Here is a 57,671-nt window from a genome sequence, read left to right as displayed (position 1 = left end):
CCCATCTCATAGACAAGTCCCAAAAGGCCGTATATTCCTGCATCTCCGCTGCATATAAGGGCAACCTTTTTGCCTGTATCCGCCTCTTTTAAAGCAAGTCTTACCCTCTCTTCCTCCTTCATCATCGGAGTACTGATAAACTTTTTATCCTCAAACATAGGGCGCACCAGATCGCAGTAGACGGTATACCCAACGATAACATCGCAGCAGTTGAGCACCTTGGCGCTCCTTATTGTCATATCCGAATACTGTCCCGGCCCAAAACCAACCACATACAAACTCTTTTCACTCATCGGTAAAGCTCCTCCCAAAAACTCCAACTGCCAGTGTCATACCATTTTCTGCTCTCTTTTTCATGATCAGTCTCTTGCAGCCAAAGGCCATGACTGACCTCTCGCAGACATTGTCAGCCCCTGTTGTTTCTCTCACAAACTGCGAAGCTGAAAACTCTCCTTTCTGCTGCATTAGCAGTTCCTGCGAAAAAGTCTTAAATTCGGCTCCAAGACTCTCTGCGAGCTCTATTATCCCCGCCTCTTTACTCTTTAAATCTATGGAGGCAACAGCTAAAACACTCCTTTTATCAAGAGAAAGTTCATCAAGAATTCGGTCTGCAAATTCTATAAGCTCTCTTCCCTCTTTTCCTTTTCTGCAGCCTACGCCAAGCACAATGCACTTAGGGATCAGCTGTAATTGTTCTTTGCTACAGGTCTTTGGTGATATGGTAAAAGAGCTGTCTCCTTCTTGTAGCTCTTCTAAATCCTTAACTCTGATCAGGCTATCCCTATTGAATGAGATTTCAAAAACATCTTCAAATTCCGGATCTACTCTGTAAAACGCCTTGTTATGTTCAAGAAGATATGCAGAAAAAGACTTAGCCTTTTTCATATCGTTAATTACAAGGCCATTGTTTTTGGCAAACACATCAACAGCAAACTCGCCTCTGACGTCGCTGGCTGTTGTGATAACGGCTGTAGCCCCGATAATATCTGAAAGCTCTTTTGCCGCAGCCACTCCGCCTCCTAGGTGTCCTGAGAGAATGGGGATCACGAATCTCCCCTCTTCATCGATGACGATCACAGCCGGATCTTCAGCCTTGTCAGTTATATACTGAGCAATCGCCCTCACAGCAATTCCGCAGGCGCCGATAAAAACGAGAACATTTCCTTTCTTGAAGTTCTCCTTAGTCCAGTCCGAAAGCCCTCCGGTTTCCAGCTTATCAGGGCCCCAGGCACCTGTTTCTCCGGGTATCTTCAAAAGGATTTTTTCCATCAGCTGCCTTCCCGCCGCAGTAAAGCATATGAACTTGTATTTATTCTTTGATGCCCTGTCCATACATTTTTTCCTTAAGCTTTTTGATCACCTTCGAGTAGTTGTCCCTAAAGTGAGGAAAAGCACAATTCTTACAATTCTTGATGCCCTTATCGGTCCATACGTAGCTTCCGCCGCAGTCATCATAATCATATAAAGGGCAATAGCAGAACATACAGTTGAACTCTGTCTCCGGCACATCATGGCACGGAAAGGACTTGCAGTTTCTGTTTGTAAAAAAGCTGGTTCCTCCTGCATTCTTTGTGCCGATAATGCTCTGCATCACCTTATCATACATATCTTCATCAAGGTCAAAGAGCTGCTTTAAGAGCCCTTCCTCCATAACTTCATCAGGTCTTTTGACAAGAACATGCCCATCGTCATAGACAAGAAGAAGTCTGTCGCAATAGGAAAGCGCAAGCTCAAGCTCGTGGAGTGAAGCTACAATTGTCACACCTTCGTCTGACAGCTTTTTTAATGTTTCCATCAGCTCGTATCTGTGTCTTATATCCATGTAGGAAGTGGGCTCATCCATCACGAGGAACTTTGGATCCTGGGCGATTGCTCTGGCAATCAGGGTCCTTTGCTTCTGACCGTCGCTGACATCTGAGTAGGCGATGTCTGAGAGCTCTTTTATCTTCATCAGCTCCATTGCCCTGTCTATCTGGGCATTATCTTCCTCTTTCAGCCTTCCAAATCCATCGGTAAAAGGGATCCTTCCGGCAGATACCACATCCCTGCAGGTCATAAGGATCGGCTTTACTCTCTCGGTGGTGACAACGGACATGACCTTCGATATCTCTTTTGGCAGAGCCTTGGAAACATCGAGGTCATCCAAAAGGACGCTTCCTCCGATAAGTGAAAGGCTTCCGTTTATGCTCTTTAAGATTGTGGATTTACCGCCGCCGTTGGGGCCAATGATGCCAATGATCTCGCCCGGTGCAACATTAAGGTCCACATCTCGAACCACTATTTTTTTGTGATATCCGGCTATGACCTTATCAAGTTTCATTATTTAAGTTTCTCCTGATTATCATAAAGATAACGATAGGCGCTCCAAAGAGCGAAGTTACAGCAGAAATGTTCAGCTCCGTGGGTGCAAAAAGGCTCCTGGCCAGAAGGTCACTGAACATGCAGAATACTGCGCCTGACATAAATGCCGCAGGCAAAAGGACTATAGGCTTTGAAGTCTTTAGTAGTTCCCTCATTAGGAACGGAACAGCGATTCCTATAAAGGAAACAGGTCCGACAAAGGCAGTTACACAGGCAGAGAGGACACTTGATAGCAGTATGACTTCACTTCTTGTGACCTTAACATTTACTCCCACACTTCTTGCATAACCCTCTCCAAGTCTGAAGGCATCTAAGGACTTACCAAGAAGCATCACCAAGACAAATGCTACTCCCACGATTGCCAGTGCGTATTTAACGCTCTCCATGTCAACTCCGGAAAAGCTTCCCTGTGACCAGCCGTGGAGATTTACAATATCCGAGTCATCAGCAAAGGCAATGAGAAAATCCGTAACTGCGCTGCAAATATAGCCCACCATGATTCCGGCCGCCAGAAGAACCATCATGTTTCTTACGGCTTTTGAAATGATGATGATAAATCCCGTTGTGAGGATTGCCCCGGCAAAGGCCGCCAGTATCAAAAGAAGTGATGAGGATCTGCCTGTACTTCCGACAACAAAGATCAGCACCAGTGCCACCATCATCTTGGCTCCCGACGAAATTCCCAGAATATAGGGACCTGCGATGGGGTTTGAAAAGTAAGTCTGCAAAAGAAATCCTGAAGTGGCAAGTCCTCCACCAAGAATAATGGTCATGATCACTCTGGGAAGTCTTATATCCATGATGATAGCTCTTGTCTTCTCATCACACGCGCCTCCCGTGATTGCTCTTAGGACCTCTGTAAATCCGATATGAACATTTCCGATCCCGACACTTAAAAAGAACCCGACAAGTATCAGAACTGCGAGGGATACGTATACTATCACCCCTCTTAGAGATCTTTCTCTATTCATTAGTGCTGCTTCCTTCTCTGAATCCGGTAGTAAAAGTAGCGTCGTAAAGTTTTGACTTGTCATAGCCCTTTGGCGCCACTACATCTCCGACAATAATAAGAGCTGTTTTTGTTATATTATGCTGCTCTGCAACTAAAGCAAGGTTTTCCAGTGTTGTTACATACTTCTCTTCATCCGGCCAGGTGGCCTTATAGACAATGGCGCAGGGAGTATCCTTACTTCTTCCTGCCTCCAAGAGTTCTTTTACAAGTCCATCGATGTTACCGGCGGATAAGAAGAACACCATGGTTGGATCCTTGTCAGGGACCGGAGTCCTGCCCGGCATCCTGGTAAGAAGTACGCTCTGGCTTATCCCCGGAAGCGTATACTCGAGGTTAAGCGCCGAGGCAGCTCCGCAAAAAGAGCTGACTCCCGGAGTGTAATCATACGAGATGCCCAGTTTATCAAGCTCATCCATCTGCTCACGGATAGCGCCGTAAATACTTGGGTCTCCGGTGTGAAGGCGAACGATCTTTTCGCCACTTCTCTCTGAATCCTTCATAAGATCTATGACTTCTTCAAGACTTAGCCTTGATGAATCGTAGACCTGACAGTCAGGCCTTGCCTTGCTTAAGAGCTCAGGATTAACCAGAGAACCGGCATATATGATAACATCCGCTTCCTCAATGTATTTCTGTCCTCTGATTGTTATAAGGTCCACAGCTCCGGGACCGGCACCAACAAAATGTACCATCAGCCTTCTCCTTTTATCTCAAAAAGCATGTCTTTTGCGCCGGGGCTCTCTGAGAGAAGTCTGTATCCATCAGCAAATATGATGGTCTCACAGGTGATCTTCCCCTCTGCCCAGCTCTCCATATTTTCCTTAATGCTCTCTGCAATATGGCAAAAGACCTTTTCCTTATATCCAAATTCATCGATGATCCTTAAGGCTTCATCTGTCATCACGCACTCATCGAGCTGACTTTTAATCTTTGAAAAGCGCTCTTCCGGCGCGAATTTTGAAACTGCGTCTGAGAGGATCTCCATCCTGTGATCTCCGTATTTTGAGTGAGTGTTTTTTATTCCTCCGGCCACCTTCACAAGTTTCCCAAGATGCCCCACAAACAAAAGCTTCTCAAACCCTGCATTCTGTGCCATCATCAGGGTGTCATATACAAAGTTAGAGCACAGAACTGCCCTGTCCTCGTCTATCTGATATTCGTCTGTTATGAATTTCAGACCATAGTTGCCGGGCGCCACCAGCAGTACCTTTTTCCCCAGGGCCTTCTGCATGTTTATCTGCGCCTTAATGGTCCCAAGGATTCCTTCATCACTCATGGGTTCGACGATTCCCGTGGTGCCCAGAATTGAGATTCCGCCAACTATACCAAGCTTTGGGTTAAAGGTCTTTTGCGCGATATCCCTTCCGTCCGGTGCACTGATGATAACTGTAGCTCCGTGGGATTTAGCTCCATTTGCTGCAAGAACCTCTTCTATGTTCTCTCTTATCATCTTCCTCGGCACAGAGTTGATGGCAGCTTCGCCAATGGGCTGGTCGAGCCCGGGCTTGGTTATTCTTCCAATGCCTTCTCCGCCGTAAATAAAGATTTCACCGTCATCCCTTAGTGAAACCGATGCCTTTATCTTCATTCCGCTGGTAGCGTCGATATCATCTCCGCCATCCTTTATAACGCAGCAGGATACGCCAGCCTCTGTCTTCTCAATATCTATGATCTCAGCTATATAGGTTATGCCCTTTGGCGTAACAATGCTGACCTGACTTATATCAGTGCCTTCAAGAAGCATCAAAAGGGCAGCCTTTGCTGCAGCTGCAGCACAGCTTCCCGTTGTGAACCCGGCTCTCAGCTTTGGGGAGTCAAGGGAGTCAACGGGGACGGTTCTCCTTGACTCCTCAAGAGGAGTCAGAGAGAACCGTCCCCGTTGACTCCCTTGACTCCTTTGGCTTTCCATGTTGTATAGAATCGAATTGCAGATAGCTGCTGCGACTCCGCTTCCGCCTTTTCTTCCCGCATTGATTATGTAAGGAACGTCCATGTTTCTGATCAGGTCTTTTCCCTCAACCACGTTTACAAAGCCCACCGGAACTGCGATTATGAGTTCAGGTCTAAAGCCCTTTTCCTGCCATAATCTGTTAAGACTTGCAAGAGCTGTGGGTGCATTGCCGATAGCAAAGATCAGTGGAGCATTGATCTCTATCGCTTTTTCCATGCTGACATAGGCTCTGGTTACGCCTCTCTCCTTAGCCAGCTTTGCCACCTCTTCATCTGCCATAAAGCAGTGAACTTCTCCGCCGTACCCGGCAAGAGTTTTCTTGTTGATGCCTGCAAGTGCCATGTTGGTGTCGGTTACAATATGTGCTCCGCTCCTGATGGCAGACTTGGCTTTTTCTATCACGCCTTTAGAAAACTCCAGCGTATCAGCATACTCAAAGTCAGCCGTGGTATGAATAACCCTTACCACGGTAGGCTCTACGTCCGCAGGAATAACCTTCCCGGCCTCTGCAAGCTCTTTTCTGATAATGCGAAAGCTTTCTTTTTCAATTTCCGATGGCAGTATTTCCTTAAATCCCATTGTTTCTTCCTATATTCCGATGGCCCTGTATATCAGGTCCATATCAAGATTTTTTCTAAGACAGTCAGCCAGTTTATCAAGCTCTTTTTCCTGGGTCCTAATGTGGCTCTCCATCTTTGGAACAGGCTTTTTTATTCCCTTTCTCTCAAAGAGAATTGATAACAGCCCCTCTGCAATCTCAGGCTCATCAAAGAAGCCGTGGATATAAGTTCCAAGAACACTTCCCTCTGTTATAACCCTGTCCGACTTCCAATCAGCCTGTGTTCTTCCCATGTGGATCTCATAGCCTTTATACTTCTTCCCGTTCAGGTTTTCGTAAACGCCGCTTATATTTGAGAGAACACCTTCCACCTGCTTTAGGTCTTTCTCATCAGCAAAGGTCGTATCCGCAGGCAAAAGACAAAGTCCCGTCTCTTTACACTGATCTGCGCCTTCACCTTCAATACTCCTTCCAAGGATCTGGAAACCACCACAGATTCCAACCACCAAGGCTCCTTTCAAAGCAGCTGACCTTATAGCTCTATCCAGCCCTTTTTCCTTAAGCCACTTAAGGTCGGATAATGTATTCTTTGTTCCGGGTATAATAACAAGATCGGCTTCGGCAACGGCCTTAGCCTCCTGGGTATAGATAAATTCCACGTCTTCGATATTTTCAAATACTGAATAGTCTGTGTAATTACTGATAAAGGGAAGTCTTATGACAGCGATCTTTACCTTACTTTCGCTTTTAAACCCATCCCTTTCCTTTAGTATATCAGAAAGAGAGTCCTCCTCATCAAGAGAAAGCTCCATGTAAGGAACAACTCCGGCAAAAGGAATGTCGCAGTACTCCTTAAACATCGTAAGCCCCGGCGTAAGGAGCGAAACATCTCCTCTGAACTTGTTGATGATAAGTCCCTTTATCCTGTCTCTTTCCTCTTTCGGCATAAGACTTACCGTGCCAAGGAGCTGTGCAAAAACGCCGCCGGGATCTATATTGCCCACCAGCAGAACAGGCGCATCCACAAGCTCTGCAAGTCCCATGTTCACAATATCTTCGCTTCTGAGATTGATCTCCACAGGGCTTCCGGCGCCTTCTATGACAATGATATCCGTATCCTGTGACAGTCTTTCATAGGCTGCCATAATATCAGGCACATATTTTCTCTTATTCTTAAAATATTCCCTGGCATCCATGTCTCCTATTGGAAGTCCGTTCACGATAACCTGTGAAGCCCTCTCCCCTGTAGGCTTTAACAGTATGGGATTCATGTCGGAGGACACTTCTCTTCCGGCAGCTAAAGCTTGCAGAGCCTGAGCCCTTCCGATCTCTCTTCCGCCCGGAGTGACATAGGAATTAAGGGCCATGTTCTGGGACTTAAAAGGCGCGACTCTAAAACCCTCCTGCCTTAAAAGGCGAAGGATTCCGGCCGTCAATATGCTCTTTCCGGCTCCACTCATGGTGCCCTGTATCATCAGATTTTTAGCCAAGTATGTCCTCACTTCAGTTTGTAGAAAAACTCCGTTGTCTCTTTTCCCTCTGCAATAACCTCATAGAGGTCAGAAATAATCGTTCCTGCTTTATTGGTAAACTGATACAGCGATTTGTCACAGGCCCATACATCGCCGCTTTGAACTGCCTTAAAGTCCTTAAAGGTCACGTCCATATCCGCAAGGGTCTTAAGGTCCGCCGGCGCATCCTGTATTGTTCCGTTATAAATCAGTATATCCGCATCCTTTGCGTAGTCATAGAATGCCTCAATGCTGACAGTAACCGATGACGCAGACTTTTCATCGCTGCCTGTATCCGGAGAAGCATAGGTTCCGCCAGCCGTTTCTATCATTTTAACAAAGTAATCATTTTTCTTTTTGGTGACGATCTGGTGACCGGAATTTACTGCAAACACAGCAACACTTTTTCCTTCTATACCGGAAAGGTCGATATCTTCCACAAGCTTTGTCTGCTCTAAAAAGGCATCCTTAGCAGCCTCTTCTTTGTCACATAAAACTCCGTAAACCTTGATCCATTCAAGCCTTCCAAGAGGATCCTCCTCGTAACTTGATCTGTCTATGAAAGCTGTTATTCCCAGCTTTTCAAGTTTTTCCAAAACCTTTGGAGTGTGCAGTATCATGGTATTTTCGATGGCAAGGTCAGTACCCTTTTCCATCATCATCTCATAGTCAGGGGCGCTGTACTTTCCGCCATAAACAAGAGTTCCTGCCTCCATGGCATCTTTTGCCGCATCAATATACCAATCCTCCTGTTTTGTCCCTGATAGCGTAACCTTATCCATGGCTCCTATCGAGTCAAACTGGCACATAACAGCTGACGCGGCAAGATATATGCTTGTAAGCGGCTTTTTGATGACAAAGGTATCCGGAGCTTCGATATCCGGTGCATCAAGTCCATCCGGCACTACCACGTAATTTCTTCCATCACTTACCGCTATCACCAAAAGGTCTTTGTCATATCTGTGTATCTTAAACTCTTTTGCAAAAGAGCTATCGTCTGTAGAAATATATGTAAAGCCCGAAATATCAACAGGTGACATGTCAGATGTTGCTCCTGATATCTCTCCCTCTTCTTCCGGGGCATTTTCTTCATCTCCAAAACTAAATACAAGAGTGTAATCAATAAGATGAGGCGTTCCCATTGCGGTAGTATCTGCCTGTACCTTCATCTCTTTATTCAAAGTGACAGGAATCCGGAACTTGGATCCGTCATCCGTACTTATGGGATAATAGGTCTTTCCACCCACTATCATATAATCATAGTTTGAACTGCTCCAGATGATATCTGCAACAGCCTTTCCTCCCTCTACACTTATGCTGCAGGGGCTCTGTATGTATGCCTTTCCGCTGCCACCTGTCAGTGAAACGGAAGCGGCATAATCCCCATCGGGAATTCTGCCGCATCCGTACAATAACAGGAGCATTACAAGGATCAGCATGTAATCCTTAATATGTAATGTCTTATTTAAGCGCACTCTTTACATGCTCCACATAGATATTCTGAACTTCATCAATTCTTCCAAGGCCTGAGATCTGACATGTTACTTCGTCAAAAGAGCCATCGGCTTCAAAGCTGCTCTTCCAGGAATCATCGTCATCTCCGGCCATATCGTTGTTGGCATGATCGCCTGCAACAACCATGAGAGGTCTGAGTACAACCTTCTTGTATCCGGCTTCCTTAACCTTATTTATAACCTCTGAAAGTTCTGTCTCTTCAGGCTCGCCTTCAACGGTTCCGATGAATACGTTCTTGTAGCCAAGCTCATCCATCTGAGTCTGCATCTGAGAGTATGTGATCTTAGCTGTGTGAGATGTTCCGTGTCCCATGAATACAAATGCAACACCGTCTTTTTCTGCCACATCAATGTCTGCAAAGCCTGCATCCTTAACTGCTGCTGCAGTTACAGCCTTGGCAACTGTCTCTTTATCAGAGTTGATAACTGTAGCATCCTTTCCTACTTCTCCAAGAAGAGGCTCTGAAACAACCACCTTTTCAAACTTATCTTCGTACTTTGAAAGAGTATCCATAAGCTCGTCATACTCTGCGCCGTGCATAAGGTGTGTAGGCTGAATAACAAGCTCTTTTACACCGTTCGAAACTGCGCGCTCAAGTGCCTGCTCAACGTTGTCGATTTTCTCACCATCCCTTGCGTATACGTGGTTGATGATGATCTGTGCAGTGAAAGCTCTTCTTACGCTGTAATCAGGATATGCCTCTGCAAGTGCCTTCTCGATTCCGCCGATATCCTCTGCTCTACTGTCATTAAAGCTTGTACCAAAGCTTACAACAAGGAGCTCTTTCTCTCCGATCTCATCTGCGTTTAAAGGATCATCAATAGAAGCATCTCCTGTGTCATTACCAAAGTAATCAGGATCTGCAAACTCTCCTTCTACCAGTTCCTTCTGCTCATCTGTAAGTTCGTCCCATGCCTTCTTGGCAGCTTCACACTCAGCATAGGTGTTATCCGTATAAGTCTGCACATAGATTGCGTCAATAAGCTCAGCCACCTTATCTGCCATAGCCTGATCATCCTCCCCGGCATCTTCCTGAACATCTGATACAACTACCTTGTGGTCATACCACTTCTCTTTGGTTCCGATAAGTGCAAGATCAAATTCCTGATCAAGGTATGGTACAGGAACATCAAATCCATTTACTTCTTCAGTTGTACCGTCCTCATAAGTAACTGTATCTGTAGTGGGCTCAAGGAGTACTGCTCCATCCTTCTGAGCATCCTCAGCAGTTCCGGGGAAGAGGTTTACAATGTTCTTGGATGGAAGTGTAATGTGGATTGTCATCTGGCCATCCTTAACTGTAAGAGTACCTCTGTCTCCATAAGCTTCATTTACATGGAACATGCTTCCGTCTGTTGTAAACTTTGCGCTGTAAACACCATCCTCTAAGGCTGCCTCAGCTGTTGTTTCTTCAGGTGCTGCTTCAGTTACTTCTTCAGCTGCCTCCTGCGACGTTTCCTCTGCCGGAGCCTCCTGCGCGCTCTGCTCCGCTCCTGTACAACCTGCCAGCATACTGACTGACAAAGCTGCCACCATGAACATTCCTAGAAATTTCTTTTTCATAATAGCCTCCTGTTTTTTTATTCATGGGCATTAAAAAATCCCTTGTTTTCACAAGGGATTGGCTATCTGTTGCACAGCAAAACAAAGCAAGATCCATGCTCCTGCCTTTATTTCTTCGTACCGTCAATTCCTCGTGACTTAGGATTTCTCCCATGTACAGCGACTGGCAGGTCTCCCGACTTATCGAGTAGCCTTACGGCTTTGCTCTTTAAACCTTCCCGGATTTCTCCAGTGGCATATATAAAGAGCTCTCGAAACACGGTGACGAGATCGCGCAGGACTTACACCTGCTTCCCTTTTCACCCGCACGGCCAAACGGCCTGCAGACACCATCCGCTTTATTTAACTTACTTTGCTATAATACCACACCTGTCAAGAAAGAGAAAACTGTTCCTTATGTAAGGACATCTGTGAGGACTTCTATCATGTTCTTTACATCTATAGGCTTTGCTATATGAGCATTCATACCCGCATCTTTGGCTTTTTTAACGTCTTCCGCAAAGGCATTGGCTGTCATGGCGATCACAGGTATCTTTCTTCTTGCTTCATCATCGAGTTCTCTTATGGCCTTCGTTGCTTCATAGCCACCCATTACAGGCATCTGAATATCCATAAGAACTGCGTTGTAGTACCCCGGCTCAGCTGCCTTTACTTTGTCCACAGCTTCTTTTCCGTTCTCTGCAGTCTCTACTGTAAAGCCGTGCTTTTCCAAAAGCTTGATTGCAATCTGCCTGTTTATGGGCATGTCATCTGTAAGAAGAAGTCTCATGGAACTGAAGTCTGCAACTCCTGCCCTATTCTTTGCTTCAATTGCCTCTGTTTCTTTCTGTATATCTTCCTGGCTCTGTCTATCCAGCGATAACTTTACAATAAACTCAGAGCCCTTGTTTTTCTTGGAATTAACCGTAATGGTTCCGCCCATGAGATCAACTATATTCTTTACAATGCTCATTCCAAGGCCGGTTCCCTGAATGCCACTTACAGTTATATCTTTTTCTCTCTCAAAGGCTTCAAATACCTTCTTTGTAAACTCTTCAGACATACCGATTCCGTTGTCTTTAACGCTTATCACATAGTCTGCACAGCCATTCACAACTGCTGTAGTCTGCTTTAGAGTAACGGATATACTTCCGCCCTCAGGGGTAAATTTGTAGGCATTACTGATAAGGTTGAGCAGTACCCTGTTAAGTCTGTTTATATCGCAGTAAACATGAGGATCCTTAAGATCTATGCATTCCACTTTAAACTCAATATCCTTCTCGTGCATCTGCAGTTCAAAAAGATTTCGGATATCCTCAAAGGTCCTTCTTAAGTTTACGGGAACAGGCTCGAGGTCCATTCTTCCGCTCTCAATTCTGCTCATCTCAAGGACGTCATTTATAAGTGCAAGCAGATGATGGCTGGATCCCTTTATCTTATGCAGGTAATCCTTTAGTTCTTCGTGGGTAACAGCTTCATCCTCAGCCAGATTGATATATCCGATAATGGCATTCATAGGTGTCCTTATGTCGTGGGACATATTGGACAAGAATACTGTCTTGGCCCGGCTCCTCTCATTGGCCTTGATGGACTCAACGGAAGCCGCCTTCTCTCTCCTTGACATGATCCTGTAAATGCTGAACATGATGACAAGAGCAATTATGATAAGGCTCATCTGGATCAGGCTGTTTCTGGTAAGGACATGATCTACATTTACCAGCTGTTCCTGTATAGAGGCTTCTGTTTTTTCAATGGTATCAATATCCTTGCCGCCGCTCTGGCTCTCATAGTAATCCTTGATGTTGCCGACAACATCTTTTGTCATGTCGTCGGTAGCTCTTTTAACCCACATGAGAGATGTGAAGAAAATCAGAAATAGGAGGGTTACCCAGACAACCGTTGATTTGCCGTATCTTCTTTCTGTATCCTTTTCAAATACGAACCTGAACCACAAGAACCCCAGAATACTCCATGTCGCCAGTATCAGATAGGACTCTGTTGACATAGCTTCTGCTGAGGACATCATAAAGAACAGGAAGAACAAACCACTCATGACAATGCCGACTATACCTGTTATCTCAATTTTCTTATTGTCCTCTTTTTTGGCATTGGCAAGAGCCGCGGCTGAAGTATAGGCGTATGCAATCGTGGCTCCTATTGTTGTTACATCAACGATCCATCCAATGGCAGTCCTGCCAAGAAGCGGGATGAAAAGAGATATGCACATGATAAAAACAAGGGCATTCTTAGGATTCTTTTCCTCATTGAGCTTTGCAAACCACGGTGGAAGCATTCCCTCATCAGCCATGTAAAACATCAGTCTGCTGGCTGCAATGAAGTTGCCGATAAGGCCTGTTACTATTCCTGCAAAAGCAGCAAGCCCCAGTATAAATACGCCACTGCTTCCCATAGTATCAGATACAACATGAAAGGTAGGAAGTCCCTCTATACCGGATAAATTACCAATATCCCTTATATAATCAAGCCAGGTAGTGTACCCTTCATCAACATGCGCCACAGCTATCTGAGCCAATAGCAGATAAGATAATACTGCCGTAAAAAGAGCTATCGCCATGATGCGAAGACTTCTTTTTGCAGGGAACTTGAAGCCCGCAGCTGAGTTTGAGATAGATTCAAAACCTACAAAAGCCCAGGGTGAAAGAGCCGCAATTGTAAATATCTGGATAGCTTTGCTGCCCTGATTACTTACAAAATAAGGCTTTGCAGGAATAAGGATATTGCCGTCCACACCTGCAACAAATGCTGCACAAATGATAATTCCAAAGATGAGAATAAGCGCAAAGATCACCTGCAAAGTAAAGGCAATTCTTTTTCCCCTGATGCAGCATATTCCGCAAATAAGGACCGCTGCCACTGATAGGAGCACTTCTCCAAGATATACGTCATATCCAAGGATCACATAGTGGAACCCGAACTGAAAAGTACTTCCTAAGAGAAATTTACTGATAAGGCCAAGGGCAGATGCATTGGCCCAAAGGATTGCGATATACACAAGAACCAGAAACCACGCACTCATAAAGCCATGGTCATGACCAAAGGTTCTAAGCGTATAGGTGAGAGTTCCTCCGCCATCCGGGAACTTGTTCATCAGATAGTGGTAATTGGCACCGATTATGAACATGACAACGGCGCCGATTATAAGGCCTACAACAGTTCCGACAGGACCTGCCTTTGGAAGGAACGTTGTTCCGGGCATGACAAAAGCACCCCATCCCACAGCACATCCAAAGGAAAGTGCCCATATATGAATGGGATACAGATATTGGTCAAACTTCATTTTATTGTTGCCATTTGGCGTTGTATCCGTACGGATCATCTCCCTTTCCAAACTTATTTCTTAAGTTCTTTCTTGTTCCTGTACATTTCCTCATCAGCACGTTTAAATACATCTGCTACAGTTTCATTCCCCTTAAACCTGCTCATTCCGGCAGCTATTACGACATCGCCCTTTTGTTTGTTCCTCATGTTGTGCTTTCTCATTTTAAGCATCAGAGCATCAATATTGAGATAATCATATCCTTGCGCTATAACCACAAATTCATCGCCGCCAACCCTGTAGGCCGGACTGTGCTTAAAAATACGACAGATGGTATCGCATCCATGCTTAATGAACCTATCTCCCTCCTGATGGCCGTAAGTATCATTTATCTCTTTAAGGCCATTTAAGTCAAAGACACAGATTGCAAAAGAAGGTGTGTATTTCTCCTCTATTCTTGTATTTAATATCTTTTCCATCTCAACATAGGCATGCTTATTCTTGACGCCGGTAAGCTCATCAAGGTTTGCCTTTACCTCTGCTGCATTAAGGCTTATGGCATATTCCTGCTCGCGTCTTATCTTTTCATCAATATCAAAGATACCGACTATAAGCTTTTCTTCGCCGTCCTCCATGGTCAAAGTAGCCCTTAACTGAACATATTTGGGCTCTCCATTAATGATCGCTCTGTGTTCATTTTCAAACATGCCTGTCTTTAATATCTGTTCATAGACATTTACTTTGGTAAAAGCAGTCAGGAATGCATCCAGATCTTCATGATAGATACCCTTGTCGGCATTCTTTATGACATCTACAAAGAAATCTTTTCCTTCACTTTCTATATTCAAATCCGTAGAATTTCCACCCGGATTATACATGTAGTATTCCTGAGTTCTTGGATCAATCGTGAAGATAAAAATAAAGTTTCCGGTCAGCGCACCTATTCTGGAATAAACAATGCTCTCTTCCTTAGCTCTTTCAACAATCTCCCTGCTTTTTATCTGATTGTCGACATTGTTGATTCCGATAATAACATGATTGGCTGCGTCCTTTGTCTTTACTCCCTTGATGCTTACATATGTTGGAGCACCGCCCAGCATCATTCGAGTAACCATTGAAAAGAGACCATTCTCCCTGATCTGCTTTATGAAGTTATCCTTGGTAAACTCAGCTTTGAAGTTCTCAACATCCTCAGGATATATCTCAAAATCTATAGTATTCTTCTCAAGGTCAAAATAGTCATTTCCAAGCCTTTCAAAGGTTATATCCCTGCTATCTCCGTCAGGAGTATATTCTGCAAAAGTCTCTGTATCCAGATCTACAAAATACAGCTTGATATAGTCCTCAGAAAGAGCCCTTGCCACATAGTTATAGGTAAGCCCCTCATTACTTGCTATATCAGAAGCCGATAATATGGCCACCGCTACAGCTGCAACACCTGTAACAGGATTTACCGCCACCCTTCTGATGAACATCTGTATGGTATGACCACTGGCTGTAATGTCGTCTATTATTACCCTCTCTCCGTTTTTAGCACACTGTCTTATAGCATTATAAGAGTAATTTCCCGGGCCTTTACTTACAGTATCGTAAAAGATCTCCTTCCTGTTTTTGCCGTCAGGAAAATAATCCAGGGCAAAACGTCTGTAGCTTCTGTTACATCTGACGAAGGTTGCCTTCTTATCATCAAGTGCAAAAATAACCATAGGGATGGTATCAAAGTATTTATTTAAATCCTTTTCATCGGTTTTCGAAGCTGCAAGATCGTATAGATTAATTCTGCCAAGGGTTTCAAAATATCCCGCCTCTGCAGGATTCTCAAACCCAATCTGTATTCCCCTGATATTTCTGTCAACAATATCTGCAAAAGAAATAGGCCTGGTATAGTAATTCCCCTGCAATTTGACGCAGCCTATTTCTTTCAGAAAGTCAACTTGAGTCTTTGTTTCAACGCCCTCAGCCACAGTGTCCATACCGAGTGCCAATGCTGTCTTTACCAGCTCGGTAACAATGATCTTTCCGGCATCAGACTTATCTATTTCCTCTATAAATATCTTGTCTATCTTCAGAAGATCAAAGTGCACCTTAAGAAGAATAAGCATTGAAGCATATCCGCTTCCGTAGTCATCCATCCATACCTTTACTCCTCCGGCTCTGAAGCGATCCACCACCTTTTTCATGCGATCAATGTCCAAAGACATTGTCCTCTCCGAAATTTCAATAGAAATCTTGTCCCTTGTAAAGCCATAGGAATCTATTAAGGCTGTGATCTCCGAAACCATGTCACAGCACTCAAAGTCTGAGGCAGCAAGATTTATGGATTCAGACACAACATAGTAGCCCTGTTCGGACTGCTCCTTCATTTTCTTAAGGACTCTCTCAACCATATAAAGGTCAAGTTTGTAGGTCAGCTTTGCCTCATCAAGTGCAGGAACAAATTCTGAAGCTGTAAAGGTTCCCATTTGGGGGTCTGTCCACCTCGAATAGGCTTCCTCATCGGAAACCTTACCACTTGCAGCACGAACAAGAGGCTGATGATAAGCCTTTATCCATTCCTCTTTAATGGCTCTGTCCAAATTGTCAATAAAGTAGCTTTTATCCAAAAGATGGTCCTTTCATCGCCAATTATATACATATAGTTTAATATATTTTTCTTCTAAAAAACGTATTTTTATAGTTTTTTTACCATTATATTATATTTGGATCAGGCCAACAAAAAAGTGCAACCATCCATATTTTTAGGATGATTGCACCTTTATTTATGAACTGATTTTTATTCAAATTTCAGCTGCGCGCTTTAAGGCATCGTCAATGTGAGGCTGAAAGTTCTCTCTGCCTACAAGATCAACAAATCCGTCCTTCTCCATAGTAGCCATAGGCTGCTCATTTACATGGGAAAAGACAAGCTGAACACCGTTCTCTTTGCATCTTTCATAGAGCTGCTCGAATGAGTGCATTGCTGTTGCATCGATTGCCGGAACTCCACGCATACGGATTACAAGTGCTCTTGTAAAGTCCTTAAAACCAATCTCTGCGATCATATCAGCATCACCAAAGAACATAGGCCCGCTGATTTCATATACTCTTACATGCTTAGGAATATCTTTAAGCTCAGGTCCATCAGGATCTTCATCGGGGTCATAATACTTCCATCCTGTGATACCTGACTCGTCGCTCATTCTCTTCATGAACAGGAGGCATGCAAGAACCATACCGATCTCAATAGCTACTACAAGGTCAAATACGATAGTCAGTACAAATGTGATAACAAGAACAAATACATCGCTCTTTGGAGCTGTCTTACAAAGATGTACGAAAGTTCTCCACTGGCACATGTTATATGCAACCATAAACAGGATTGCAGCTATGGTAGGCATAGGAATAAGCTTTGCAAATGGCATCAGTACTACAAGAACAAGAACCAGGCATAAAGAATGTACCATTCCGGCTATAGGTGTTCTTCCACCATTTTTGATGTTTGCAGCAGTTCTGGCAATAGCACCTGTTGCAGGGATACCACCAAAGAGTGCTGAACCGATATTACCTGCGCCTTGAGCGATAAGCTCCATGTTTGATCTGTGGTGAGAGTTGATCATGGAGTCTGCAACCACACAGGATAACAGTGATTCGATAGCTGCAAGGATTGCAATGGTAAAACCATCTCCTGCTACCGATCTGATTGTCTCAAAATCAAAGGCAGGAACATGAAGCTGTGGAAGGGTTCCTTTTATCTCATAAAGGTCTCCTATGGTGTTAACGTTAAGATTAAGAAGTTTCACCATGAGGATTCCGACGATAACCGCTACGAGTGATCCGGGAATCTTTTTGCTTACCTTGGGCCATACGATCTGAATAAGAAGGCAGACAACACCAACTACAAGAGCCCATACGTTGATGGTTCCGATGTTTGCGCCTATGGCCTTCACTTTCTCCATGGTCTCGACGGTCTTGGTTCCTGCCGGATATGTTAATCCCAGGAAGTCCTTGATCTGTCCCACAAGGATGGTCACAGCGATACCTGCTGTAAATCCTGTTGTTATAGTATAAGGAATGAACTTGATAAGGGATCCGAGTCTGAATACTCCCATAAGAATAAGGAGAATACCGGCAAATATAGTAGCAAGTGCCAGTCCTTCCATTCCCTTGGTTGCCACGATTCCGGCAACGATTGTTGCAAAAGCAGCTGTGGGTCCTGCTATCTGAACTCTTGAGCCACCTAAAAATGAAATAATAAAGCCCGCTACGATAGCTGTATAAAGACCTTCCTCAGGGCCAACACCCGATGCAAGAGCAAGGGCGATTGACAAAGGAAGTGCAATTATGGCAACTATGATTCCGGATACAACATCACTGCCAAACTGCTTTACACTATAGTGCTTCAGGTTTGAAAACAGCATTGGCTTTAATTTGTCTTTTGATTGCATGTTACTAACATCCTCCGCTAATACTAACATCATCTAAATAAATACACAGTTTTTAATTATATTACCATCTGCTGAAAAGTAAAGAAATATTTAGTGTGTGACATTACTGTGATAAAGCAAATGCTATTCTTTTAATATAACAAAGAGAGAGCGCTTCCCATCAGGGAAATGTAAAGGAGAGAAAATTATGAAAGAAAGCACAAAACTTATTATCATCAAATCTATGATCAATACTGTTGTCACATGGCTACTGTTTGCTATGATCCTTAGCGTTATAAATCATGTAGCTCTGGGACAGTCACTTATCGAAATCCACACTATCCTGCTTGCAATTTTTGCCGGACTTGGCAGCTATGTCGGGTTCCTTAGAAAAGAGCTTGATGAAACATCCCATATTTCTTGAGAATTTTATGATGTTTTAATGATTAATCTCAGTAATAATAGTGCACAAGATATGCACAATTATGATAAAATAAGAACAATAAATCATATTATTGTTTCACCTACACACAATTTAGGAGGAATGCTATGAATATCACAAAAACTGTTAATGGAGATCAGCTTAACATCGCGTTGGATGGAAGACTTGATACAGGAACAGCACCTGAGCTTGAAAAGGTACTGAATGAGTCTCTTGATCAGGTTAAGGCACTTACAATTGATATGTCCGCTCTTGAGTACATCTCTTCTGCAGGACTTAGAACTCTTCTCTCTGCTAAGAAGGCTCTTTACAACAAGGGTACAATTAAGATTGTCAACCCTAACGATATCGTTAAGGAAGTCTTTACCGTAACCGGATTCAGCAACATATTTGACATCGAGGGTTGAAAGGAGCAGAGACTATGAAATCAGACGTAATCGCTATTGATAACAAGGGTACCGGATTTAAAGAGGCAGTTGAAGCAACTAAGAAGCTTGCTGAGTTCAATGGCCTTAATGCTACAGATTCACTTCATCTTCAGCTCTTTACAGAAGAAATGCTCAGCATGGTAAGGATCGTAACAGGTGAAGTTAAAGCTTCCTTCTGGGTTGATCAGGAAGATAAGACCTATGATCTCAATCTTACAACTGAGACCGTTATGGATAAGGATAAGAGAGCTACTCTCATCTCCGCATCCAGCTCAAGAAAGAACGAAGCTGCAGGAAGTTTCCTCGGAATGCTCAGAGATGCTTTTGAGCAGGCTATGACAGCTGATTCAGATAAAGTTTACTACGAGCTTCCCGATGACATCGCATCAGACGTAGTTGGTCACTTCGTAGATGATCCTGAGTATGATCAGTATGAAGCATCTGTTCTTAAAAAGCTTGCAGATGATGTTAAGATCGCCATCCGTGGTGGCAAGGTACACATGACTGTAAGAAAGGCTTTCTAAGACCGGAAACCTTTAAATAAACAAACTAATAAAGAGCCGATACCAAATGGTATCGGCTCTCTTTTATTTCACAGCTTGTTTTCACAAGGTAGTTCTGCTCTCGCAATCAGCCTGTGATTGTGCAGTACATGAAGTACTTGTATCCAAGAGGACTTGAGAAGAATCCCTGTACGTTGTTGCTGATCATGTAAAGATCTGTGTAGTAGTAGATAGGGCAGATGCAGCCTGTTGACATAAGAAGATCCTCTGCTCTGTGCATAAGCTCATAACGAGTCTTAACATCTGTGCAGGTCTTGATGTCGCTGATAAGTACATCGTATGTCTCTGACCATGTGCCGTTCTCAACCTTTGTATCGTAACCAAGATCTGTGATGTCAAGTGAGTAAGCCTGAACCTTAGCGTTGTCGCCCTTACCGAACTGAACATCGTTGTTACCTGACTGTGTTGTCCACATATCAAGGAATGAAATAGGATCGTTGTAGTCACCAAGCCAACCGTTACGTGCGATTGAGTAGTTACCAGCCTTACGTGTATCAAGGAATGTAGCCCACTCCTGGTTCTCAAGGTTCATTGTGATGCCGATACCAGCGAATGTAGCCTGGATAGCTTCAGCAATTGCCTTGTGTCCCTCTGATGTGTTGTAGAGGTATGTAAGTGTAGGGAAGTCTGTGAACTGCTGTGTAGCCTCATCAAATGTGTAGTACTTCTTGAGAGTCTCAAGTGCAGCACCCCAGTTAGCTTCGTAAGCATCCTCAGATACATCATAGTATCCGTTGAAGCTGTTTCCGCCGGCATTCTCATAGAACTGTGATCCGTCAGCATCTGTAAGACCCATAGCTACGAATGAAGAAGCAGGAACCTGTCCACCCTGTGCTACGTCGTTTACGATGTAGTTTCTGTCGATGAGAAGTGCAAGTGCGTTACGAACTTCGTTCTCAGCAGCTGCCTTGTCAGCACCTGTAAGTGTGTTTGAAGCAGGAAGGATGTTCTCGTTGATGTTCCAGCATACATAGTATGTTCCAAGCTGACCTGCTGTTACGAACTCATCAGGATATGTCTCCTTAAGAGTAGCGATCTCGTTTGTAGGAACGTCATCGATCATCTGCCAGTCACCATTCTCGAAGTTAGCGAGCTGGTTGTTAGCATCATCTGAAAGGTAGAAGTTGATCTCTTCCATTGTGATCTTATCAGCATCATAGAAGTTATCGTTCTTTGTGATTGTGATAAGTGAGTTGTGATCCCAGCTTGTCATTGTGTATGCACCGTTACATACATAAGTTGAAGGATCTGTAGCCCATGCTTCGTTAGCAACTACATCTTCACGAACAGGCATGTATGTAGGGAATGCAAGAAGCTCATCCCAGTAAGCAACTGTGTTTGCAAGAGTAACTTCAAGAGTCTTGTCATCAATTGCGTTTACATTGAGCTTGCCATCAGCATATCCGTCTACTACCTCGAACATGTAGCCATAGTCAGCTGCTGTCTCAGGAGCGATTGCTCTGTTCCAGGCAAATACGAAGTCACCTGCTGTTACAGGCTGTCCATCTGACCATGTAAGGCCATCTCTAAGTGTGTAAGTGTAAGTTACTGTTCCGTCGTCGTTTGTTACACCTTCAACGAGCTCCTCAGCACAGTCAGGCTGAAGCTCAAGATTTCCGCTTGCATCAAGGCCCCATTTAGCAAGACCTGAGAAGAGGTGGTTGATAAGTGTAGCACCGTCTACTGCAGAGTTAAGTGCAGGATCAAGTGATGCAGGCTCTGAAGCAAGACATACATTGATCTTCTGCTCTCCAACAGGCTCAGCTGCAGGAGCTTCTGCCTGAGTGTCAGCTGCTGTATCAGCAGGTGCAGCTGTCTCCTGAGTATCTGTTGAAGCAGGTGTCTCAGCAGGAGTAGCGCTGTTGCCGCAAGCAGCAAGGCTCAGTACCATGCAAGATGCAAGTACTAAAGAAACTAACTTCTTTTTCATAATTTTCCTCCTTATTATGAATGAGTTTTTATAAAAAATACGGCATTCACCATATTCTTTACCATTTTACCATATATTGTGCACTTCTTAAAATAAAATTTAATTTAGCACAATCTTGTTCTGGATCTTTGATACGTCTTCAATATGATGACATGCAACAAAGTGTCCACTGCTAACCTCTTTAAACTCAGGCATTGAAGCAGCACAAGCCTCATCAGCATAAGGACATCTGGTTCTGAAAGGACATCCGGAAGGAGCATTAAGAGGACTTGGTATATCACCTGAAAGGACAATACGCTTGTTAGCTCTTGCGATCTTAGGATCCGGAATAGGTACAGATGATATAAGTGACTTGCTGTAAGGATGCATAGGATTGTCATAGATCTCATTTGCATCAGCAAGCTCAACCATCTTACCAAGGTACATAACAGCAATTCTGTCACTGATATGTCTTACAACCAGAAGGTCATGGGCGATGAACAGATATGTAAGCCCAAGCTTGTCCTGGAGTTCGTCAAACATATTGATAACCTGAGCCTGGATTGAAACGTCCAGAGCAGATACAGGCTCGTCACAGACGATGAATTCAGGGTTAACTGCAAGTGCTCTTGCGATACCGATACGCTGTCTCTGTCCGCCGGAGAACTCGTGAGCATATCTTGATGCATGCTCTGAGTTAAGTCCTACGTAATTCATGAGCTCAAGGATTCTCTCTCTTCTCTCCTCTTTGGAGCTGCAGAGATTATGTACATCCAAAGGCTCACCGATAATATCGGATACTGTCATTCTTGGGTTCAATGATGAATATGGATCCTGGAAAACCATGGTGGCTTTCTTTCTGAACTCATGAATGTCTTCTTTTGTCTTTATAAGTTTGCCATCGTACCAGATCTCTCCGTCAGTGGGCTTATAGAGGTTTAAGATGGTACGTCCTACTGTGGTCTTACCACAGCCTGACTCACCAACAAGTCCAAGTGTCTCACCTTTTTTGATGGTAAAAGACACATCGTCAACTGCCTTAAGGGGCTTACTCTTAAAGAATCCTACGTTTACATTGAAGTATTCCTTAAGGTGCTTTATTTCAACAAGGTTCTTATTCTCGCTCATGCTTTTTCACCGCCTTCCATCTGCTTTTTAACATTCATCCAGCAGCCTGCCGCATGATCGTCATTAATCTGCATACGCTCTGCTCTCTCGCGAAGGCAGATCTTCATGGCATTATCGCATCTTGGTGCAAAAGGACATCCCTTAGGCATATTCAGAAGGTCGATAGGAGTTCCTGTGATAGGCTCAAGCTTCTCACCGTCATTGCCCTCTGTAGGGATAGAACGAAGAAGTCCCTTTGTATACTCATGACAAGGATTGTAGAAAATCTCATCAGCTGTTCCCTGCTCGCAGATTGAACCTGCGTACATAACGATAACCTCGTCACACATCTGAGCTACAACACCAAGGTCGTGAGTGATCATGATGATAGCCATTCCAAGCTCTTCCTGAAGTGACTTCATAAGATCAAGGATCTGTGCCTGGATGGTAACATCAAGAGCTGTTGTAGGCTCATCCGCAATAAGGATATCAGGTTCGCAGGCAAGAGCCATAGCGATCATAACACGCTGTCTCATACCGCCTGAGAACTCATGTGGGTACTGATTCATTCTCTTTTCAGGCTCATTTACATTAACGAGCCTTAGCATCTCAATAGCTCTTTCACGAGCCTGTTCTTTATTTCTGTCTGTATGGAGCAGAATAGCCTCCATTAGCTGATGACCAATTGTATAAGTAGGATTAAGTGATGTCATGGGATCCTGGAAAATGATTGAAACCTTATTTCCACGAACTGTCTTCATGACCTTCTCACCGGCGCCAACAAGCTCCTGTCCGTCGAGCTTGATCGATCCGGATACGATCTTACCGGTTCCAGCCAGAATCTGCATGATTGAATATGCAGTAACTGACTTACCACTTCCGGACTCTCCTACGATTCCCAGGACCTTACCTCTGTCCAGGTTAAAAGATATACCATTAACTGCCTTTACCTCACCTGCATCAGTAAAGAATGAGGTATGCAGATCTCTTACTTCTAATAATCTCATTATTCTTGCCTCCAAATTAAGTATCCAGCTTAGGATCAAATGCGTCGCGAAGTCCGTCACCAAAGAGGTTCAGTGAAAGAACTATCAGCGAAATAACAATTGCGGGAATTATCAGTCTGTATGGATAAGATGAAATTCCGTTCAGCGCATCAGAAGCAAGTGAGCCAAGTGATGGCATAGGCGCATTAACACCAAGTCCGAGGAATGAAAGGTAACTCTCGGTGAAGATAGCGCTTGGGATCTGAAGTGCAGTTGAAATAATGATTACTGAGAAGCAGTTAGGGATGAGGTGCTTTAAGATGATCCATTTACCCTTAGCACCTGCAGCCTCGGCAGCAAGTACATATTCCTGCTCACGCAGTGATAAGATCTGTCCTCTTATAAGTCTCGCCATTGATACCCAGTACAGTACACCAAAGACTATGAACAAACTTATAATGTTCGAACCGATCTTAGCCAGGACCGTTCCGTCCAAGGCTCCTTCCATTACTACCTTAAGTACTGAAGATAATAGGATAACCATCAGCATGTCGGGCAGCGAATAGATTATATCGACTATTCGCATTATGACTAGGTCCACGGCTCCTCCGGCATAACCGGCAACAGAGCCGATGGTCATACCGATAATAAGTACGATAAGGCTGGCAAAGAAACCAACTGCCAGTGAAATACGTGTTCCGTATACAACACGGATGAAGTAGTCACGTCCCTGAGAGTCTGTACCGAAGATGTGAGGTACAACAGACTCACCGGCTTCTATTCTCTTAAGTTCTGACTTACCATACTCGAAAGGTCTAAGATCCTTGAAGCTGTTATCTACAGGCTTACCTGGTGTCATACCAAGCATGCTGTCATAGGAATAGGGCCAGAACATTGGGATAAAGATAGCTGCAAGAGCTATTATTACAATAATAAAGAAGCAAACCGTCGCTACCTTATTCTTAAGAAGTCTCTTTACAGAGTCCTTAAAGAATGTAGATGAGGGACGCATCTGCACCATATATTCTTTTTCTTCGTCGGTCGCAGGAATGAAATCATCCATATTGACCTGTGCACTTAACTTACTGATATCCATTATATTAACTCTCCTTACTCAAGTGTGATTCTCGGATCAACAACCTTGTACATGATGTCACCCACAAGGTTCATGATAACGATTAGTGTTGCAAGCACGATGGTTGTACCCATGATAAGCGGATAGTCACGGCCTGTGATACTGTTTACGAAGGCCCTACCTATTCCGGGAACAGCAAAGATCTGCTCAACGACGAGGGAACCTGTAACGATACCTGCAAGCATCGGTCCGAAATATGTAATAACCGGAATCAGTGAATTCTTAAGTGCGTGTCCAAAGATGATCTTCATACCGGACACACCTTTTGCCTTGGCGGTTCTGATATAATCCTGCCCCAGGACTTCAAGCATTGAAGATCTTGTAAGCCTTGTGATGTAGGCCATTGGGTAAAGGGAAAGCGTAAGAACGGGAAGTACAAGTCCGTTCTTGGATGCTCCGTTCGCCGGGAACCACTTAAGATTTATTGCAAAAGCAATCAGTAAAAGAGATCCCATGATAAATGAAGGCATAGATACGAATGCAGTTGTAATGATCATGATGATCCTGTCGATCAGCTTGTTTCTGCGAAGCGCAGCGACTGATCCAAGGACTACTCCGCTGGCAAGCGCAATTAAAGCAGCGATGAGACCCAGCTTGGCAGAAGTCTTCATTCCGTCAAATATGATGTCATTAACGCTTCTACCCTTCTGCTTAAGCGATGGTCCAAAATCAAATTTGGTAACTACATCAGAAAGATATGTAAGGTACTGAACTCCAAGAGGCTTATCCAGTCCGTACTTGGCTTCCATAGCCTTCATGACCGATTCACTTACGGCCTTCTCACCGATGAATGGACCACCGGGAACTGCATGCATTACAAAGAAGGTAACAGTGATAACTACCCAAACTGTAACTATTGCAAGCAGGATTCTCTTTACAATGTACATTAGTGTCTTAGTATTCATAGCATCTCCAACCTGTTAATAATAGTATTACCGGCCAATAAAATATTTATCCCCACAAAGCGTTGCAACTTCAACGTGCTAAATCGCTAAATTATGACAAAATAAATGCAATCACATACTTGCCCGTACGTCATTGCACTGAAGATAAATCTCCTATTTAACACGCTTCTAAAACGAAACGTGCAAGCCTTGTTTAGTGTAGAATTTATATTACTTTATGTCAAGTATTTGACCTTAAAATCGCTACAACTAATTAATATAAATCAAGAAAACCGCCCCAAAAGACACTTGTCTTTGTGGGGCGGACATTTTCGTCAAATAATCTTTATCAGGATTACGCGAAGATGTTCATGGCTTTCTGCTCATCATCTCTCATCTTCTGCGCCAGAAGTGTATTCTGATAGGTATCCATTAGCTCTTTTTGCTTGGCTTCTATAACAGCTCTCATGGAATTGTCTTCTTCCTTGTCCATCTGATATCCATTGAGCTCCATAGCTGCGTGAGAATTGTAAGAAAGAGCATGCTCTACTCCGTTAGTCTGAGCTCCGGCATTTGATCTGTTCTTGGTAACAGCCTCAAGCGCTTTGTCTATCTTGCTCATATCAAAGTCGTCCTTGGTAACATCGTAGTCATCAATGCCAAGAGCCTTGGTAGTGCTGTTGTAAGTAGAAACATTTACCAGTGAACCGTTTGAATCGGTTGCAACCTTAAGATCTCCTGCGTTTCCGCTAAGCAAATTTTTCTCATTGTATTTAGCCTGATTGGCTGTGTCATTTATGCCCTGCAGGTATTGCTTTACCTGAGACTGAATTGACTCCTTATCATCGTCAGATAAAGTTGCGTTCTTTGCTTTAACTGAAAGTTCTTTAATATTCTGAAGATAATCGGTAATGCCTTCCATGGCTCCGTCTTCAATGTTAAGGACAGACCTGGCAGATTCGAGATTTTCTCTGCCTACTTCAAGTCCTCTTACCTGAGTATCTGTCTTTTCCTGAATAGCAAGTTCAGATGCTCCCTGAGAAGCCTTTGAAATCCGGCCACCATTTGAAATGACGGAATACGCTGAGTAGTTACTGTACCCTGAAATTGCTGAAATGCTACTCATAGTGCCTCCTTCTTGTGAAACAAAAATAAACTACTCCCATCTACCATAATACTATTTCACCGTCCATAAAAAAGGAATACCAAAAATGGCTTATTTTAGGCAAAAATGAAACATTATTACGCCTCAAACGGTCATAAATTGAAAAGAAAATACGTTTATTTTTGTTTTAATTTTACGTTATATTTCTTTTAGAGTTCTGACATAATTTGGCAAAATTTAACGGTTATTATAATCTCATCAGAAGGAAACTTCTGAACCCCCAACAATACTTTTTTTCATACACGGGTTGTCTAGTTCCCCACTAGACAACCCCTCCTCCCAAAAAAATACCACCTGCATAGGCAGGTGGTTTTCTTATGTTCATAATCAAATCCTTATTTCTCCCTGCTGTGTCAGAAGGGATGTGTTATCCACGCTTTCAATCTTGTTAAGGCTCTTCAAAAGCTCTTTTTCCTGAGTGGTCCTTACTTCAATTATCATATCCAGACCATTCTTCTTAAGGTTCCTGGACTTAACCTTATACCCCTTTGAATAATTTGAAACAGAATTGATAATATCATCCTCTCCCTCGGGATCGCTGCTGTTCACAATAAGAACATAGGGCTTTCTGTTTGTGGGGATGAACTGAAGCAGTAAAAGACCTATTGTTACCATCAGGGCTACTACAATTGCCAGCTCAAAAAGTCCCGCTCCGCAGATTATTCCCTCTCCTATAGACCAGAACAGGAACAAAAGATCCATTGTATCCTTGATGGCTGTTCTGAAGCGGACGATGGAAAGAGCTCCCACCATACCCAGAGAAATAACGATGCTGGACTGCATTGCTATGATAATGCCTGCGGTTATCACAGAGATCATCGCCATTGAAATGTGGTAATTCTTACTGTAGATCGAGGTTCTGTTGATCAGCTTATAAATAAGGTAAATATACAATCCAATAACAAATGTGATAGCCAGAATAGAGATCATCTGACTTACGGGAATATCATTTGCCGAAAAGCCTTCCAATACTGATTTTTTGATCGCATCCTGAAAACTCATAATATATCTCCATTTCCTCCTTTAATCTGTCTGGCGAAGTAATACTTGGAAAAGGCTGTTTTTTGCAAAGAGCCAAAATCCACTATCTTTCTGATATAATCCGGAAGCAGCTCGTCATACTTGACTTCCAGTATGTGTGCGCCGGTCTCCATAGTAGGAATAGCATGTATATTTCTGTCAAAAAAACTTTTAACGTTCCCCGATACTCCGATGTTCTTATCAAAGGTTATCCTGACGTTACCGTTTTTTTCAACAAAGGCTTCTCTCTCATACTCCACGATATTCACCGGATGAAGGAGCCTTGAATTCATGCTTGCAAACACCTTTCGGAAAAGAAATCCATCCTCATTAAGCAGATATCTGGAAGAAAGGTGCGCCTGTGCCATAGATGGATGCTCAATTAGACCTTTTACGGTCTCCTTGGATATCCTTGCAGATTCCTTGTGTGTAAAACCGCTCTTTTTGGTCTTTTCCTCAAGCCTTATAAAGCCATCGTCTGCGTTGTAGGAGCGGATCCTGACCTTTGATCTGTCATCGATTCCGGACTCAATCTCATATACAGAGCTATCTGACTTGTCATCAAAGTAAATGCTCCTGATGAGGTAGCTTCCATTAATGCTATGGGCATCTCTGATCATCAGATCCTTCAGGCGCTCTCTCAAATATGCAATTTGATCCTCATAGACGATATATTTGTCTTCTACTCTATAATACATCAGTCAAGCCATTCTCCGTTTAAAAAGACCGTTCTTTGGTTAATGAAGCCCTCAAGTTTTTGATACTCCTTAATATCTCCTGCGCTGTATCCCCACTCTTTGTACATGTCTGCCCATCTTATGCTGTCCATGGCAGCTGATTTTTCTAAAAGCTCTCTGTACTGTTTGATCCCGCTCTCTGTCAGCTCTTTCATGAAGCCCTGAGCACTGTCTTTATAATACTCATGGACAAGTTCATTAAACTCATCATGAGTAAGCATGTTTTTGTAGTAGATGCTGTTGTGCTCTGAGAGATAAAGCTCAGTTATCCCCGTAGGGTCCTCATCTGCATATTCCATCCAACTAAGATAATTGCCAAGGCTCATGTCAAAATCCCATCCCGGGCCTGCGTAGAGCTTGCCATCGACTATGTCCTTATCCTTATAGTAATATGCACTGCTGACTCCACCGTCGTAGTTCTTGATAAGCTCCTCAACAAGATATCTCTTTGCAAAAGAAGACAGATCAATATACTGTCCGTAGGGCTCACTGCCCATGATCTCTTCCTCTGCCTTTTCAAAGAAGTCCGAGATATAGCCAATCTCTTTAACCGTGCAGTATTTGGGAGCAACAACTATATAGTGTTCACCATTACTTGTGGCAAATCCATTGTTAAAGTCGCTATATTCGAGGTTGTACCTGTCGACAAACTCTCTCTCAACCAGATAGCCCCCTGTCACATCTTCAACGCACTCCGGCAGATTCCAGCCCTTCATGGTCTGAGTCTCATAGACGCTGAAGGATTCTGCATTAAGTCTTGAAAAGACCTCTGACTGGAGTTTGTCTATGTCGGTGATATTTATACGCTCTTCTCCAACCTCCATGCTGGCACAGAGATAGTAGTTCCCCATATAATCACCGTTTATATACAGATCTGTAAATCTTCCGGTGGTGGCGTAAGGTATTCCCACAGCCATCTCCAGTCTTCTTGCAATATCATTTCTAATAAGCGTTGCATCGGATGCGTTGGCGATCAGTGCATAGTCCTTGCCACTGCCCATGCCAAGTATTGATGCAGCCTTTGTCATCTTGATCTTAAAGGGCTTTTTATCCCAGGTGTTCCAGGAATAATTACCCCTTCCCTTGATAAAGTCAAGTCCTGAGGAATGATCAGCATTGCCATTCTCATCAACCACCGTGATCTTCCCGGATTCCATGTATTCCTTGTTTGCAAGGATCTTATCAAGGCTTCCGGAATTGGTTGTTATATAGACCGTAGCTATATTCTCGGACTTCATTATCTTGATGTCGTGCTTCTTGGCCTCGGCAGAAAGCTTTATGTCCTGCTCGGAAACATAGCTTGGTAAAAAGAGATAATAGCTTCCCCCTTGCTCAAAGACATTGATCTTGTGTCCATCTACAGTTGCATACATAAAATAGGTCTCGGTAATGTTTTTCTCTTTTCCATCAAAACAACTGATAACGGCAAGTAAAAGCACGCAAATAGCTATCACAAAAGAATAGATAAGAAGACTCTTTCTGCTTTTCATCGCTTTGCCTTCTTTCTCTCCGATATTTCCACAAATATAAGAAGAGATATCCCTATAATGCTAAGCACCACTCCAAGCGAAAGTCCTGAAGATACGTACCTCATCCTGATAGTAACTTCTCCGGCTGCATCTATCGGAATATAGGTCAGGGAATCGTACACAGCAAGAGCCTGTGTTTTCTTACCGTTTGCGGTAATCTTCCAGTTACTCTCATAGGGCACAGTAAGGAAAACACCATCAGCTCCTTCAGGAACCGTAATAGTCATTTCACTCCTGAAGGGTCTTACCTTAACAACGCAGTCCTTAGCTGAAAGCTCCTTGTAAGCAGCCTTTAACGCTGCTTGATCTTCCGTGACAAACAAAGCACTTCCAAAATTTTTATCTTCCTTCTCGCCCTGAACAGTCACCTTAATCTCATCGCCGGCTCTGTGGTTACCAAGGTTTAATATCTTTACGCAGGATGCATTTCCATAGGTAGTTAAAAGCTCATCATTAACAAAAACAGAAAGTCCCTCACGCGCATTGATCAATCCATCCAAGTAAAAATAGAGTTCTCCGTCCAAAGCAGCTCTGACTTTGAAATCATACCTTGGCTTCCCGTCTGCGAAATACACATCACTCTTATCTACTACAGCCGATGTAAAAAGAGAGATCTCTTTTCCCAAAAGTCTTGAATATATGTCCTCCTGAAGCATAAAGGGATTTTTCTTAGGAACACGCTCCATAGATGCCTCAGGTTCATTGTCGTCAGGATCGCATATACCTGAAAGATCAAAATCATTTGTAGAGAGCGCCACTGAAAGCGCATACGGATTCTTGTAAACCTTCTCCCTATCATCAATAAATAGTTCGTACCCCTGATGCACAGGATATGTATCATCTGTGAGGACATACTTTATACCAAGAAGTGAATCCATGGTCTTTGTATTGTCATGCCCATAGTGAGTGTAAAGTCCGTCATCGTTAAAACCAAGCCTCTGAAGAAAATATCTCACATACACAAGTCCTGCGGAACTGTACTGGGTAACACCGTAGTAATTGTACTGAAATGCGTCGTTCTGCTCTCTCGGATTCAGATTTTCCATCCTGTAAAAATTTTCGTCATCATCAAGTGCTTTAACAGTTTCCACTGCATCCTGTGTTCTTGATATAACCTCTTCATATTCCGTAGCAGAGTCACATTTAAGGGATTGCAAATCATAAGTGTTTACAGCATTTGCCGAAAGATCTGCTGCATTTATAAGAAGAAGTAACAGAATAAGTAGATTTACCGCTATTACTTTTCTTTTCAAATACACAAAAGACAGAGACATCAAAACAATTGCATAAACAGCTATTATCCCAAGGTTTACATACCACGTAAGGTTTGTGACATGGTCGTAGTTACCTCTTTTTATAAGCACAAGAAACAGCAGTAAAACAGCGCCGGTTGCAAGTACCTTAATTGGCGAAAGCTCTTTTTCCAAGGAAGAAAAAGCCCTGCAGCTGCAGATGATCATGAGAAAAACGCACATAAAGGCCTGTCTGTAAGGATGACCTGATGGCTCCATTCCTGCGTGCCAGATGACGTTTATGATATCAATTCGGTAAGAGATGGCAAAAACACCAAAAAGTGCCAGAAAGCCGAGTTTTTCCCGCAGCGAAATCTCTTTTGATGCAAAATAAAAGAGAATTAAGAAAAGCGTAAGCACTCCGCAGAAAAGCTGTGGATATCCAAATCTTGCCTCGAGGTAATCATAGGACAGAGTCGGAAGCTTTGAAAATACATCTAAAAGCTTCAAACTGTTACCGGTGAGCTTCATTCCAAGGATTGTGACATCCTTTGGGCTGTCCATGAGTTCGAGGAAAGTCGGAAGCATGATAAGCGCTGAGCAAAGCGCAGATATTAACGCAGAAAAGATCAGCCTTCCAATCTGAACAAACGGATGCTTCTCCTTTCTTACCACAAGATCGATTATGGTCCAGAATACGGTAAAGAAAAGGACCTGATAGGTGATGTAATAGTTAAAAAGAAGCATAAAGAAAAGTGTAAATATATATGGAATCTTACGATCTTCCCTAAAGAGCCTCTCAAGGCTCCAGATATAAAGCGGAAGAAGCATTACCACGTCTATCCACATGAGGTTCATGCTGTGAGCGAAAAGAAAGCCCGAAAAAGCCCAGGAAACAGCCCCTAAATACGCTGCCACATTTCCCGTGTTCGTTGGCAGTATACCTGTAACTTCAGTGATAAATCTCTGAAGGAAAAGGTCCATAATAAAGGCCGCCAGCATCAGCTTAATGCCGATGACAACGGTGATCCCAAGAGGCATTATGCTCCTGTCAAAAAGAGATAAGATAAGAAGAAACGGGCTTGAGAGATAATACGCAAAAAAGCCCAGTGTCCCTGAGCCAAGTGCTGCATTAAATGAATAAAAAACGCTGTTCTCTCCTGCATACACTGTTCGCAGATAAGCATAGTAATCCACATATTGGCGTTTAAGATCAAACATAAGGAATGTCTTTTCCCCGAAGGGAGTTATCCTGCAAACCACCAAAACCGCCAGATACATCACAAAAATACAGGCAGCTGAAATAACAGCGTGATAGATATTCAGTTTATCCTTTTTAATTTTTTCCCCTAACATACCAAATTACATTTTACCATGAATAGCTTTTTTATAGATGGATTTTTTTCTCAAAAAAATCCCCGCCACTTTTGTGACGGGGAATAATCTGCATATTATCAAAGCTTAATTACGATACCATCTTCTGTTCCGGCTATGATATTGCTTGGCTTGCCTGTGAGGTCCTTACCTCCTACAAAGTACTGATACTCATGAAGGATTCGGTCCTTCTGCATTCCTGAGATTGCATTCTTCATATCTCTTGATGCAAGTCCCATATCGCCATATATATCAAGTGAAGAGCTGTCATACTGTCCAAAGGAGATTGCTACGTTCTCAATAGAAGCGTTTTCTCTGGCTGGTACCTCGACGGTGAGGTCAAGTCCCTTTTTCTCCTGTTCCTTCTCCTGCTGAGCCTGTTTGGACTGTGGCTGGAGTTCAGGCTGTGGTGCTACCTGGGGATTATCTTTGACAGGGGGAATATTATATGCATTATAGCCGGATGTAAATGAACCAATATTTAATGCCATAGTATACGCCTCCTTTCAACCTTTTTTAAAACATCCATATCTTATCAATGAATATATCGGACATGTTCCCCAAAAACTTAACCTATTTTAACATAAAAATTTAGGCAATCCCAGCGGCTTTTAAAAGCTGCTTCGTATAATCGGCCTGTGGACTGCGATAGAGCTGCTTTGTCTCGCCATATTCCACTACTCTTCCGTCCTTCATGATCATTACGTGGTCGCTGATCTTATAGACAACTCTCAGATCATGAGATATGAAAATAATGGATATTCCGTGCTTTTTATGGAGATTCTCCAAAAGTTCAAGTATCTGTGCCTGAATTGTAACATCAAGAGCTGAAACCGGCTCATCTGCGATAAGGAGCTTGGGTGATCTCATAAGTGCCATTCCAATGCATACTCTCTGCCTCTGACCACCTGAGAGCTGAGCAGGAAATCTGTCCAGCATACTAAGTGGAAGCTCGATATCCTCCATTACTTCCTTAACTCGTGCTGTGATCTCTTCCTTGGTCCACTGCCTGGACTTATCGACTCTTAAGGGTTCCTCCAAAAGCCAGCCGATCCTCTTGGCCGGATTAAGGGAACTGTAGGGATCCTGGAAAACCATCTGAGGGCTTTTGTACTTCTGCCAGATTTCTCCCGTATAGTCCTTGTTTATTCCGACAATGGCTCTTGCAAGAGTTGACTTACCGCTTCCGGACTCACCGGCTATGGCAAGAACTTCTCCCTCCTGCATGGAAACACTGACATCGTGGAGAGCCTGTATTTTTTTGTTTTTGGAAAAGAGCTTTCGCTTCCTGTTCTTGTAAAAGACATTCAGGTTACTTACTCTTAAAACCTCATCTCTATCCATTTAAATTACCTGTCTCTGTTTAGATCGATCTTTGGTATTGCTGCAATAAGCTTCTTGGTATAGGAATCTCTTGGTCTTGTAAAGACATCTACTGTCTTACCTGACTCAACAATATTCCCCTTCTGCATTACTATTACTCTCTGACATATCTGATTAACAAGGCTGAGGTCATGGGATATAAAGATAATTGACGTTCCCATTTCCTTGTTGAGCTTTTTAAGAAGTTCTACAATCTGTGCCTGTACCGTAACATCCAGGGCTGTAGTGGGCTCATCTGCAATCAATATCTTTGGATTGCCGATCATGGCTGCAGCTATCATAACCCTCTGTCTCATTCCGCCCGAAAGCTCATGTGGGTACATATAGTAAACATCCTCGGCATTATCAAGCCCTACTGCTCTTAGCATCTCGATAGCCCTGTTTTTTCTCTCTTCCTTGGAAACCTCGGGATGGTGGATATAAAGAGGCTCCTCCACCTGCCAGCCGATCCTCTTAACCGGGTTTAAGCTGGTCATGGGCTCCTGGAAGATGATGGATATCTCATCCCCCTGATAGGAACGGAGCGTCTTTCTGTCGCAGGTCAAAAGGTCATTGCCGTCAAACATGATCCTTCCACTCTTTGTAAGGCTCTTTCTGTTAAGAAGCCCTGCGATAGCAAGAGCACTCATACTTTTACCGCTTCCGGACTCGCCTACAATTCCAACGATCTCACCCTTTCCGAGCATGAGGTCAAAGTCCTCAACAGCCACTTCCGGAGATTCATGGTCATGAAATTCTATATGAAGATCGGTTACATCAAGTATTATTTCCATCTGCTGATTCCCTCTCCTAGAAACGCAAATCCCAGAACCATAAGAACAATCACAATACCGGGACACAGAACGTAGCTGGGTGTAGTGAACATGTACTGCTGAGCATCCGAGAGCATCTTACCAAGACTTGCATATGGAGGCTGGGATCCAACTCCCAAATAGCTAAGTCCTGCCTCGGCCAGCACTGCATTGTTAAAGCCTATCATTATTGAAGAAGCCATAACGCCCTTTATATTGGGCAGAATATGGACAAATATCATCCTTAGGTTGGAAACGCCCTGGAGCCTCGCATTTTCAACATAATCCATGTTTCTGCAGCGAAGCACCTCTCCTCTTACAATTCTTGCATAGCTGGGTACAAAGGCTATTCCCAGTGATATAAGAAGCTGCAGCCATCCGGTTCCGAACACGCTGACGATCACCAGTGCCAGAAGGATACTTGGGAAGGCAAAAAGAGCGTCGATGATCCTCATGGTAACCTCATCAAACATTCCTCCGAAATATCCTGTAAGAGCTCCGATAATGGTGCCTACAACAGAACCTATAGCCACTGTTCCTATTGCAATAAGAAGCGTGATCCTACTTCCGTACATAACACGGCTAAGGACATCTCTTCCCATATTATCCGTTCCCATAGGGTGCCTGAGTGAAATACCCTGAAGCTTTTCTGCGGAATTCATGGTTGTAGGATTATAAGGAGTCCAGAACACACCAAGAAGTATCACAAGAACAATGATTCCTGTGATAACGGTTCCCAAAAGCAGGTACGGATTATTTTTGAAATTTTTCTGAAGCTCTTTCTTTGCCTTACTCATCCTCAAGACCTATCCTTGGATCAACAATGCGGTAGATAACATCCACCAGGAAGTTGACCAAAAGTACAATAATGGCAATACCCATAATGATTGCCTCTACAACCGGGTAATCCCTGTTGCTGATACTTGTAAGCAGTATCCTGCTGATGCCCGGAATACTGAAAACCTGCTCTATTACAATACTTCCTGCAACCATATCTGCCAGGGCCATGCCAAGGAACGTAATAACCGGTATCATGGCATTTTTCAGGACGTGTCTGTATAAAACGCCATTGGTTGCATTTCCTCTGCTGTAAGCAGTTCTTGCGTAATCCTTGCCTGCCTCATCAATAAGGCTGCCCCTTAGCATCTTGACCGTCATAGATATCTTGGGTAGCGCTATTGCAAGGGACGGGAAAAAGAGATATTGCAGGAATTTACCGAAATTAGCTGTATATGAAACGAAGCCTCCGGGGGTAAAAAGTCTGAATATCATACCAAAGATAAAGGTTATGAGTATTCCTGAAAAGAACGGCGGAATGGCCATGATGACCTGATTTATCACAATGATGATCCTGTCCAGGACACCATTTTCATGCTTGGCCGTAAATATCCCCAGTGGAATTGATATCAAAATCGTTAACAAGAATGCAATTATCGCCATAGTAAGGGTAATCGGGATCTTACTGATAATCATGCCCTTAACCGGCACCTTGTAATTGTAGGAGGTTCCAAAATCCCCCTGTATAAAAGAAACAAACCATCTACCGTATCTTACAAGCAGCGGATCGTTTAGTCCCATCTGCTGTCTTGTCTGTTCAACAAGCTCCGGAGAAGCCTCCGTGCCCAGCATTCTCAGGGCCGGATCTCCCGGAATAACATTAAAGGCGAGGAAAACACATATAGATACCACCAATAAAGTAACTATCATCATTCCTAGCTTTTTAATGATGTATTTCATATGCGTTCCTCGCCTATCTAAGTCTTTAAAACTTATATATTACTGATCTGCAAGCTTGATCTTGCTAATGTCCTGTACATAAAGAGGATAGAATACATATCCTGTGTACTTCTTGTTCAGAGCAACAAACTCAGGAAGGTCCTGAATATATACGCTTGCTGCTTCCTCAGAAAGGATCTTCTCACATTCCTTGTAGTACTCTGTCTTTGCTGCGTCATCAGATGTGCTCTGTGCATTTGCATAAGCCTCATCATAAGCAGGGCTGTTGAAGTTTACAAAGTTTCTTCCTGCATCTGATGCATATCTTGCAAGAAGTGATGATGCTGAAAGTGTTGAAGCATCAACTCCGACTACTGTTGCCTGATACTTTCTGTCTGAGTAAACATCTGAAAGCCATGTGTTCCACTCAACTTCCTGGATGTTTGCTGTAACACCGATTGCCTTGAGCTCCTCTGAAATAACCTGAGCTGTATCTACATGCTGTGTGTAGTTTGAAGGCACTGTGATAGTAAACTCGAATCCGTCGGGATATCCGGCCTCTGCCAAAAGCTCTTTTGCCTTAGCTGCGTCTGTGTTGTAGGTGTCATTGAGCTCAGGCATGAAGTACTTGGTAAATGAAGGGAACATAGCACTTCCGATCTCTGTGCCTGCTCCATCAGATACATAATCCATGATCTCCTGAGGGTTAATTGCGTAGCAGAGAGCCTGACGAACTCTTACGTCATCAAAAGGCTTCTCGGCATTGTTGATATACATTGCCTGTACCAGATTCATGGTTCCCTCGTAGATCTCAAACTGATCATCGAGCTGTGAAACCTGTGTGCTGGTGATACGGGCATACATATCGATTGAACCGCCCTTAAGGTCCATAACAACTGCATCTGAGTTAGCCTCAATCTTGAAAGTCACGTCCTTAATGAACGCCTTGTCTCCCCAGTAATCATCAAACCTTGTTACAACAAAGTTCTCCTGAGGTGAGCTGGACACATACTTGTATGGTCCTGTACCGATGCAGTTTGTAGCCGGGTCTGTGTTTGATGCGGGGATAATAGCTACTGTGAGCTGAGTTAAGAACTCAGAATCCTCCTCATTCAAAACAACCTCTACTGTCTTGTCGTCAACAATATTTACGCTTGCGATCTTGGAAAAAGAAGAGATCAGGGGCTCACTTCCGTCTACGCCCATGTTACGTTCCAAAGAATATTTGATATCCTCTACTGTAACTGCGTTTCCGTCGTGGAACTTGATTCCGTCTCTCAAGGTGAAAGTGTAAGTCTTGTTGTCATCTGAGATCGTGTACTGGCTGGCTACAGCAGGGTTAAGATTACCATTTTCGTCAGGTTTGACCAAACCTTCGAATACGTTGAAAAGCACCTCTTTAGTTCCTGCCCCTGTTGCATAGTGGGGGTCAAGACTGTCAATGTCCTGAGGTATTCCGATTGTAATCTTAGAAGAATCATCTCCTGCCTTGTCGCTTGAGCATCCGCCCAATGCAATAGTCAGCGTTGTGAGCACGATCAGCAAAAAGCTTACGCTAACCTTTCTAAAGCTTTTTCTCATCATGTTCATAATCCTCCTCGATATTTAATTACGAGATATGGCACTTATCCATATCACATTCTACAATATAAAGCCCACACCCCCAAAAGTCAAGGAATAAAAAAGCCCCGGAGAATGTCCGGGGCGATAGGATCAGTGATCTTTCAGAAGTGGAGTGTTCTTGTCTGTGGTGTCGGTGATGGTGCCTTCTGCTTCCTTCTTGAGGACGGTCTTGAGCTCGTCCATGAAGGTATTGACATCCTTAAACTCTCTGTAAACCGAAGCGAAACGAACGTAGGCAACGGGATCGAGGTTCTTCATCTTGTCCATAACGATCTCACCGATAGCACGGCTAGGAATCTCCTTCTGCTCCATATTAAATACTTCTGTCTCCACAGCATCAACGATCTTGGTGATCTGCTCTGCACTGACAGGTCTCTTATGGCAGGCTCTGAATACGCCGGCCTCAATCTTGGCGCGGTCATAAGGTTCTCTGACATCGCCCTTCTTAATTACGATAAGCGGAATAGTTTCGACCTTCTCATAAGTTGTGAAGCGCTTACCACATGAATCGCAGACTCTTCTGCGTCTGATGGAAGTGTTCTCGTCTGCAGGCCTTGAATCAATTACTCTTGTGTCGTCTTTCCCACAAAATGGGCATTTCATAAGTTTCCCTCCGTATATAGTATTTAAACTATTTCACTCCACAAATTATTGTAGCATGGTTTTCCGCTTATTTCCACACAATATTGCAATTAAGCGAAAAAAAGCCCTCTGCATAAGCAGAGGGCATCGCATTTTTCATTATTTTCTCTGTAAGAAATCAGGTATCTTAAGAGATTTAGGCTCTACAGTACTTGTGATATTGGTAGGCCTGTTCAGTGAAAGAGGTCTTGTAGCTGATGATGTAGCCGGCTGATTGTCTGAAGCAGGTGTTCCAATAGGTGTGATTGTAGGCTGTACAGGAGTGATAGGAGTAACAACAGGCTGAACTGTAGGAGTAGGTGTTACTGTAGCTGTATTTGTCTGTGTAGCTACTGTCTGTGCTGCCTTAGCTGCTGCATTCTGAGCCTCAACTACTGCCTGGTTGTTAGTGTTGTTGATCTTATCCTCAATACCTGTAGCAATAACTGTTACAGTACATGTATCTGTCTTGCTCTCGTCATACATAGCACCGAAGATAACATTCACATTATCTCCTGCCAGCTGACGAACATACTCTGATGCATCGGATGCATCTGTAAGAGTGATATCACCGGAGATGTTGATGATAACATCTGTAGCACCGTTAACCTTGGTCTCAAGAAGTGGTGACTCAACAGCCATCTTAACAGCGTCTGTTGCCTTGTCATCGCCCTTTCCGCTACCGATACCGATGTGGGCAATACCCTTATCCTTCATGACTGTAGATACATCAGCAAAGTCAAGATTGATAACTGCAGGAACATTGATAAGATCAGTGATTCCCTGTACTGCCTGCTGAAGAACTTCATCAGCCTTCTTAAGTGCGTCAGGCATTGTAGTACGTCTGTCAACAATCTGAAGAAGCTTATCATTAGGGATAACGATAAGTGTATCTACGTTTGTTCTGATATTGGAAATACCAAGCATAGCATTCTGCATACGAACACGAGCCTCGAAACTGAAAGGCTTGGTTACTACGCCGACTGTAAGGATTCCCATGTCCTTAGCAAGCTTAGCTACAACAGGAGCTGCTCCGGTACCTGTTCCGCCACCCATACCACAGGTGACAAATACCATATCTGCTCCCTTAAGTGCTGCAGAAATCTCTTCTGCACTCTCTTCAGCTGCCTTCTGACCAATCTCAGGCTTAGCGCCCGCTCCAAGACCTTTGGTGAGCTTCTCACCAATCTGCAAAAGCTTAGGTGCCTTGCAGAGCTGAAGCGCCTGTTTATCTGTATTTATACCGATAAATTCAACACCGGTAATATTTTCATCTACCATTCTATTAACAGCATTATTTCCTGCACCGCCAACCCCAACGACGATTATTTTGCAGGCATTTTCTGCTTCGTTAGACTTAATCTCCAGCAAAACAACTCCTCCTTCATCTACCTCATAGACTCCTAATAGCTATGATATAATTTTTTAAACCAATTATCAACCCGTTTTTTTATATAAAATTTTCTCTATATTTAACTACAATTTATTGATTTTTCTCTTCAAAAGTGATGTTTTTTGTACCGTCGTCAAAATCTTTCATTTCCAAAATACCATTTTTTCCTTCGAGCTCAGGTAAAATGTATTGAAGTTGGATAATTTTCTCGTCAATGAAGTCTCTGGTGCCAAGACTTACCTCAACATTGTCGAAATAAAGGTACACGTTATATTCACTGTCAAAGAAGATCCTGTCAGCTTTTAAATTGTACTTGGAAAGAAGCTGTGTTATATCAAGGATTTCCTCAAATATCTCTTCATTCGGTGTAGGAAGCTTCTCATACATGATAATGTAGTCAAACTTAAGTCCCATTACCTGTGGCACTTCATCGGAAGTCTCATAAGAGCTCTCAACCACTATTCCGTCCCTGTCAAAGTACATATATCTTCCAAGATGGGCAAAATAGCCGGCAATGGCCTTTTCATAGACATTGATCCTGATGGTGTCCTTGGAAACGATATCCACATCCACTTTTTCTATGAAAGGAATGTTCTCAATGCTCTTGTCCCTGTATTTAAGCGACAAAAACAATGAATTATGGCTTGGCTTGTCATCCAGGACCATATCAATGATCTCATCGTTGGTGTAATGAGTGTTTCCCGTAACATATATGTTGGTAACGGTATAATTATCGTTTATATACTTATAGGCAATACCGCCGGCAATCAGCAAAACCAGCAGTATGATTGCAATGACATACAGACTTTTATGGAGCCTTAAGGCTCTGAAAATACTTCTTACAGGGTGAAAGTCCCTGAGAGGGTGAAAATCCCTTAAGGGATGAAAATCTTCCATTCTCTCCCTGAGCGATGGTCTGTATTCAATACGCCTCTTTTTTACTCTTCTTTTCTTCTTAGCCATATTTCTATCAGTCTCTGCCTATATTTCTTGCTACATTCAGCGCAATTCCGATCTCCGCCAGCTGGATGATAACAGCAGATCCTCCGTAACTGATGAAAGGCAGTGTAATTCCTGTATTTGGTATCGTATTGGTTACAACGGCGATGTTAAGGATAACCTGGATCGCAATGTGACCCATAACTCCGATAACAAGGAGCGCACCAAACATATCCGGTGCGTTATTTGCAACCACCATAAGTCTCCAGATAAGGAGAAGGAACATAAGCATTACGGCTATTGCTCCAAAGAGTCCCAGTTCCTCGCAAATGATGGAGAATATCATATCATTCTGCGCCTCAGGGATAAATCCCATCTTCTGCATACTCTCACCAAGGCCTTTTCCGAAAATACCGCCGCTGCCGATGGCATAAAGAGCCTGCAGCGTCTGGAAACCTTTTCCGGAAGCATGCGCCTGAGGATCAAGCCAGGCAAGGACACGCTCAAAGCGGTAGTTCATACCGCTGGTCTGATTGGAGTTGGCTATTATAACAACCAGCGCAGCTGCGAATGCCAAAACTCCGGCTGCAACAATTATATACATACGATAGCCGGGAGTTGAGATAAACAGCATTACTACAGTGATTCCCATGATGATAATGGCAGAACTTAAGTTTCTTGTGATGATATAAACCATTCCGGCAAGAACGGCCGGAAACATCAAGGCGATTCCAAAGCCTTTAAGCGTGGTAAGGTTCTTTTTCAGCTTGATGATTATGGTCGCGGTAAAGATAATAGCTGCAACCTTGGCAACCTCAGCCGGCTGAATCGATACACCTGCAATGATGATCCATCTCTTTGCGCCGTTGATGGTCTTACCAAAAGGAATGATCGCTACCAAAAGAGCTGCTGCGGCAATATAGATCGGCATTGCAAGCCTTGCGTATATCCTGTAAGGAATGTAGGACAACACAACCATCCCGACAAGTCCAAGGATTGACGGGATCAGCTGGTGCTTGAAATAGTAAGCTGAATCTCCGTAGTCGAGGTTAGCCTCGTATGAGCTGGTTGAATAGAGCATGATAAGTCCAAACACCAAAAGAAACAGTATGATAAATATCATGCTGTAATCAATATAGGACTCTTCTCTTTCTCTTCTCAAAAATCCTGCTCTCTCCAACTTAAGTAACCCCTTACTCAGAAATCTTATTTACATACTCTTTAAATTTCTTTCCCCTGGTCTCGTAATTCGGGAACATATCCCAGCTTGCACAGGCAGGTGAAAGAAGTACCGCATCTCCGGGCTGTGCGCTCTCTGTACAGAATATAAGCGCCTCCTCGAAGGTGTCTTTAAACACATAATTTGTAAAGCCGTGCTTTTTAGCGCACTCTGCTATCTTTTCCTTAGTCTGACCGATGAGCACCAGGAGTTTAACTGTATCTCCGAAGTTCTCAATCCACTCATCATATTCGCTGCCCTTGTCATATCCGCCTCCGATGAGGATCGTAGGACGTGACATTGCTCTGATTCCCTGGATTGCAGCATCGGGGTTGGTTCCCTTGGAGTCGTTGTAATAATCAACGCCTCTCTTGGTGGCAACGAACTCTATTCTGTGCTCAACTGCCTTAAAGTCCCTTATAACACTGAGGATTGTTGAAAGCGGAACTCCCATGGCAAGTGACATTGCAATGGCAGCCATTACGTTCTCTACGTTGCACAGTCCAACCAGGTTCATGTCGTGGATGTTCATGATAGACATTGAAGTTCCTGCTGTAGCCATCATGATCTCATCGTTTTCGAGATAGAATCCGTCTGCAAGCTTCTCTTTTGTTGAAAAGAAAACTACCTTAGCCGGGCATCTGTTTGCAAAATCCCTTGTGTATTCATTGTCGTAGTTAAGAACGCAGGTGTCGTCCTTAGTCTCGTTGTTTGTTATGTTTTCCTTCATGGAAGCATAGCATTCCATGGTGTGATGTCTGTTGAGGTGATCGGGTGTGATGTTCAGGATTGCTGAAACCTTCGCATGGAAGTTATCTACAGCCTCAAGTTGGAACGAACTTATCTCTCCCACTATCACTGTGTCGTCCTTCATCTCGAGAGCACTTTCTGCAAAAGACACTCCGATATTACCTACTACATAGACAGAATTATAGTGAGCCTTCATGATCTCGCCAACAAGAGTTGTGGTAGTTGTCTTACCATTTGTTCCGGTGATGGCTACCATGGTTCCCTTGGAAAAATTGTAAGCGAGTTCAATCTCACTCCAAATCGGTATATTCTTGGCCTTAATGCGCATTACTGTCGGCGCATCAAGCGGAACTGCAGGGCTTGGAACTGTCAATGCTATCGTATCAAGCACCTCGTCCGAAATCTCTCCGATGATAATCTCTGTATTCTTGTCACCATCGTGGAGCTTAGCCTTTATGTCATCCTGTGTAACCTTGGTGTTTTCCTCAAGGATAACAGGGATCGCTCCTACCTTGTGGAGGAGGTTAACAGAACCAACGCCTGATAAACCTGAACCTATTACGAGAACTCTTTTACCTTCTAAATCTGCCTTCATACCAAAAACCTCTTAAAATATATAAATCTTGTTACAGACCTGCATAAGAGAGCAGGCAAAGCAAAATAGTTATTGTTGTAAATACGTTAACGACCTTGGTCTCGGACCAGCCGCCCTTCTCAAAGTGGTGATGGATCGGGGCCATTCTGAAGATTCTTTTACCATGTGTGATCTTGAAGTAAGAAACCTGCATGATCACTGAGATTACTTCAAGAGCATATATAAATCCTGCGATAGCAATGAAGATTGGCATCTGCATAACGTACGCAACGCCTGTCACAAAGCCACCGATTGCCAGAGAACCTGTATCTCCCATCATTACCTTGCCGGGATATACGTTGTAGACAAGATATCCAAGGAGTGCTCCAACCATGGCGCTGGACATCACTTCTGCTCCTGTTGCGCCATAGTGCATTCCTGCCACTGCAAAGAATGCTGCGACAACGGCTGTGACTGATGCGCAAAGTCCGTCAACTCCGTCTGTAAAGTTTGTTCCGTTGGCTGTTCCCAGCGCGATAAAGAACAAAATAGGGATGTTCCAAAATCCGAAATCAAGTACGATGCTTGTAAAAGGAACCTTCATAGCAAGGGAAATGTCCGTGAAGTTCTCTACATACAGCGCAAAAAGCACTGCTACGATAAACTGTCCGAGGATCTTCTGCCATGCTCTAAGACCCAGGTTATGCTTTCTCACAACCTTTATATAGTCATCAAGAAATCCGATGATACCAAAGCCAATTGTAAGGATCAGCACCGGAATTACCTCTTTGTGGGTTCTTCCGTAAAAGATTCCTATGATGATAACCGGAATAAGGAAGATAATTCCGCCCATTGTAGGGGTTCCGGTCTTTTTCTGGTGTGATTCAAGACCTTCTACTCTCTCTGTCTGTCCGGCCTTTAACCTTCTTAATAATTCGATAATCTTTGGGCCGATCAGTACTGCTATAAAGAAAGATATCACAACAGGAAGAAGGGTCCTTAAAACATAACTATTCATAACAACATCTCCGTCAAATTGCTTTAGTTACCATTGCCTTCGGTAACGGGTTCAAAAATGCTCTCAGCTCCGAAATCAGGAAGATCATCTCCTCCGAAAGCATGTCCGCTTTCAGGATCGATAAGATTACCTGTGTTCGGGTCAATATAATACCCCGTTGTACTATCCACGTCAAATGACTCCCAGATTGATCCGGTCTCCTCTGACTCGGTAGTTTCCTCCTCCGTTTGTGTCTCCTCTTCAGTAGCTCCCTCTTCGCCCTCTTCTGTAGTTTCCTCTCCCTCGGCAGTAGCGGTTGTGACCATCTGCTCGCGAAGTTCAGCAAGCTCAGCCTGCTCTTTTTCGGAAAGCTCTTCAGTCATAGGGTAATTAAGATAAGGAAGTGCCTCGGTAAGTACCGCTCTTACTATTCTTGTGGCAAACTTCGCATCGTCCTGATACTGAACATTACATCTGTCTACAACTACATAGATTGCAATGTCCGGATCACTTGCAGGTGCATATCCCATAAAGGATACGACGTACTGTCTGTTACCACGGGGAAGGGTCTGAGCAGTTCCCGTCTTACCGCCTATCATGTAGCCTGCAGGTCTTGCTGTCTTACCTGTTCCTTCTGCACCTGCTACTACCTGATTACAATACTCTACTATTTTATCAGAAGTACTCTGTGATATTGTCTGTCTTAAAACTCTCGGCTCAATATTTTTGATCGTAGCTCCGCTGCTGGATACAATTCTTTTTACAATATGAGGTTCGTAGTAGTATCCGCCGTTAATCAGTGATGAAAAGCTTGTGATCATCTCGATCATATCAACGTTAAAGCCCTGTCCGAAGGAGTTGGTCGCAAGATCGGTAGGTGTCATGTTGGCTGCAGTATAGGTAAGCCCTTCTGTTCTTGCCTCTCCTGCCAGGTCAACATTGGTCTTAAGGCCAAAGCCGAAGTCCTTCTGGAACTTGGTAAAGGTGCTGATGCCTGTAGCCTGTGCAATATACATCATGGCTACGTTACAGGAGATCTCTACGCCTCTTTCTACTGAAACCTCTCCGTCACCGTAGGTGTTATGGCACTTGATATCCCATCCGCCTACATTTAAAAAACCTTTACAGTTATATACTTCATTACCTGTGATCGATCCGCTCTCAATTCCGGTTGCAACCGTGAAGGGCTTGGCAACCGATCCCGGCTCGTAAGTATCTGAAATACAGAAATTCTTCCAAAGTGCATTGTAGTTCTGATAGAGCTGCTCATCGCTGAACTCTGAGAGCATCTCTTCTGTAATGTATACACCTGAGTCAAATACCGACTCTCCCTTTAGCTTATTACCCTTTTCGTCAACAGCCGGCATTCCTATAAGATTGGCCGGATCCCTGGGATTGTTCAGGTCAAAGCTCGGATAGCTGGCCATGGCAAGTATATCGCCCGTGTGGATATCCATCATGATGCATCCCACGTTGTTTGCGCCGTTTCCCTGCCTGAAATTGTTGGCATACTGGTCATTGAACTCTTTTAAGTGCTTCTCTACAATATTCTGAAGGTTACCGTCGATTGTGGTAACAATGCTGTCTCCGTCTGTTGCCGGAATTGTGGTTCTCTCAAGGTTGGAGTCTTCATCCAGATATCCGTACTCTCTTCCTGTTGTTCCTGAAAGAGTGTTGTTGTAATACTCCTCAAGGCCGTACATACCGTTGTTATCGCTGGAAGTAAATCCGATAACATCGCAGGCCAATGACCCGTTGGGGTACTTTCTTATATAACTGGGTTCAAACCAAACGCCCTGTATATCAGCGTCATAGCCGTCCATTCCCGGAGTTATCATATCCTGGAAGTTCTTAATCTCGTCATAGGAAAGCTTTTTTGCCAATATATAATACTGAGATGTAGGATGCTCAGACAGATATGATCTGATCTCTCCCGAGTTCAGCTTAAACTCTTTTACCAAAGCATTGACTGTTGGGTCTACAAACTTCTGGTCCCTTAAAAGGAGCTTGGCATCAAGGATTACGTTATAAACCTTCTCGCTGTAAGCCAGCACCGTTCCGTTGGCGTCCAGGATCTCTCCTCTTCTGAAGGGCAGTGTTGTCGAATCATATTGCTGCTGGGAAAGGACCTGTCTCTCATACTCCTCACCATTGTTCTTGGTGATAAAGATAAGTCTGACCCCTAACCCAACGAAAGCCAGTAGTACTAAGACAAACAGTACTACCAGCTTTTTCTTCATTCTTGTTGTGAATTTCTGAGCATTCCCCGTTCTTCTGCGTTTCATTAAACCATTTCATTTCCTTCCAACTAACTCATGACGGTTTCCTTCTAGTTCTTACCCACTTCAGGGATAGGTGCCAGCTGTCTGACATAATCATTTCCACCGCCATCGGAATAAGTAACGACCTGGCCTTCACCGGCGTAAGTCATGCCATATTCCTGGATAGCAATACGCTTTACTTCTTCAAGGTCCACGTTGCCATTGGCTCTATTATACGCCTCATCGTTGTCCTGTTTCAAATTATTTAACTGACTCTCCAGTGTAGCGATGTTCTTAACGCTGTTCTTAACCTGTGACTGGAGTGAAATGTACCACGCCAAAGTTCCAAGCATAAGTACCATTGCCAGTGACAAAAACAGAAGGTAACCAAGGCTCATGTTATGTCTCTTATGACGCCTTGTGTTCTCATGAACATGGTAAGGCTCTCTGTCATGAACTCTGTTTGGCTTTCTGACGGTTGTTCCGCGTATGTATTCACTTCTTGCCATGTTCAACACCTCCTTTTACATAGTCTTTTCAAACACCCTGAGCTTCGCACTCTGAGATCTTTTATTCTCTGAAAGCTCTTCTTCGCTCGGCAGGATCGGTTTTCTGGTGATCACCTTTCCTTTCGATTTCTTGCCGCACACACATACCGGAAAGTCCGGCGGACATGTGCATGGGTTTTCGTTGGTTTTAAAATTGTTCTTGGTTATGCGGTCTTCCAGTGAATGGAACGTAATCACACACAGCCTTCCTCCCGGATTCAGAAAATCTATGAATCCATCCAGAGAGTTCTGAAGCACATCCAGCTCTCTGTTTAGCGCAATCCTTATAGCCTGGTAGGTTCTCTTGGAAGGATGTCCTCCCTTTTCTCTCATCTTGGCCGGAATTGCAGCTTTTATAATGTCATTGAGCTGCCCTGTTGTCTCAATGGGCGCCTTCTGTCTTTCTATGCAGATATGTTTTGCTATGTTCTTGGCGAACTTGTCCTCGCCGAAATCTCTGATAATATGGAAGATTTCCGTCTCCGAATAGTCATTGACAATATCTCTGGCTGTAAGCGCCTGCCTCTGATCCATTCTCATATCCAGCGGAACGTCTTCTTTATAAGTAAATCCTCGCTCTGCGTTATCCAGCTGAAAAGACGATACCCCAAGATCCAGAAGGATTCCATCAACACCGGTAACCCCGAGAGTTCTAAGCCTTGCCACTGCATTCTCGTAGTTGTCGCGAATGATCGTAACTCTGTCCTTAAATGGCTCAAGCCTCTTTGTTGCAGCTGCGATGGCATCTTCATCCTGATCGGTTCCGTAGAGATGTCCACCCTCCGTCAGCCTTTCTGCTATGTGAAAAGAGTGTCCGGCTCCGCCAAGGGTTCCGTCGAGATATATCCCGTCAGGCTTTATATTCAGATTATCGAGGCACTCCTGTAGGAGTACTGAATAATGCTTGAATTCCATAGGCTTAAATACTCAATCCGTACTCGCTCATCTTAGCAGCGATTCCATTGATATCCTCAAAGGTACTTGCCTTCTCCCACTCTGCCTTACTCCAGATTTCAGCTCTGTTGCCCACGCCGGCAATCACTGCTTCCTTCTCGATCTTGGCATGCTGTAAGAGATTGGTTGGTAAAAGAATTCTTCCCTGCTTGTCAACTTCTGCGTCAATGGCACCTGAGATAAAGAAACGTCCCAGCATTCTGGCTTCGGGTTTATCCATCGGAAGTGCCTGAAGCTTTTCTTCAAACTGATCCCATCCATCCTGCGCAAACACGAAAAGACAGCCGTCAAACCCCTTGGTTACCACAAACTGATCACCGAGAAGCTCACGGAACTTTGCCGGAACTATGAGCCTTCCCTTAGCATCGATGGAATGGCTGTATTCTCCCTTAAACGCAGTTCTCACACTTTTGTACCACTATTTACCACTTTTTGACACTTTTTACCACCTGAGACTATTATAAACAAAAATTTTTCATTTAACAATAGCTTTTTCTCAGGTTTTATCTGCCTTTTGGGAGTGGGGGAAAAGTGGGGGATAAAAAAATCGCCTATCTAGTGGTTTGGCTTTTTGCCATCCACTAAATAAGCGATTTTTTAATTTAAATTATTACAGATTTTTCAAAAATTTAATAATATGACCTGATTATCATGATTTGAACAGTGTTGCAAAAAGTCCTCTTCCAAGGCTTGCACCAAGGTTTCCGCCAAGGGTCTTACCGAACTTACCGAAGGTTCCGCCGACGGTCTTTCCTACTTCACGGCCAACAGTACCAACCACTGAGTTTCCGATGGTCTTGGCTGTCTGTTTCTTCTTTCTGTCAGCTGCTGCCTTTTCCTTCTCGGCAGCCTTAGCTGCAGCGGCTTCTTCTTTCTCTTTTGCCTTGCGCTCAGCCTCTGCTGCTGCGAGCTCTTCCCTAGCCTTAGCATCAGCAATTCCCTTTCTCTCAAGGAATTCGAAAGCTGAGTCAGGATCATGAGGCTCGAAGTACTTGTCATAGAGCTTACTTCCATTGATCTCACGGTTTCTTGTGGAGGAGTCGATTCCGCCCATAAGTGACTGTGGAGGAAGGATCTTAACCTTCTCGCATACTGAAGGTGTTCCTGTCTCATCTAATAAGGAAATAACTGCTTCTCCGGTTCCAAGCTCCTGGATAACATCAGCGGTCTTAAATGCAGGATTCTCACGGAATGAGTCAGCTGCTGCCTTAACAGCCTTCATATCTGAAGGAGTGTATGCATGAAGTGCATGCTGGATCTTGTTACCGAGCTGTGCAAGAACGCCGTCCGGGATATCTCTTGGGTTCTGAGTTACAAAGTAGATACCTACGCCCTTAGATCTGATGAGCTTAACAACCTGCTCGATCTTGTCCATGAGCATCTTGGGTGAATCCTTGAAAAGAAGATGTGCTTCATCAAAGAAGAATACCATCTTGGGCTTATCAAGGTCTCCCACCTCGGGAAGTGTCTCGAAGAGCTCTGACATCATCCAAAGAAGGAAGGTTGCATAAAGTGTTCCGTTGTTGATAAGGCTTGTGGAATCAAGAATGTTGATCATTCCTCTTCCATCAGGGCCTGTTGCAAACCAGTCATGAATATCAAGAGCAGGCTCAAAGAAGAACTTATCTGCTCCTGCCATTTCCAGAGATACGATTGATCTTACGATGGCTGCAACCGATACAGGACTTATATTGCCGTAATCTGCAGCAAAATCATTTCTGTTCTCGGAAACATAGTTAAGAAGAGCCTTTAAATCCTTGGTATCAATAAGGAGCAGCTCGTTGTCATCAGCAATCTTAAATGCAATTGTAAGAATATCTCTCTGCAGATCATTAAGGCCTAAAATTCTGGCAAGAAGAAGTGGTCCCATCTCTGAAACTGTAGTACGAAGCGGAATTCCCTGCTCTCCGAATACATCCCAGAAGGTTGCAGGATATTTCTTGTACTCAAATCCCGCTTCTGCAAGGCCGAACTTCTGGATACGCTTCTGCATATCTTCAGAGTCTCTGCCCTCTTCTACCATACCTGAGAGATCGCCCTTTACGTCTGCAAGAAATACAGGAACTCCCATATCGCTGAAGGACTCAGCAAGGACTTTTAAAGTGATGGTTTTACCCGTTCCGGTTGCACCAGCAATAAGGCCGTGACGATTGGCCATCTTAGGCAAAAGAAATACATTCTCCCCGTTTTCGGTGTTGGCAACCCAAATCTTGTTATCTCTTAACATGAATAACCTCCTCCAACAAAAAGTCGAATTGAAATACTGTATCTATTTTACCACAGTTTACGGTTTTTCGAAGTAGGCAAGTGCAATTGCTCCGGGGCCGGCATAAGTTCCTATGGTAGCTCCTACAGTAGCGTACTGGAGCTTTTCTTCATGCCCTTCGTATAGGCATTTGGAATCTTCAACGTATTTTTTTAACATCTCGTCGCTAAAGCCTGTATAGCCAAGACATATCGGCATATCCATATCGATGCCTCCTGTTTTGTTTACAAACTCAATGAGCATGTTGTGGCTGTTCTTAGAGCCTCTTGCCTTGCCGATTACCTTTACCACTCCGTCTTCTATTGTAATTACCGGCTTTATCATGAGCAGATTTCCGGCAAAGGCTGCTGCCGAGGAAAGTCTTCCGCCAAGCTTAAGATATTCAAGGGTGTCAAAGACAGCGATAACATGTGCACGCTTCATCTCTTCCGTAATGGTCTCTACGATCTCTTTTGCCGAAAGGCCTTTATCCCTGAGTTCCACTGCTCTCTGAACTATGATGTACTCAGATATGCAGAACTGCTTGGTATCTACAACATAGATGTTTTCAGAGAAATCATCGGCTGCCATACATGCGCTCTGGTATGATCCCGAAACGCCGGATGAGAGTGTAAAGCAGATAAGCTCATCTCCCGCATCCTCAGCCTTCTGATATTCCTGTGAATAATCGTATGGTGTTATCTGACTGGTCTTTGGTACTTCGTCTGTTTCTATAAGCTTTTTGTAGAAGTCTGCACATGAAAGCGTTACTCCGTCCAAAAACTCCTCATCTCCAAACCTGACTTTTAAGGGCATTACGGTAATTCCCCACTGTGCAGCCCTCTCCTGCGATATATCGCTTGCCGAATCCGTTATTATCCTTACTGCCATTTTATCTCCTCCCGATGAAACCGTTTCCTATATACATGCATAAAATAAGCTACTGCCATATGCATGGAAGTTTTCGTTTCCAAACATAGACAGTAGCATATCACAATTCATCGAAGTAGTGCAATGTAGTATAGATAACTACGTTGACCGGGGTTTATCCTCTGGGGAAGTCGTCGTAGTTAATACCGGAGTTTCTGAATTCAGAGTCTGCGGATTCATCGATATCAGCATCGTAGTCCGATAGCTCTTTTGCCATATCAGGATCTGTAAGTATCTGTCTGAAAAGACCGTGGCATCCTTCGGAAACATCACGCCATGTAGCGTCGAAGTTGCCTGTGTACCAGGGATCTGCCACATCTCCGTCTCTATCCGCAAAGTCGAGCATCTTGTAGAGCCTGTGGTCCGGATCTCCGCCAAAGAGACTGTTTAGGTTCCTCATATTAGCCGAGTCCATACCTATAATATAGTCAAACTTGTCATAGTCCGTCCTGGATGTGAGCCTCGCGCGCTTTGCGCTTACTCCCAGCTCGTTATCGGACGTACCGATCCCGTGCTCTCTGAGCTTAGCCCTCGCCGGCGGATACACAGGGCTTCCCACTCCGTTCCAGATCTCATCGGTATGGGTCGCGGAGGACTCGATGTGGAAGGCGTCAGACAGGCCTTGCTTATTCACTATGTCTTTCATCACGAACTCTGCCATTGTTGAACGGCAGATGTTGCCGTGGCAGACGAATAGAATTCTTATCATTTATCTTCGCTCCTTTTTGGTCCCTGGGGACGGGGGTTAGGGACCATTTTTTATTCTTGCAATCATTGAATTTGGCAAAACGGCTAAGAGCCCGCTCCAGTGCCAGGTTCAATACTTTTGTCTGCCGCACTCCCGGCTCCCACCACAAGCCTTTAACCTGAAGAATACCTTCCTTTCGATCCGGAACAGCTTCTATTCGGCCAACGAATCGATCCCCAAATATGATAGGAAGTGTATAATAGCCATACTTTCTTTTTACCGCAGGTGTGTATATTTCCCACGAGTACTTAAAGTCCCACAGCGCCAGTATCAAGGCTTTATCCCACATAAGAGGATCAAGTGGTGCAATAAAAGACATCCTTGGTTTCAAGTCCGCAGTCCCGGCAAGAATTTCCTGCATAAGTGCTTCATCTTCGATGCGATAGTAAAAAGGCACCTTTATCCCCTCTACCATAACAGATCCGATCTTCTTATCGGCAGACAGGTCTGAGAGCACTCTTTTCCTCAAATCCGCTTTCAGGTCAATGCCCAGAAAAGCCGTACTGCTCTTATCCCACAAAAGACCTACAGCCCCGATCCTACGAAGAACGCGCCAGGAAATAAGCTCGTATTCATCTTTGCATGGATTGTCAGCTTTTAGCAATGTGGCAGGAAGATATTTCTCCGCAAGGTCATAATACTTACGGCTTCCTTTTTTATGATGAATGATCAGTTCACCGTCAGTATAGAGCTGCTCCAGGACCGATCTGGCGGCCTGGGACTTTTTCTGCCAATTACCGCTCCAGTGCATCGAAGAGTGCCAGTAGATCTCACCTTCGATTGGCAATGTATCGCTACAGACAGGGCCATGCTCTCTGATGAAAGATACTGCCTCCTCTTTCAGCTCCTGCAAGTCCTCGAATGTATCACTCATCCGGAGGCTGCGCTCTCTGAAGGAAGCAAAATACGGCCAGTCCTGCGCAGGCCATATCGACAGCTCTTTATCCACATAGTCTACGAGCTTACGGTCTTCATATAGCAGCTCCCAAAGCATGGATTTCTTAAAGCCTTTAACTCTGGACTGCAATGTAAGTTCAGCATTCTTGCCGCATACATCAACCGGATCAAACTGAATACATCCCGCCTGACGTATATAATCGTAAGCACCTTCTTTCCCTGCAAACCGATACGAGCCGATTAGCCCCTGCTTGGCAAGGATAAACTGCGTTGCCTGTTTTTTTGTAATTGTAAGCATACTGGCCTATACCTTCTTTAATATTCCTTTGACTTAAGTTCCAGGTATTTCCCCTCAAATACTTCTCTGCAGATTCTAAGTTCCAGCTCCTGCCTGTGCCTGAAATGGTCTAGTAAAGCATCGGTGCCTGACAGGCTCTTTTCCCAGGCATAAGGAGAATTGTCAAAATAGCTCATCATCAGCGGAAACCACATCTCATTCCCCTTGTCATCCGACCTCTCTTTCCTTATAACATCAATGTTTGATGCTATGTCTTCAGTTCGGATATACATTATCTGATATTCCTTGCCGGCAAGAGCTTCCTTCACTTTCTTGTAGAAGTCAATAATCTCCTGATCGCTGCAATTCCGAAATAATATCATATCCTCTACTATATTTTGAAAAAGAGAACACTCAAAAATATACTTATCTCCGTTCCAGTTCCGAAACCTCTTTAAAACGATTTCTCTGAAACTGTCCTGTACCAAATTCCCGTTATAAATCTCATACTGCTCCAGATCCTTATGGAATCCCGGAATATCGGTAATGATCTTAGTGTAGCAGATGATCATGTGGTCATCTTCTTCATAGCTCTTTTCCATAATCTCGCTACGTATATCATTATACTTATCTAGGATTTCTGCATAAGTTTCCTTATCAACATAAGCACACCATGCGAGCTCCACCGGAGAGTAATCGCCCTCGCAAACAGCCTTATAGTCATGATACTTCTCTGAGAGCCGCCTTACAAGCGTGCTCTTGCCACTTCCCTGCAGTCCTTCAACAAAATAATTCATGCAATCCCCTTTCTGGTCAACCTGTTCCCCCGAAGTTTTAGCTCTTTTCCGGAATCCGTTACAAGCTCCTCCGTATCTAGAGCTTCAATCTCATAATCGTCAGCGAGTTTACTCAACAGCTTGTTACTACCAGCATTTCGCACATCTGCTTCATAGAAAAATTCCGTCTTGCCGTACTTCCGGTTAGCATAGTCCAAAATGTATTCCAGTGCTTCATACGCATAGCCCTTTCCCTGCTCGGATTCTACAATCCACGCTCCAAGCTCCGGAGAGTCTCCTGAAAGTCCGTGCATTTCAACGCTTCCGACGAATCTCTCATCTGCGTCAACTACGGCAAAAACAAGAGTTTCCTCTTTTCCCATCTCATCAAGAAAATCCTTAAGAAGAGCTCTTGCATCCTCAATGCTCTCAAAGGGATCCGGCCACTGATATTTGGTTATTTCATCGTTGAAATTGTTGTAATAATCCTCAAGATATTTCATATCAAAAGGAATTACCTTAATCCTTTTCATTGTCATAATCTATATAAGTCCTTTCTCAGTTAGTGTGTAAGTCTTCTGCTGCTTGTTTCCTACAACAAAAAAGCCTATTCTGCATACGCAAAATAGACTCACACAAATAGACCTATATCATAGGACATGAAATGCATGATAATCCAGATTAAGCGTACACAAAACAGCTGCAGTAAGCAGCCATCAAAAACATCGTGTTCACCTAAGCCAAATTATCTGATAAACATCCCTTCACCTAAACGCAAAGCGCTCTTTCTTTATATTTAAAGACCTTCTAATACTAACATATGCAGTATTAGAAGGCAAATAATATACATATTTCTTTGTTTATGTTTTTTTCGGAACAAACTCTATCCTGAGTGTACTGTCCATCGCTTCCGCAAGGCGTTTCAAAAGAGCAATACTTGGATTCCTTGTTCCCTTCTCGAGACGACATATATCAGCCTGACTAATTCCACTTTTCTCCGCCAATTCCATTTGCGTCATGCCGGCTCGTATACGCGCATCTAGTATAGCTCTTGTAATATTCATTTCCGGCTGAAGCGCTTCATACTCCTTTTTAAAATCAGGATCCTGCATCAATTCATTGGTTAGTTCTTGTAAGTCACTCATATATGCCTGCCTCCTTTCTTTTATGGTAATCAGCTCTTCTCTGCTTTGCTAAAGCTATCTCACTTATGGGAGTCTTCTGTTGCTTTTTGATAAATCCATTCGTGGCTATAATAATTCTATTCTTATCAAAAAAATATAGTATTCTAACTAAATTATTTTCCTCAATTGTACGAAGCTCAAATATACCATCCTCAAGTTCCTTAGAAAGAGGTTCTCTGGCCAAGTTACCATATTCTTCAAGAAGATGAAGATTAGCAACTACTTTTGCCTTCATCTTAATATCTAAGCTTCTAATAAAGATCCCTACCGGCTTTCTCCCATCAATTTCTCTGTAAAAGTCTACCGAAAAGTTCGCCAAAAACAATCCTTTCTTTATGCTATATATAACATAATACCAATTTTTAGTCAATCATAAAGCACTAAGAGCCAGAGCCAGAGCCACTCAAAGCATTGACGGCAGATTCTGTACAACAAATTCCTGTCCGGTTCTATCATATTCAATTCTGTAATATGAGTTTCCGCTCATGCTTGTTTGCAATGAATGTGTTATACCGATAGCCTGAGCTTTTTCTGTGGTAAGTGTGACTTTCTTGCCCAGCTTGCTGTCTTCTGTTTCAATCAGATAGCCATTTCTCTTAAGCCAATCTGTTATTGTTCTGTATGATAATTTCTTGTATACCGAGTCATCAATTCCGGAATTCAATTGCTCAGTCAGTCTTGTAATTGTCTTAACCTCTGAATACCTGAAGCTATCAAGCGTTTCTATCGGGAATTCTTTTTTCTTGTTTCCACCGGTTTTCCCAATAATTCCGTTGTTATCCTTAAGCTCTGCCAATACATCTTTTACAAAAAACATGCTTCTGATAATGACAGGATCATTCATTACATCATCCTTATCAGCTATATCGTTATTAATGGGATTTTTCCCATCTGCTATGCGTTCCACAAATGTAAGCGCTGTTTCCACTTTTTCTAAATCAAATTGTTTCAATAATAATTAATCTCCATTTCTTTTAGTATCTTCTTTGCTCTCTACAAGCTTTTCCATTTCAATCTTATATGCCATCAATCTAAGGAGATAATCCGGCATCTTTCTATTTCCCAGTTCCCAGTCCTGTAGCGTGCGATATGGAATCTCAAAATATGTGCAGAATTCCTTTCTCGACATTCCTGTACGGTTTCTTAATTCAATCAGGTATTCTCTGCTATCCATCTCTGTATCCCCCTCCTGGTCAATCAACAAACAAATTTCTATACTCAACGCGTATATTATTTCATACACATTGCGTATTGTCAATTGCATTTACAAAAAAGACATACCACTTATTGTTAAACCGGTTCGAAAGTCAAGGACTTTTTTCTGACAGATTTCAAGGTTTAATGGAATAAAAATAGACTTCGATATATTTCATGAAGACATCAATAGATTTTAAGTAGGGCCACAGCAAACTTTGAGTAGGCAGGCTTACTTACATAAGACAGATTTGAATCCAAATAGCCATTAAGACAAGGACAGCCGTTATCTCACATATTGCTAAAACAAGAAATCTATTATGGTGTAATCTATTACAGTTACGAAGAATTGAAATCTGAAATAGAAAGATATATAAAGTATTACAACGAACAAAGAATCAAAGAGAAACTAGGATGGATGAGTCCTGTCCAATACAGGCTTAACCTCTTGGCTGCTTAAAAACAGCGTAGCAGCCATAAAACTGCTACGCTAAAAAAGTCTAACTTTTTGGGGTCACATCATTCGTCTTTTTTTAATTTTACTGGCAAAATATAATCGATAACTACTTTTTCACCACGACTTAATGGAAGGGAATATCGTTCTTTTGTATATATCTCACACCAATAAAACTGTTCAAAATCAATTTCTTGATCAGTTTTTTCAATGGCTTCTGTAATTAACAAGAAGGCTGAGTCAACAATTTCTGCAATGTTATTTCCCTCAATTTGGATACAAGCAACCGTTCCGCTTGGAATATGTTTTTGGTACAGATCATGGGGAACCGGTGTATTTACCCTCATAAAATCTCCTAATATTAATTCAAAAGTATTTGTATCTTGAAAATTAAACATCATTCCTATGCCATCATTTTCATCAATATCCTCACAATAAGTAAATTCAGATAAACTTTTTAAATAGTCAATCTTATCACTTTCAAAATAAGATTTCCATGCGTTCCCAGCCTCAAAAAATGAAGTGTTATTATGAACTCCGACCATTAGACGTTCC

General features: G+C 43.4%; 51 protein-coding genes, 2 pseudogenes and 1 riboswitch (1 of these 54 running past the window's edge). Of the genes and pseudogenes, 4 read left to right on the top strand and 49 right to left on the bottom strand.

Going from position 1 to position 57,671, the window contains the following annotated elements; genetic code table 11:
• The 12 genes from cobJ to G589_RS0113060 form a co-directional block, all read right to left on the bottom strand.
• Positions 1–293, bottom strand: the 5' portion of a protein-coding gene (gene cobJ / locus G589_RS0113120) for a precorrin-3B C(17)-methyltransferase (protein WP_026522457.1). 448 nt of this gene lie to the left of the window's left edge; only the first 293 of its 741 coding nucleotides appear in the window; the start codon lies at positions 291–293; its stop codon lies beyond the left edge, outside the window.
• Complete coding sequence (locus tag G589_RS0113115) at positions 286–1,332, bottom strand: cobalt-precorrin 5A hydrolase (RefSeq protein ID WP_026522456.1); 1,047 nt, start codon at positions 1,330–1,332, stop codon at positions 286–288. Before G589_RS0113115 ends, cobJ begins: the two co-directional genes overlap by 8 nt.
• On the bottom strand, positions 1,310–2,320 hold the full coding sequence (locus G589_RS19970) for an ATP-binding cassette domain-containing protein (RefSeq protein WP_051192383.1): 1,011 nt from the start codon (positions 2,318–2,320) through the stop codon (positions 1,310–1,312). The genes G589_RS0113115 and G589_RS19970 overlap by 23 nt, the downstream gene beginning before the upstream one ends.
• A complete protein-coding gene (locus G589_RS0113105; protein ID WP_026522455.1) occupies positions 2,310–3,332 on the bottom strand; it encodes a FecCD family ABC transporter permease in 1,023 nt (340 codons plus the stop codon). Before G589_RS0113105 ends, G589_RS19970 begins: the two co-directional genes overlap by 11 nt.
• A complete protein-coding gene (cobM, locus tag G589_RS0113100; RefSeq protein WP_026522454.1) occupies positions 3,325–4,065 on the bottom strand; it encodes a precorrin-4 C(11)-methyltransferase in 741 nt (246 codons plus the stop codon). Before cobM ends, G589_RS0113105 begins: the two co-directional genes overlap by 8 nt.
• Positions 4,065–5,903, bottom strand: a complete 1,839-nt coding sequence (gene cbiD / locus G589_RS21290) for a cobalt-precorrin-5B (C(1))-methyltransferase CbiD (protein WP_051192382.1) — start codon at positions 5,901–5,903, stop codon at positions 4,065–4,067. Before cbiD ends, cobM begins: the two co-directional genes overlap by 1 nt.
• Positions 5,904–5,912: 9 nt before the next feature.
• The gene (locus G589_RS0113090; RefSeq protein WP_026522452.1) at positions 5,913–7,373 is read right to left on the bottom strand and encodes a cobyric acid synthase; all 1,461 of its coding nucleotides are present in this window, start codon (positions 7,371–7,373) and stop codon (positions 5,913–5,915) included.
• Between the two features lie 8 nt (positions 7,374–7,381).
• Positions 7,382–8,869 (bottom strand): ABC transporter substrate-binding protein, encoded by a 1,488-nt coding sequence (locus tag G589_RS19965; protein WP_051192381.1) that lies wholly within the window; start codon positions 8,867–8,869, stop codon positions 7,382–7,384.
• Positions 8,856–10,472: a sirohydrochlorin cobaltochelatase gene (locus G589_RS19960; protein ID WP_242826451.1), complete on the bottom strand. Its 1,617-nt coding sequence runs from the start codon at positions 10,470–10,472 to the stop codon at positions 8,856–8,858. Before G589_RS19960 ends, G589_RS19965 begins: the two co-directional genes overlap by 14 nt.
• 148 nt (positions 10,473–10,620) lie before the next feature.
• A riboswitch (cobalamin riboswitch) is annotated at positions 10,621–10,821 on the bottom strand.
• Positions 10,822–10,866: 45 nt separating this feature from the next.
• Positions 10,867–13,788 carry an ATP-binding response regulator gene (locus tag G589_RS21285; RefSeq protein WP_051192380.1) on the bottom strand — a complete coding sequence of 974 codons (2,922 nt, stop codon included), beginning with the start codon at positions 13,786–13,788 and terminating at the stop codon, positions 10,867–10,869.
• A 14-nt stretch (positions 13,789–13,802) separates the two neighbouring features.
• Positions 13,803–16,331 carry a bifunctional diguanylate cyclase/phosphodiesterase gene (locus G589_RS0113065; RefSeq protein WP_026522451.1) on the bottom strand — a complete coding sequence of 843 codons (2,529 nt, stop codon included), beginning with the start codon at positions 16,329–16,331 and terminating at the stop codon, positions 13,803–13,805.
• A gap of 174 nt (positions 16,332–16,505) precedes the next feature.
• Positions 16,506–18,152: a SulP family inorganic anion transporter gene (locus G589_RS0113060; RefSeq protein ID WP_026522450.1), complete on the bottom strand. Its 1,647-nt coding sequence runs from the start codon at positions 18,150–18,152 to the stop codon at positions 16,506–16,508.
• 187 nt (positions 18,153–18,339) lie between these two features.
• Between G589_RS0113060 and G589_RS0113055 the strand changes: the two genes are divergently transcribed.
• The 3 genes from G589_RS0113055 (at position 18,340) to G589_RS0113045 (ending at position 19,525) form a co-directional block, all read left to right on the top strand.
• Complete coding sequence (locus G589_RS0113055) at positions 18,340–18,555, top strand: hypothetical protein (protein WP_022768986.1); 216 nt, start codon at positions 18,340–18,342, stop codon at positions 18,553–18,555.
• Positions 18,556–18,680: 125 nt separating this feature from the next.
• Entirely contained in the window at positions 18,681–18,980 is a 300-nt protein-coding gene (locus tag G589_RS0113050; protein WP_022765457.1) for an STAS domain-containing protein, read from the top strand.
• Between the two features lie 14 nt (positions 18,981–18,994).
• Complete coding sequence (locus tag G589_RS0113045) at positions 18,995–19,525, top strand: hypothetical protein (RefSeq protein ID WP_022768983.1); 531 nt, start codon at positions 18,995–18,997, stop codon at positions 19,523–19,525.
• A gap of 106 nt (positions 19,526–19,631) precedes the next feature.
• Here G589_RS0113045 and G589_RS0113040 read toward each other — a convergent pair whose 3' ends face one another.
• The 36 genes from G589_RS0113040 to G589_RS0112865 form a co-directional block, all read right to left on the bottom strand.
• Entirely contained in the window at positions 19,632–21,494 is a 1,863-nt protein-coding gene (locus tag G589_RS0113040) for a peptide ABC transporter substrate-binding protein (protein WP_026522449.1), read from the bottom strand.
• A gap of 99 nt (positions 21,495–21,593) precedes the next feature.
• Complete coding sequence (locus tag G589_RS0113035) at positions 21,594–22,601, bottom strand: ABC transporter ATP-binding protein (protein WP_022768981.1); 1,008 nt, start codon at positions 22,599–22,601, stop codon at positions 21,594–21,596.
• Positions 22,598–23,587: an ABC transporter ATP-binding protein gene (locus G589_RS0113030; RefSeq protein WP_022768979.1), complete on the bottom strand. Its 990-nt coding sequence runs from the start codon at positions 23,585–23,587 to the stop codon at positions 22,598–22,600. The genes G589_RS0113035 and G589_RS0113030 overlap by 4 nt, the downstream gene beginning before the upstream one ends.
• A 16-nt stretch (positions 23,588–23,603) precedes the next feature.
• Positions 23,604–24,662: an ABC transporter permease gene (locus G589_RS0113025; RefSeq protein WP_022765462.1), complete on the bottom strand. Its 1,059-nt coding sequence runs from the start codon at positions 24,660–24,662 to the stop codon at positions 23,604–23,606.
• A gap of 14 nt (positions 24,663–24,676) precedes the next feature.
• Positions 24,677–25,606 (bottom strand): ABC transporter permease, encoded by a 930-nt coding sequence (locus G589_RS0113020; RefSeq protein WP_022768976.1) that lies wholly within the window; start codon positions 25,604–25,606, stop codon positions 24,677–24,679.
• A gap of 334 nt (positions 25,607–25,940) precedes the next feature.
• Positions 25,941–26,711, bottom strand: a complete 771-nt coding sequence (locus G589_RS0113015) for a flagellin (RefSeq protein WP_026522448.1) — start codon at positions 26,709–26,711, stop codon at positions 25,941–25,943.
• A 366-nt stretch (positions 26,712–27,077) separates the two neighbouring features.
• Positions 27,078–27,752, bottom strand: coding sequence for a DUF4956 domain-containing protein (locus G589_RS0113010; RefSeq protein ID WP_026522447.1), 675 nt, complete (start codon positions 27,750–27,752; stop codon positions 27,078–27,080).
• Positions 27,749–28,468, bottom strand: a complete 720-nt coding sequence (locus tag G589_RS0113005) for a polyphosphate polymerase domain-containing protein (RefSeq protein ID WP_035776093.1) — start codon at positions 28,466–28,468, stop codon at positions 27,749–27,751. Before G589_RS0113005 ends, G589_RS0113010 begins: the two co-directional genes overlap by 4 nt.
• Positions 28,468–29,997 carry a CotH kinase family protein gene (locus G589_RS0113000; protein ID WP_026522445.1) on the bottom strand — a complete coding sequence of 510 codons (1,530 nt, stop codon included), beginning with the start codon at positions 29,995–29,997 and terminating at the stop codon, positions 28,468–28,470. Before G589_RS0113000 ends, G589_RS0113005 begins: the two co-directional genes overlap by 1 nt.
• Positions 29,994–32,624 (bottom strand): YfhO family protein, encoded by a 2,631-nt coding sequence (locus G589_RS0112995; protein ID WP_081669047.1) that lies wholly within the window; start codon positions 32,622–32,624, stop codon positions 29,994–29,996. The genes G589_RS0113000 and G589_RS0112995 overlap by 4 nt, the downstream gene beginning before the upstream one ends.
• A gap of 98 nt (positions 32,625–32,722) precedes the next feature.
• On the bottom strand, positions 32,723–33,133 hold the full coding sequence (locus G589_RS0112990; protein WP_026522443.1) for a hypothetical protein: 411 nt from the start codon (positions 33,131–33,133) through the stop codon (positions 32,723–32,725).
• Between the two features lie 100 nt (positions 33,134–33,233).
• Positions 33,234–33,986, bottom strand: a complete 753-nt coding sequence (locus tag G589_RS0112985) for an ABC transporter ATP-binding protein (protein WP_026522442.1) — start codon at positions 33,984–33,986, stop codon at positions 33,234–33,236.
• A 5-nt stretch (positions 33,987–33,991) separates the two neighbouring features.
• On the bottom strand, positions 33,992–34,798 hold the full coding sequence (locus G589_RS19945) for an ABC transporter ATP-binding protein (RefSeq protein ID WP_051192379.1): 807 nt from the start codon (positions 34,796–34,798) through the stop codon (positions 33,992–33,994).
• A complete protein-coding gene (locus G589_RS0112975) occupies positions 34,789–35,613 on the bottom strand; it encodes an ABC transporter permease (protein ID WP_051192378.1) in 825 nt (274 codons plus the stop codon). Before G589_RS0112975 ends, G589_RS19945 begins: the two co-directional genes overlap by 10 nt.
• On the bottom strand, positions 35,606–36,553 hold the full coding sequence (locus G589_RS0112970) for an ABC transporter permease (RefSeq protein WP_022768969.1): 948 nt from the start codon (positions 36,551–36,553) through the stop codon (positions 35,606–35,608). The genes G589_RS0112975 and G589_RS0112970 overlap by 8 nt, the downstream gene beginning before the upstream one ends.
• A 39-nt stretch (positions 36,554–36,592) precedes the next feature.
• The gene (locus tag G589_RS0112965; protein WP_026522441.1) at positions 36,593–38,116 is read right to left on the bottom strand and encodes an ABC transporter substrate-binding protein; all 1,524 of its coding nucleotides are present in this window, start codon (positions 38,114–38,116) and stop codon (positions 36,593–36,595) included.
• A 129-nt stretch (positions 38,117–38,245) separates the two neighbouring features.
• Entirely contained in the window at positions 38,246–38,758 is a 513-nt protein-coding gene (gene nrdR / locus G589_RS0112960; protein WP_022765473.1) for a transcriptional regulator NrdR, read from the bottom strand.
• Between the two features lie 138 nt (positions 38,759–38,896).
• Complete coding sequence (ftsZ, locus tag G589_RS0112955) at positions 38,897–40,147, bottom strand: cell division protein FtsZ (RefSeq protein WP_026522440.1); 1,251 nt, start codon at positions 40,145–40,147, stop codon at positions 38,897–38,899.
• A gap of 112 nt (positions 40,148–40,259) precedes the next feature.
• The gene (locus tag G589_RS0112950; protein ID WP_022768965.1) at positions 40,260–41,132 is read right to left on the bottom strand and encodes a cell division protein FtsQ/DivIB; all 873 of its coding nucleotides are present in this window, start codon (positions 41,130–41,132) and stop codon (positions 40,260–40,262) included.
• A gap of 7 nt (positions 41,133–41,139) precedes the next feature.
• Entirely contained in the window at positions 41,140–42,270 is a 1,131-nt protein-coding gene (locus G589_RS0112945) for an FtsW/RodA/SpoVE family cell cycle protein (protein WP_026522439.1), read from the bottom strand.
• 31 nt (positions 42,271–42,301) lie between these two features.
• A complete protein-coding gene (murD, locus tag G589_RS0112940) occupies positions 42,302–43,672 on the bottom strand; it encodes a UDP-N-acetylmuramoyl-L-alanine--D-glutamate ligase (protein WP_026522438.1) in 1,371 nt (456 codons plus the stop codon).
• Between the two features lie 31 nt (positions 43,673–43,703).
• The gene (gene mraY, locus G589_RS0112935; protein WP_026522437.1) at positions 43,704–44,669 is read right to left on the bottom strand and encodes a phospho-N-acetylmuramoyl-pentapeptide-transferase; all 966 of its coding nucleotides are present in this window, start codon (positions 44,667–44,669) and stop codon (positions 43,704–43,706) included.
• A gap of 23 nt (positions 44,670–44,692) precedes the next feature.
• Entirely contained in the window at positions 44,693–46,933 is a 2,241-nt protein-coding gene (locus tag G589_RS19940) for a penicillin-binding transpeptidase domain-containing protein (RefSeq protein ID WP_051192377.1), read from the bottom strand.
• Positions 46,934–46,977: 44 nt separating this feature from the next.
• Positions 46,978–47,418, bottom strand: coding sequence for a cell division protein FtsL (locus G589_RS19935; protein WP_035776089.1), 441 nt, complete (start codon positions 47,416–47,418; stop codon positions 46,978–46,980).
• 15 nt (positions 47,419–47,433) lie between these two features.
• The gene (gene rsmH / locus G589_RS0112920; protein ID WP_026522436.1) at positions 47,434–48,372 is read right to left on the bottom strand and encodes a 16S rRNA (cytosine(1402)-N(4))-methyltransferase RsmH; all 939 of its coding nucleotides are present in this window, start codon (positions 48,370–48,372) and stop codon (positions 47,434–47,436) included.
• A 4-nt stretch (positions 48,373–48,376) separates the two neighbouring features.
• Positions 48,377–48,817, bottom strand: coding sequence for a division/cell wall cluster transcriptional repressor MraZ (gene mraZ / locus G589_RS0112915; RefSeq protein ID WP_022768956.1), 441 nt, complete (start codon positions 48,815–48,817; stop codon positions 48,377–48,379).
• Between the two features lie 243 nt (positions 48,818–49,060).
• Complete coding sequence (locus G589_RS0112910) at positions 49,061–50,638, bottom strand: helicase HerA-like domain-containing protein (RefSeq protein WP_026522435.1); 1,578 nt, start codon at positions 50,636–50,638, stop codon at positions 49,061–49,063.
• 57 nt (positions 50,639–50,695) lie between these two features.
• Positions 50,696–51,547 (bottom strand): DegV family protein, encoded by an 852-nt coding sequence (locus G589_RS0112905; protein WP_026522434.1) that lies wholly within the window; start codon positions 51,545–51,547, stop codon positions 50,696–50,698.
• Positions 51,548–51,701: 154 nt separating this feature from the next.
• A complete protein-coding gene (locus G589_RS0112900) occupies positions 51,702–52,295 on the bottom strand; it encodes a low molecular weight protein-tyrosine-phosphatase (RefSeq protein ID WP_026522433.1) in 594 nt (197 codons plus the stop codon).
• Entirely contained in the window at positions 52,213–53,529 is a 1,317-nt protein-coding gene (locus tag G589_RS19930) for a winged helix-turn-helix domain-containing protein (RefSeq protein ID WP_081669046.1), read from the bottom strand. The genes G589_RS0112900 and G589_RS19930 overlap by 83 nt, the downstream gene beginning before the upstream one ends.
• Positions 53,530–53,546: 17 nt before the next feature.
• On the bottom strand, positions 53,547–54,305 hold the full coding sequence (locus tag G589_RS0112890; protein ID WP_026522432.1) for a hypothetical protein: 759 nt from the start codon (positions 54,303–54,305) through the stop codon (positions 53,547–53,549).
• On the bottom strand, positions 54,302–54,817 hold the full coding sequence (locus tag G589_RS19925; RefSeq protein WP_196811886.1) for a GNAT family N-acetyltransferase: 516 nt from the start codon (positions 54,815–54,817) through the stop codon (positions 54,302–54,304). The genes G589_RS0112890 and G589_RS19925 overlap by 4 nt, the downstream gene beginning before the upstream one ends.
• 327 nt (positions 54,818–55,144) lie before the next feature.
• Positions 55,145–55,429: a helix-turn-helix domain-containing protein gene (locus tag G589_RS0112880; RefSeq protein WP_026522431.1), complete on the bottom strand. Its 285-nt coding sequence runs from the start codon at positions 55,427–55,429 to the stop codon at positions 55,145–55,147.
• The gene (locus G589_RS0112875; protein ID WP_026522430.1) at positions 55,422–55,787 is read right to left on the bottom strand and encodes a type II toxin-antitoxin system RelE/ParE family toxin; all 366 of its coding nucleotides are present in this window, start codon (positions 55,785–55,787) and stop codon (positions 55,422–55,424) included. The genes G589_RS0112880 and G589_RS0112875 overlap by 8 nt, the downstream gene beginning before the upstream one ends.
• 84 nt (positions 55,788–55,871) lie before the next feature.
• Positions 55,872–56,420 (bottom strand): hypothetical protein, encoded by a 549-nt coding sequence (locus tag G589_RS0112870; protein WP_035776087.1) that lies wholly within the window; start codon positions 56,418–56,420, stop codon positions 55,872–55,874.
• Between the two features lie 6 nt (positions 56,421–56,426).
• Positions 56,427–56,642, bottom strand: a complete 216-nt coding sequence (locus G589_RS0112865) for a helix-turn-helix domain-containing protein (protein ID WP_022768932.1) — start codon at positions 56,640–56,642, stop codon at positions 56,427–56,429.
• A 318-nt stretch (positions 56,643–56,960) separates the two neighbouring features.
• Here G589_RS0112865 and G589_RS21665 point away from each other — a divergent pair.
• Positions 56,961–57,122: pseudogene (locus G589_RS21665) on the top strand (IS3 family transposase); the annotation flags it as partial.
• 59 nt (positions 57,123–57,181) lie between these two features.
• Here G589_RS21665 and G589_RS22130 read toward each other — a convergent pair.
• Positions 57,182–57,671, bottom strand: a pseudogene (locus tag G589_RS22130) (helix-turn-helix domain-containing protein); the annotation flags it as partial.

Origin of the sequence: Butyrivibrio sp. VCB2001, from assembly GCF_000423965.1 — a bacterium.
Taxonomy (GTDB): domain Bacteria; phylum Bacillota; class Clostridia; order Lachnospirales; family Lachnospiraceae; genus Butyrivibrio.
The sequence above is the reverse complement of the archived record's forward strand: the minus strand, read 5'-3'. Positions and strand labels throughout refer to the sequence as shown.

What these genes read in the sequence shown, in the direction of transcription:
- G589_RS0113115 (WP_026522456.1), bottom strand. Translation starts at nt 1,332, where the DNA reads ATGGACAGGGCATCAAAGAATAAATACAAGTTCATATGCTTTACTGCG.
- G589_RS19970 (WP_051192383.1), bottom strand. Translation starts at nt 2,320, where the DNA reads ATGAAACTTGATAAGGTCATAGCCGGATATCACAAAAAAATAGTGGTT.
- G589_RS0113105 (WP_026522455.1), bottom strand. Translation starts at nt 3,332, where the DNA reads ATGAATAGAGAAAGATCTCTAAGAGGGGTGATAGTATACGTATCCCTC.
- cobM (WP_026522454.1), bottom strand. Translation starts at nt 4,065, where the DNA reads ATGGTACATTTTGTTGGTGCCGGTCCCGGAGCTGTGGACCTTATAACA.
- cbiD (WP_051192382.1), bottom strand. Translation starts at nt 5,903, where the DNA reads ATGGGATTTAAGGAAATACTGCCATCGGAAATTGAAAAAGAAAGCTTT.
- G589_RS19960 (WP_242826451.1), bottom strand. Translation starts at nt 10,472, where the DNA reads ATGAAAAAGAAATTTCTAGGAATGTTCATGGTGGCAGCTTTGTCAGTC.
- G589_RS21285 (WP_051192380.1), bottom strand. Translation starts at nt 13,788, where the DNA reads ATGATCCGTACGGATACAACGCCAAATGGCAACAATAAAATGAAGTTT.
- G589_RS0113060 (WP_026522450.1), bottom strand. Translation starts at nt 18,152, where the DNA reads ATGCAATCAAAAGACAAATTAAAGCCAATGCTGTTTTCAAACCTGAAG.
- G589_RS0113055 (WP_022768986.1), top strand. Translation starts at nt 18,340, where the DNA reads ATGAAAGAAAGCACAAAACTTATTATCATCAAATCTATGATCAATACT.
- G589_RS0113050 (WP_022765457.1), top strand. Translation starts at nt 18,681, where the DNA reads ATGAATATCACAAAAACTGTTAATGGAGATCAGCTTAACATCGCGTTG.
- G589_RS0113045 (WP_022768983.1), top strand. Translation starts at nt 18,995, where the DNA reads ATGAAATCAGACGTAATCGCTATTGATAACAAGGGTACCGGATTTAAA.
- G589_RS0113040 (WP_026522449.1), bottom strand. Translation starts at nt 21,494, where the DNA reads ATGAAAAAGAAGTTAGTTTCTTTAGTACTTGCATCTTGCATGGTACTG.
- G589_RS0113035 (WP_022768981.1), bottom strand. Translation starts at nt 22,601, where the DNA reads ATGAGCGAGAATAAGAACCTTGTTGAAATAAAGCACCTTAAGGAATAC.
- G589_RS0113030 (WP_022768979.1), bottom strand. Translation starts at nt 23,587, where the DNA reads ATGAGATTATTAGAAGTAAGAGATCTGCATACCTCATTCTTTACTGAT.
- G589_RS0113025 (WP_022765462.1), bottom strand. Translation starts at nt 24,662, where the DNA reads ATGGATATCAGTAAGTTAAGTGCACAGGTCAATATGGATGATTTCATT.
- G589_RS0113020 (WP_022768976.1), bottom strand. Translation starts at nt 25,606, where the DNA reads ATGAATACTAAGACACTAATGTACATTGTAAAGAGAATCCTGCTTGCA.
- G589_RS0113015 (WP_026522448.1), bottom strand. Translation starts at nt 26,711, where the DNA reads ATGAGTAGCATTTCAGCAATTTCAGGGTACAGTAACTACTCAGCGTAT.
- G589_RS0113010 (WP_026522447.1), bottom strand. Translation starts at nt 27,752, where the DNA reads ATGAGTTTTCAGGATGCGATCAAAAAATCAGTATTGGAAGGCTTTTCG.
- G589_RS0113005 (WP_035776093.1), bottom strand. Translation starts at nt 28,468, where the DNA reads ATGTATTATAGAGTAGAAGACAAATATATCGTCTATGAGGATCAAATT.
- G589_RS0113000 (WP_026522445.1), bottom strand. Translation starts at nt 29,997, where the DNA reads ATGAAAAGCAGAAAGAGTCTTCTTATCTATTCTTTTGTGATAGCTATT.
- G589_RS0112995 (WP_081669047.1), bottom strand. Translation starts at nt 32,624, where the DNA reads ATGTTAGGGGAAAAAATTAAAAAGGATAAACTGAATATCTATCACGCT.
- G589_RS0112990 (WP_026522443.1), bottom strand. Translation starts at nt 33,133, where the DNA reads ATGGCATTAAATATTGGTTCATTTACATCCGGCTATAATGCATATAAT.
- G589_RS0112985 (WP_026522442.1), bottom strand. Translation starts at nt 33,986, where the DNA reads ATGGATAGAGATGAGGTTTTAAGAGTAAGTAACCTGAATGTCTTTTAC.
- G589_RS19945 (WP_051192379.1), bottom strand. Translation starts at nt 34,798, where the DNA reads ATGGAAATAATACTTGATGTAACCGATCTTCATATAGAATTTCATGAC.
- G589_RS0112975 (WP_051192378.1), bottom strand. Translation starts at nt 35,613, where the DNA reads ATGAGTAAGGCAAAGAAAGAGCTTCAGAAAAATTTCAAAAATAATCCG.
- G589_RS0112970 (WP_022768969.1), bottom strand. Translation starts at nt 36,553, where the DNA reads ATGAAATACATCATTAAAAAGCTAGGAATGATGATAGTTACTTTATTG.
- G589_RS0112965 (WP_026522441.1), bottom strand. Translation starts at nt 38,116, where the DNA reads ATGATGAGAAAAAGCTTTAGAAAGGTTAGCGTAAGCTTTTTGCTGATC.
- nrdR (WP_022765473.1), bottom strand. Translation starts at nt 38,758, where the DNA reads ATGAAATGCCCATTTTGTGGGAAAGACGACACAAGAGTAATTGATTCA.
- G589_RS0112950 (WP_022768965.1), bottom strand. Translation starts at nt 41,132, where the DNA reads ATGGCTAAGAAGAAAAGAAGAGTAAAAAAGAGGCGTATTGAATACAGA.
- murD (WP_026522438.1), bottom strand. Translation starts at nt 43,672, where the DNA reads ATGAAGGCAGATTTAGAAGGTAAAAGAGTTCTCGTAATAGGTTCAGGT.
- mraY (WP_026522437.1), bottom strand. Translation starts at nt 44,669, where the DNA reads ATGAATAGTTATGTTTTAAGGACCCTTCTTCCTGTTGTGATATCTTTC.
- G589_RS19940 (WP_051192377.1), bottom strand. Translation starts at nt 46,933, where the DNA reads ATGAAACGCAGAAGAACGGGGAATGCTCAGAAATTCACAACAAGAATG.
- G589_RS19935 (WP_035776089.1), bottom strand. Translation starts at nt 47,418, where the DNA reads ATGGCAAGAAGTGAATACATACGCGGAACAACCGTCAGAAAGCCAAAC.
- rsmH (WP_026522436.1), bottom strand. Translation starts at nt 48,372, where the DNA reads ATGGAATTCAAGCATTATTCAGTACTCCTACAGGAGTGCCTCGATAAT.
- G589_RS0112910 (WP_026522435.1), bottom strand. Translation starts at nt 50,638, where the DNA reads ATGTTAAGAGATAACAAGATTTGGGTTGCCAACACCGAAAACGGGGAG.
- G589_RS0112905 (WP_026522434.1), bottom strand. Translation starts at nt 51,547, where the DNA reads ATGGCAGTAAGGATAATAACGGATTCGGCAAGCGATATATCGCAGGAG.
- G589_RS0112900 (WP_026522433.1), bottom strand. Translation starts at nt 52,295, where the DNA reads ATGATAAGAATTCTATTCGTCTGCCACGGCAACATCTGCCGTTCAACA.
- G589_RS19930 (WP_081669046.1), bottom strand. Translation starts at nt 53,529, where the DNA reads ATGCTTACAATTACAAAAAAACAGGCAACGCAGTTTATCCTTGCCAAG.
- G589_RS0112890 (WP_026522432.1), bottom strand. Translation starts at nt 54,305, where the DNA reads ATGAATTATTTTGTTGAAGGACTGCAGGGAAGTGGCAAGAGCACGCTT.
- G589_RS19925 (WP_196811886.1), bottom strand. Translation starts at nt 54,817, where the DNA reads ATGAAAAGGATTAAGGTAATTCCTTTTGATATGAAATATCTTGAGGAT.
- G589_RS0112880 (WP_026522431.1), bottom strand. Translation starts at nt 55,429, where the DNA reads ATGAGTGACTTACAAGAACTAACCAATGAATTGATGCAGGATCCTGAT.
- G589_RS0112865 (WP_022768932.1), bottom strand. Translation starts at nt 56,642, where the DNA reads ATGGATAGCAGAGAATACCTGATTGAATTAAGAAACCGTACAGGAATG.